Here is a 57,671-nt window from a genome sequence, read left to right as displayed (position 1 = left end):
AAACAGCATAAACCAAAAACTAACATATAGTTATAGGCCTAGTGAGCGAATTTTGTCACTGGGTTTTTTTAACTGGCGAATTGTCAAATCAAGTGCAACACTTTATTGAAGAAGACTTCATAAGGTGTCTTCCAACCTAAACATTTTTTTGGTCTGCTATTTAGTTTTTCAACCATTCGATAGATCGTTGTATCTTCCACGGTATCCATTTCTTTTGTTTTCGGTAGATATTCCCTAATCAATCCATTCGTATTTTCATTCGTTCCGCGTTGCCATGGCGCATGAGGATCAGGAAAATAAAACGGAACGCCTTCCAAAGACTGGGTGACATCGAAGTGTTTAGAAAATTCTTTTCCTCTATCTGGAGTGATGGTTTTGACAAGCTCTCTATCAACAGTATTAAATAGTTCTGTCATCTTTTCGCAAACGTAAAGAGAATTTTTCTTGAGTGCTTTCCCTGCTATAAGAAAACGAGATTTCCGGTCAGTTAGCGTCACTAAACAAGCACCTCCTGTTTTCCCAGCCACTGTATCAGCTTCCCAATGCCCAATTTCACTCCGTTTTTCAGCAGTTTCAGGACGGTCGTGAATAGAGTGAGTGATTCGGATTTTCCCACGAGTTTCTGTATGGTTCTTAGTATGACGCGTTTTTCCTCTATGACGTAAAGAACGAACTAAACCGCGATTTCCTTTAGACAATGGAGTGATGTCAAACGTTCCATTATAAATTGCCCGATAAATCGTCACAAAACTGATGTGAAAATCGGCTTGCTCATAAGCTAATCGATTAGAAATCTCTTCTGGCGACCATTGAAGATCGACAAATAACCGGCGGACGATTGACCAAATCCGTGAATCATCTAGGATTTTATGTCGTCCACAATTTTTTCTGCGTACTTTATATTTCTTATTCGCATGGGAAGGTGAGTATTCTTTTTCACTATTTCTACTCAGTTCACGAGAGATTGTCGATTGGCTTCGATGGATGTCAGAACCAATCTCTCTAAGAGAACAGCCATTTTCATGGAGCAGAAAAATCCTTTCTCGCTCGACTATGGTAAGATGGGTGTAGTGGCTCATAATTGAATTCCTCCTGATAGTGTTCTTCGACAGACCTATTCTAGTTGGAAATTCGTTATGAGTCATTTTTTATGTGTTGCACTTAAATTGTAAATTCAAGCTCATTAAATAGAATACAAGATTTCACAGATGGCAAGGCTGTCACCACAAAGTGACAGGTATCCAGCTGCACAAACTAACTTTGTCGATAATAAGTGAAAGATTTTAGAAATGTGAGAAGTCAGTTATTAAAATTTTAGTCTCATTGCTGCAGAGTTAAGCGAGTTTACTTAGTCTTTCTTGGCAGCAAAAAGAGTCCTTGTTAGAAATGATAACTAACAAGGACCACTACACATCTATTTCATTCGTTTCAAACGATATTCTTCGAAGTGGCTTGCGTCGCCTCGGGCTTGCACCGCTGCAAAAATACCCATGATCAACGCCCCGATCGTGTTGGTTAACAGGTCTCCCATAGTATCCATCAAGGCTGCTCGTCCCACCAGTAATTCTCCGCTAGAAGTAGCATAACGCTGTAGATTCATGTCCGCTACCGTATCGCAAAGAAATTCCCAGAACTCCCAAAAAACACCGCATAGTCCAGCGAAAGCAAAACCGAAAAGCAAAAACAGCCAAGGGGAAGTTTTGCTAATTGGCGCATCCTTCATGAAAAAGCCAATCAAGCCATAACCAACTGCTGTCAGAACCATCGGACTTACCGCGTGCAAAATTTTGTCCCAAAAAGAAATTCGGGAAATCATATGCAAAGAGGTTCCTAGGAAAACTGAAATAACTAAGAAGAACCAGTAGAAATAAACGATCTTTTCAGGTAGTGCTAGTTTGAAAAATTTTCGAATCAGCTCCGGTAAAAAAATCAATGCAATCCCAGCTAAACATTCCACTACGAAAACGATGCCCTGCTGAGTTGAATATTTGCTGATGATCAGTTCATAAATGTTGTAAGCTAAACAAATAAAACCGAAGACAACCAGCCCCATTTGTAATTTACGATAAGTCATCCTAATTCCTTCCTTCTAGAAGAGTTTGCTGGATTGCCTTGAGCAAGTCATCTTCTGTGGCAACGACTTGTCCATTTAGCTTCACTAAACCAACAGTGTATAAATTCAAATAATGGAACTGATTTTCTGCTGGCGTAGCTAAAGCAGCCAGTTTTTTCTGGTTGTCAGCACCCTGCTGCCGGGTATCGGAATACAAGGCGATGATTGGGACCTCCTTAGCATAAGCGACACCAATTTCAGACGCGACACCAGCATCAATGGTAATTCCATCTAAGACAGCTATCATCAAATCACTTTTCAGGACTTCTTCTGTGTCGGCTAAAGCAATCATCTTACTGTCAGCATAAGCTGATTTGTCATTAATTGCTTCATTTTCCTGCGGTAAATATACCGTGATGTCTGAAGAGAGCTCACGAATTTGTTTGACTAAGTGTTCGTTGTAGCGCAAATCACTTCGAGCAAACATGGGTCCTGCAAAATAAATATGTTTAGAAATAGTCACTAAAATACGCCTCCATGTCGGGTAATGTTTCTTCTAATAATTGAATCGTTTCTTTATCAGCCTCTAGACGTTCGATACGTGCTAAATAAGAGGCGCGACGATAATTCATTAACAAACAACTTAGGGTTTGAATCGAAAGTTTAACCTGGTGGCCAATCGGCTGGTTAGTTATCTGTATTTTGCCAGCTTCATCCCAGCTTACACTGAAAACACCGTTATTCCAGTCAGCTACCGGATCACTCACTTCAAAGTAGAAAGGCTCTACTTGTTTGTAGAAAGGATACTCCTGTAAAAATTCTTTGACATCGACAATGCGTGCCATGTAGTAAGGAGCAATTGTTTCCTTAATTTCACTATCATCCAGTAAAAAGGATAAGGGCTCATTTTTGTAAATATCGCCCTCCACCCAGTAAATCATGGAGAAGTGAGCACTAATAAAATTCCATAATCCATTACGAGCTTCCTGATTCAGATAAAACATTTCTTTAATATGAAAGACCTCATCATAAATCCAATAGAAAAGTACACCCATCGGCTGACCCTCGTGGTCGTAATAAATTGCAGCAATTCGCTCTTCTTCATTTTCAAAGCGCCAATATTCTTCCCAATTTAACTCTTTACGAATCATCGCTCCATGATTTTTCAGAGCAAAGGTATCATACACTTTATAGACATCAGGATCATCCACATCACGCCGTTCCACAATTCCTGGAACCTCTACTTGCTTAGGCAGTTGGGTATCCTTTACCTTAAAGCTTAGCTTGTCAGACATGATTTCCCAACCTTTGCGCCGATAATATGGAATATTGTAAGGGTAAAGATATGAGATCCACTGCTTGTCCTTCCGCATTTCATCTAGAGCCAACTTAATCAAGTCCTTCATTAACCCATGATTTGCATATTCTGGATACGTTCCGACTCCAGTAACACCGCCCATTGTAAAAATTTTCCCGTGAATATTTACCTCACAAGGATAAATAGCAATTTGAGAAATCAAGTTGTCATGATGAAACCAGCCGAAAACCTTTGACTGCTCCAGCACAGGCTTTTTTGCGCGAACCATTTCCCGTTTGTTTTCGTAGCCGCTGCTTTCAATATCCTCTTCTGTGACTTGAAAGACATAGCTTAGAAGCTCATCATACTGATCCAAATGCTCTTCGCCAACTCGCCGCAGTTCCATTTCATTTTTCAACTCATGGTCCATTCTTTCATCTCCAAATCTAGTTTATAGAACAAGTATATCAAAAGCACCTCGATTTTTCTCTCCCCAACGTTGAGAAATGGTAAAAAGCCTTTTTTTATCGTACAATCGTTGGTATAATAAATGGTGCTGATTAAAAGAAATGAGGAATCTTCGTGAATATAAATGAAATGAAAAAACGACAGGAAAAAATTCGAAATTTTTCGATTATTGCCCATATTGACCACGGAAAGTCGACCTTGGCTGACCGTATTTTGGAACAAACCAATACCGTTAGTTTCCGGGAGATGCAAGATCAATTGTTGGATTCGATGGATCTAGAGCGGGAACGAGGCATTACTATTAAACTAAATGCCATCGAACTACATTATGATGCAAAAGATGGCGAAACCTATACCTTCCACTTGATTGATACGCCCGGACACGTCGATTTTACATATGAAGTTTCTCGAAGTCTGGCTGCCTGTGAAGGAGCTGTCTTGGTGGTGGATGCCGCGCAAGGGATTGAAGCCCAAACTTTAGCGAATGTATATTTGGCCTTAGATAACGACCTGGAAATTTTACCTGTCATCAATAAAATCGATTTACCGGCAGCTGATCCAGAACGTGTGCGCAAGGAGATCGAAGACGTAATCGGGATTGATGCTGAGGACGCAGTGTTAGCTAGTGCCAAAACGGGTATCGGAATCGAAGAAATTTTAGAACAAATTGTGGAGATGGTTCCCGCACCAACGGGCGATCTTGAAGCACCACTGAAAGCTTTGATTTTTGATTCAGTGTATGATAGCTACCGAGGTGTGGTGCTAAATGTGCGCATTATGGACGGTGTTGTTCGGCCTGGCGATAAAATTCAATTAATGAATAATGGCAAAACCTTTGATGTAACGGAAGTGGGAGTATTCTCACCAAAAGCGATTCAACGAGATTACTTGATGGTTGGCGACGTTGGTTATATAACTGCCAGCATCAAATCTGTTCAGGACACCCAAGTCGGTGATACCGTAACTTTGGCCAACAACCCAACACCAGAAGCTTTGCCCGGTTACCGCAGAATGAATCCGATGGTTTATTGCGGCTTGTACCCAATTGACACTTCTCGCTATAACGACTTACGAGAAGCGTTGGAAAAATTACAGTTAAATGATGCAGCCTTACAATTTGAACCAGAAACCTCGCAAGCATTAGGCTTCGGCTTCCGTTGCGGATTCTTAGGTCTACTGCATATGGATGTTGTACAAGAACGTTTAGAACGTGAATTTAATTTAGAGCTGATTACTACTGCACCATCGGTTATCTATCATGTAAATTTAACTGACGGGACAAAAATTGTAGTGGACAATCCAGCCGATTTCCCAGATCCATCTAAAATTCAAACGGTGGAAGAACCTTATGTTAAAGCCAATATCATGGTTCCTAACGATTATGTAGGAGCAGTCATGGAACTTTCACAACGAAAACGTGGGGAATTTATCACCATGGATTATTTGGATGATTATCGAGTAAATGTGGTTTACTATATTCCGCTGTCAGAAATTGTGTTTGATTTCTTTGACAAGCTAAAATCCAGCACCAAAGGCTATGCCTCCTTGGATTACGAAATTGCCGATTACAGAGAGAGCAAACTAGTTAAGATGGACATCTTATTGAACGCTGAAAAAGTCGATGCTCTAAGCTTCATCGTGCATAAACAATTTGCTCAAGAACGCGGCCGCGCCATCGTAGAGAAACTAAAAACGTTAATTCCACGCCAACAATTTGAGGTACCAATTCAAGCAACAGTTGGTACTAAGATCCAAGCCCGAACGGATATCAAAGCCTTGCGCAAAAACGTATTGGCGAAATGTTACGGCGGGGACGTATCTCGTAAGCGTAAATTGCTGGAGAAACAAAAAGTTGGTAAGAAACGGATGAAACAAATTGGTTCCGTGGAAGTACCACAGGAAGCCTTCATGGCCGTTTTGAAAATGGACGAAGACGAGCCGAAGAAATAGAGTTTTACCGAATGAGAAACCTATTAAATCAGTCTTTTTAAGTTGCTAAAAAAATGACGAAATGCGTTTAAACCTATTATATGCTGTCGATTTAGCTGTCGATGGTCATGGATTTTAACAAATATGAATATTTTGTAGGAAAAGCCATTGGCGCTATGTATGATAAAAGTACCTTCTAAAAGGAGGTGCTTTTTTCGTGCTTATAGGTAATTTTAATAACGAACAAGTTTTCAAAAAAACTTAAAGAAATTCGAAAAGATAGAAAAATATCTCGGAAAATGTTGTCGGAAATGACGGGTATTACTAGAACTACAATTACTGCTTATGAGAAAGGTGATCGCCTAGTTTCTCAAAAACACCATCTGTTGATAAACAAAGTATTGAGTGAACCTAAGAGTGATAGTAAGTCAGATAAATACCAATTCGATTTGATGGTAATGCTTAAACGTTTCAAAAGGAAAATAAGTTAAAGCAATCAGAGTTAGCAAAATGCTCAATGTAGATCCTTCATTACTAGGAAAAATTGAAAAAAGGTGCAAGAAAGCTATCCAAAAATATTCTTCTTAGAATTGAGTATCTTCTTTCGGAGTCCACAGGAAGTATTACTCAGAGAATAGTAGATATAGAAGGAAAATACCCGCATAAAAACGAATGGAGAAAACCAAAATGAATAGAACACTGCGAACCGCAGCTACAAAGTTTAGTCTAATGATAATTGTAGCTGTTTTTTTATTGGTTCGATTATGACGTTGGCCGCTGCTGTGACCAATGTTCCGATTGCTAATTATTCATCAAGACAAGGTCTCGGATCGCTGATGCCGCCTTTTTTTTCTTTCACTAATTCCTATCCGTTCGAATGTACTACCTAACTTAAAGCTTTTTCGAGTCATTCTTGTCTTGAAATCCGACAAAACTCGCAAATTATTTCCTTTGTGAATCGCTAAAATAAGTCTTGTAAGTACAGAAAGGGATTATGAACATGCAAAAAAAACAATAAACCATTTAGAGAAACAGATGGAAAGGGATAGAACGATCACGGTCTGCGTAATCGTTCTAGAGATCTAGAAAACCCAGATATTTTGGTGCCGCCCGAAACGGACCACGGAACAGTAAACAACTTACGGGTCAGCTATTCGGATGCACATCAAAGATTAGAAGAAAGAGGTTGGACACGGGAGATCACCAAGTGTGAATCACCAATCTCACAAGATGTTGCAGGGGTAGATATGAGTTTAGAGCCTGCCGTATATCGAGAAATGTACTGGCACAAGGAAGCTGAGAGGTGTCCAATTTAATTTCAACGAATCGGTAAAAAAATTCTAGCGACAGATTCTGGAGAATTAATGGTTCAAACAACCTCGGGATACAGGTTCAACACACAAAAGGTATACAATGTAGCAGGAAGAATACCTAAAATCCAACAGCTATCGCTGATTAACGCGGGCGTTAGCTATGACGATCACGGCATACTCACCAATAACTATCTGCAAACCAATCAGCCGCATATCTTTGCTTGTGGAGATTGTTCGAATGCAGTCTTCCAAAATTAGCGACATTCGCCTCTTATCAAACGGAATATCTCGTTGCACACGTGCTAAACAAGAACTAGGCACCGATCAAGTATCCATTGGCAGCAATGTCGATTTTTAGTGAGCTACGTATCGCACAAGTAGGAATTACCACGAAAGAAGGCTTGGCTGCTCCAGAAGAATTTCGTGTCGAAGTGATCGACAGGAGCGGCTGTCTGGATAGTAAACGAAAAACGAAGCGACGATCGAGCAGTTGGGGCGAGTGCACTCAGTCGAGAAGCAGATGTTCTGATCAATGAGATAACCATGGTTTTACATGCGGATGGTCAAAAGCAGAGCTAAAAAACAAATCTTAGCCTATCCTTCTCTAGCGGACGAGTTGACCAGATTCTGAAAATAACCGTGTTCATGGATGAGTGGATATCAAAAGGCTGTGACAGGTTCTGTAGTAAAGTTTCGTAATAAAGCGTACTGGAATATTTCTGATGATATATTAAGCAGGAATTTTTTTAATCCTCCTTTATCTCTATGCAGACTGAAAAGCCAAAAAGAGTTTCTTCTTTTCGGCTTTTCTTATAGATTCCTCGAAGGACTTCCATGCCTTTAATCGTGGTTGAGGCTGTACGCAAACTTCGATAAAATTTATGAACTTGCTCAATTAAGTTATTGAGATCCTTCACTGTTCGATGCTCTATGTTTGTATATGAGCCAGCTTTTTGTAATTTCTTGAAGGCACTACGAATAGAAGGCGCTTAACTTTGTCAATAGATACTACAATAAAACAGCAAAAAAGAAAGAGGATACATATGAAGAAATTAATTCTCGCATTAACACTATTTTTTAGTTTTATGTTTTTTTCAAAGACAGTACATGCAGAAACTACTGTACTACCCCCTAACCCTATAACGAATATTCGGCTTGATACAAATTTGAAAAATAATGCAGAAGTTACGTTGAATAATCTGAATATGGTTAATTCAAGACTTTATACCATAGTGGACAATGATAAAAAATTATATTTTTGTCTAGATGAAAGCAAATATTATCCTACCGGGAATGATTATCAAGCAAATTTAAATGAAAAGCTACCCAGCTCTGTTTTATGGTTAATGGAAACTTTTTATCAAAACCAAGGAAAAATTGAAGATGTTGAAAATGTACCAGCTTACAAAGATGCAAATGAACTGACAAGATATGCGGCTATTCAAATTGTTATATGGAAATTTACTGGAGGTAAATTTGATGACAAGTTACTAACATCGAATCCAATAGTTAATGAATTATATACTGAAGCAAAAACAAAACCAGCTGATGACCATTCTTATCAAGAAATGATTGATAGATTGAACAATGTTGAAATAAATGCTACCGAAATAACTCCTCATGGTGAAGATGGCGATAACTATCTCTATCAACTTCAATTTGAAGATAATTTAGACGCTGAAACGGAAAAACTATTCAAAATTGATAGCGATGAGACCAATATTAATGTTCAACTATACAAAAATTCTACTATAGTGAATATTACCAATGATATTACAATTGTAGATGATTATAATGATCGCACTATTTCGATGGAAATACCCAAAAAAATTATTGATGATAATCCTTCAGAAGATGCTAGTATTTATTTAAATATAGACACTGCCCTTGTGACGAGACAACCTTATTATTTGGTATTTGGTACTACAGGGTTTGTACAACCTATTGGAGGATATCAACCTATTAAAAAAATACTGACCACGAGAGCAAGTGTTGATTTAAACACCTCCAACAAATCATTTTCAGTATTAAAACACTGGGAAGATAATAACAATCAAGATGGAAAAAGGCCTGAAACCTTAAAAGTACAATTGTATCAAAGTGATAGCCCATATGAATATACAAACACAGAGGCTGTTACGTCCGGTAATGAAGACAAATTCGGTGATATACAAGTATTAAACAAAGAGAATGGTTGGGAATACATTTGGGCAAATTTACCTGCTGAGAATGATAAAGGAGAAAAATTCTATTATACTGCTAGAGAAGATTTAGATGAAAATTCAGGCTATAATCTCACGATAAAAGATACAGATAATGGTAATGCTATTCTTCTGACCAATTCAAATGACCCTGAAAAAATTAATTTAACAGGAACAAAAAATTGGGACGATAATAATAATCAAGATGGAATTCGTCCTAATAATATATTAATAAATTTGTTAGCCGATGGAGAAGCTGTTCAAACTGTGACCACTAATGAAAATTTAGGATGGGGCTACGAGTTTAATGATTTACCTAAATATAAAGATGGAAAAGAGATCGTCTATACTGTTTCTGAGCAGGAAGTGCCTGGATATTCTACAGTTATAGATGGTAGTATGATTACCAATACTCATATACCAGAATTAACAGAAATTGGTGGTCAAAAAATTTGGGATGATGCTAATAATAAAGACGGAATTCGTCCGGAGTCTATTACGGTAAATCTTTTGGCTGATGGGACCAAAGTAGACTCAAAAATAGTGACTCAAAAAGAGAACTGGACATACCAATTTACTAATCTGCCTAAGTATAACGAGGGGCATGAAATCGTTTATACTGTTACCGAAAATAGTGTTCCTGACTATTCAACCCAAATTGATGGTACAACAATCACAAATAGCTATACACCAGGTGAAACAAGTATCACTGTGACGAAAGCTTGGAATGATAACAACAATCAAGATGGAATTCGTCCTGAGGATATTAAGGTACAACTATTTGCAAATGGAGAAAAGGTAAATTCACCTATATCCCTAAACAATTCCAACAATTGGACAACAACATGGAATAATTTGCCTGAAAAAGAAGGCGGAAAGGCTATTGAATATACAGTTAAAGAAGTAGACAAGTTGGATGGATATGATGTTAGTATCAATAATAGTAATGACGGAGATATTATCATTACTAATACTCATATACCTGAGATAACAGAAGTTAGTGGTAAAAAATTTTGGGATGATACTAATAATAAAGACGGAATTCGTCCTGAGTCTATTACGGTAAATCTTCTGGCTGATGGGAGTAAAATAGATTCGAAAGAAATCTCAGAAAAAGAGAACTGGACATACCAGTTTACCAATTTGCCTAAGTATAACGAGGGGCATGAAATCGTTTATACTGTTACCGAAAATAGTGTTCCTGACTATTCAACCAAAATTGAAGGTACAACAATCACAAATAGCTATACGCCAGGTAAAACAAGTGTTACAGTGACGAAAGCTTGGAATGATAGTAACAACCAAGATGGCTTAAGACCTAATAAGATTACTGTCCAACTTTACGCGGATGGAAAAAAATCTGGTAATCCTGTGGAGTTAAGTGAGGTTAACAATTGGTCTGCTACTTGGGACGATTTAGCTCTTAAACAAAATGGCTCTGACATTATTTATTCAATTAAAGAAGTTGGTTCAATAACCGGCTATACAACTACTGTAGATAATTCTAATAAAGGCAATATTATTATTACTAATTCTCACGACATCAAAGGAACATCTAATTCTCATAACGCCAAAGGAACACCGACAAATACTCCAGATAAAAATTTTCTAAGTAAGTTACTGCCAAAAACTGGTGAATCATATAATTATATGTTCTCTATAGTTGGCATATTAATTCTATTGATAGTTGGCGTTCTTTACTATTTCAAAAATAAAAAGAGTTAACTGTATGTTTCCCTTATCTATGTCTGAAAATAATGGACAGCTAGAATTAAGTGTACAGAAAATGATCCTTTTCTGTACACTTTTTTATATGTTTTATTTACGTATAAAAGAATTGTCTAACAAATGGAATGGTGCACATATCCAAAATTGGGCAATGGTCCTCAATCAGTCAATGATCAATGAAACCATCTCTTCTCGAATTGAAAAATATACGATTTCCCTTTCTTGATGATAGGTTTATTTATCCATACGTTCAATCCGTCCATTTCTGGCTGAGTAGGCTGCTGGAGACCTTTATTGTGTATAACAACTTTCAGCTAGACAATTTCCACAGTTTAGTTGACAAACACGCCTCATAAATTTATATTTGTATATTTTACCAACTTGATAACGGAAATCTCTTCCACATATTTTCTGCCACACAAACATACCAATAATTATCATCCCAACAAAACTCGCCCTGTTCACCAGCTTCCGTGGAAGAGGAAATCGTGCGCTTGCCAGATAATCTCATTGTATCTCCATCAACATGGAGTGGGCTAGTTGGTTTTGAACTATTGATACCAACATAATCAGTTGCTCGATTAACTGAAAGTGGCGTATCTTTGTATTCACCTTCATCTGAATAACTAATGACCCGGAAATTAGAACCGAAATCCTCATCTTCTTCTTCCGTATTATCAATACCTACTGCAAAACGACGATCCTCATTAGTTGTATAAGTTCCCGAACTAAATTTTATTGTTCGGTCGCCAGCAAGGTCTCCTTCAACGAAAATTCCATTTCCAGAAGCAATAAATTTGGAATTTGAACGTACATACATATCTTCTAGCGGTAAGCCATACGAATTGGGTTCGTTAAATTTTCAAAAGGCATTTCTAAAACTGTTTGCAGTTGACCACTTTCATCTGGAATTTCAAAAGAAGTATGATTATGCCAAACAGGTTCTTCTTCCGTACTATTATTGGCTTCACCATGACTGACTAGCCAAAAAGTGGTCCTTGGAGACAAAGGATCTTCTAAATAATCTTCCCGAAAAGCAATTGCACCTTTTGCTTGAGAATCTTTCATGTCAATCCGAATCACTTCACCAAAATGTGCTGGATCACCATCATCAACTAAGCCTTTGAGCTCTTTGATAAGATTCAAGCTGCAAACGTCCAGTACTATCAAAATTATTTTGTCCGCCTTCATCGGTCGAGTGAATAAGTAAAGTTGCTGGCTTCTCACTCAATTTTGTGATTATTTCCGAAGACAGATTTTTCTCACACGCTGTTAGCAATGCTACAGCAATGATTCCAATCGACGCAATGGGTATTGATTTCTTCATCTTTATCACTCCTTTTCTAAGTTTGATACCAATGTTCTTAAAATTAATTTTCCAGCGACATCACTATAACAAGTTTCAAATTCTATCATCTGGTTGCCCATTTGAAAATTCCAACTGTTATTAACGTGTAAATACGAATATATAATGGCAAGGAAAACTAAGGTGGGAAAGCAAACAAATACCAAAATAAACTACGATCAGCATAATAAATTGATCCTAAATAATAAACTAATACCGCATAAATCACAGCCGCAATTATCATTAGAACCTTTAACGTAAAATCAGTAAAAAACAGCAAGTAGATAGAAAGTATCAAGTTAAACATCAATAAAAATTATTCCAATACTTGAAAAGTGAGCACAATCACAAGAATTACCATAGCTTTACCATGAGCTGATCTTCAAAACTATTTTCTAAAAAAATATAACAGTCGTATTGAAATGTTTTAACTTTCGACCACTGATTTATCTAATAGGTGGTTTAATTGTTAATGGGTTAACAAAACATTTTATAAAATACAAATAAAAAACTTAAAATTCTATGTCGTTTAGAAGTATGGAGACGTTATAAAAAGACTCGCAAAATCAAAGAGGCTGTGATATAAGTCTCTAAAAAAATGCCAGTGAAATGACGGAAAACCGTTCATTTCACTGGCATTTTTGGACAAAATAAAAGAGTATAGGTGGCTGCCTATACTCCAATTCTAATCCTCGAAAGGACTAAAAACACATGACTAATTATAACATGGACCAACTTATCTTGGATATAACAACTTCTTATGTTCCTAAAAAAGACAATACCGCCTAGTTTATTCACGAGCTTGTGGAGCCCCGTCAACTCAATGAACCCTATCTTTTTGGACCACTGGAGCACGATCTTAGTTTGATGCTGAAACTACTTATATTTGCCTATATCCGAAGTGTATTCAGCAGTCGTAAAATCGAACAACTGGTGGAAGAAAGTTTACCCGCACGCTGGCTGATGCAAGAATGTGTTCCTTTTTACCAAACAATTGCCTAGTTCCGATCCTGAAACAAGAAAAATCTATGCACGAAGAAAAATCGACGTAGAACCTGTTTTTGGATGGATGAAAGTCTTTTTAGGTTTCACTGGTTACCATGTCTGAGGTATGGGAAAAGTGAAGAAGTAAACAGGACTTCTAGTTCTAACTCTTAATAAGATGAAACTGGCTGTTGCAGAACGAATAACAGGACTTCTCACATAGAAAATGGACCCATCTCTGAAAATTTTTATCGGATTTTTGAGATGTGTCCATTATTTTTTGAACCTGCTTACGTCACAGCCTCTTGTCTAATCTATTATCTCTGAAAAGTCATTAACAGCTTTTCTAATTTTTTCTTGTCCTTTGCCGACAGCTTTCCCTACCGGAATCATCAATACTGGTATTAACGAAGTGGGAATGCTAAGGTACTCCATAATTTGTTTAAAGTTGGCACCCCGCATCGGGACAGAATCATAACCATGGGCACGAACTACATGCATTAGGTTCATTGAAAAAAGTCCAACGTCTAATTTTATTCCTTCAGCGTCTTTGTCTTCGGGATGAGACGAAAAATATCTTTCAATACGTTCTTTTTGACTTTCAACTTGGGAAGGGGCTAAAAGACCTTGATCCACGCGATTTCTTAGCAGTTCTTCAGTGTTGTAAGCCTCCTTATCTCCAAAAACTAAAAATACGACTGAAGCATCTTCAACTTGCTGCTGACCATAGGTGAGCTCCTTTAAAACTTTTTGTTTTGCTTTATTTTTGACTGCATATACCTTCCATGGTTGGAAATTGTTACTTGAGGGTGCGGTAGCCGCACTTTCTATTATTGAAAGGATTTTTTCATCCTCGATTTTGAACAATGGATCAAAGTTTCTGATAGAATACCTGCCGGTCAAAAATTCTAGTTCTTCCATGAGATTCCTCTTTTCTTAAAAGTATGTTTTGATTATAATGAATGGAATTATAGAATACTAGTACGCACATTTTTGTAACTTAGGAGAATGATGATGAAAAAGAATGAAACATGGATTTGTGGACTTGGAAAAGCAATTAATTTACTGGGAGGCAAATGGCGCCTCAATATACTATGGGAGCTTTCTAAAAATGAACTCATTCGTTTCAATGAACTTAAAAGAAAACTACCAGGAATCTCCAATTTAATGCTGACACGTTCCTTAGAAGCTTTACAACAGGAAGACTTAATAACAAAGAGAAATGTTGGGACCTATCCTTTGCATGTCGAATATTCACTTACTGAAAAATCTAAATCACTGGTGTCGATCATGAAATCCTTAAACCAATGGGGAGATACTCATCTATAATGATGCTCTTCCAAATGGACTTCACTGAATACCGTAACTTAATGCTAGGATGTAAAACGTCAGCATGCGCGTAAAAAAATACTAAACTTTAACAAAAAAAAATAACACTAGCTCTAAGAGCGGAGACAGCGATTGCCGATCACACTTTTTTCCTCACCTCAAAATTATTGCCACACGCAATTATCTAACGTATCTTTAATTTTAAAAGAACATACCATTAAACAGGAGGACACCTCAGTGAAAGCAAAGTTTTTTTCTATTAAAGAAATCGCAGAGATGTATGGTATTTCTACCCATATCCTGCGACATTATGAAAATCTGGGTTTGTTAACGCCGATCAGAACCGAGAAGAACTATCGGCTGTACTCAGAAAAGGAAATTTATCTTTTGAACATCATTCGTGATTTGCGTGAGCTGGACGTGCCGTTAGAAATCATCGAAGGGTACTTGAAGGATCGAACCCTAGCAACAACCCAAGAAATTTTCCGTGAGAATCAGCGGTTGCTAAAGGAAAAGATTGCCCTGATGGAGAAAAAGCTGGCAGGAGTGACCGTCCGTAATCAAATTTTGGATCAGCTGCAGCAGCAGGAGCTGCCGATTGAAAGAATAGTAATCGAAGAGAAAGAAGCTCGCCCGTATTTTTGGAAAGCAGTTGATTATGTTAACGAAGCAGAATTCGAAACAGCGATGCGGGAATTGTACGGCGAGGTGCTGGAGCAGAGCAGCTCTTATGACTTCCATTTTGTAGCTGGGATTATTGCCGATAGTCCTGAGCTTAAGTATGAGGGGATTTTATTTCTAACAGAATCAGGTACTGAAGAGCTGGCTGCCCAGTACGATTGCTTGGAATCTGGAAAATATGCCAGCTATTTTTATCAGGGAGATTATCAGCAAGCAGACAGTCATTTGAAGAAGATGAAGGAACAGCTGAAACAACAAGGCTGCCAGGTGGAGCTTCCGTTCTATGAGTTCTATTTAATTGACTTTCATGAGACTCAGCACAGTGAAGAATTTTTAACCGAAATCCAAGTAAGACTTGTCAATTGACCTTATAACCGTTATAACCTCTATACTTTTATTATCAAGTATTTTAGGAGGACTCATAATGGAAAAAAGATATGATGTAGTTATTATCGGCGCTGGTTTTGCAGGACTGGCAGCTGGTTTATCATTAAAGAAGCAAGGCCTTGAAACGGTTATTCTGGAAGCGCGCAACCGAGTAGGTGGTCGAACGGAAACCAAATGGTTAGAAGATGGAACGCAGATCGACTTAGGCGGTCAATGGTTAGGACCAACCCAGGATCGCATGTATGAGTTGGCTGAGGAGTATGGTGTACCAACGTTCCCTTCACAATTGTTTGGTAAGGGACAGTACCATTATCTTGATGGCGTGCATGACCAAGAGCCGGCTGAAATGCTGGAGCTGTTTGAAGTAATCGATGAACTAGCTGATCAGGTGAATTTGGACCACCCACACCAAAGTCCGAATATTGATACCCAGGACCGAATGACGTTGGCTAGCTGGCTAAGCTTGCAGGCGGAAGATGAAGAAGTTGCTGGTTTCGTCGGTCGAATGCTAGCCGGTGGTTTGTTAGCTTCCGATGCGGGGGAAGTTTCTCTGTTTCAAATGCTGTATTACATTAAGGCTGGTAACGGTGTCCAAAGCTTATTAGGGGCAAAAGGCGGAGCTCAACAGGACCGGATTGTTGGCGGACCGCAGGCCATCGCTGAAAAGATGGCGCAAGACTACGGCTCGGTGCTTTACCAGCAAGTGGTTAAGGAAGTTGCGAAGACCGATGAAGGCTACCTTGTAGAAACAAGAGCAGGAGACCAGTATTCCGCTGTTCAAGTTTTAATCGCTGTACCTCCAACCGTTGTAAATTCAAAAATTACCTTTACACCAGAGCTACCGGTTTGGAAGAAAAAGACCCTGCAGAGCATTCTGCCAGGTAGCGCATCAAAATATCATGCCGTATATGATCAGCCATTTTGGCGTGAGTCAGGGTTATCCGGCCAGCGCAATATGAGTAAAGGGCTGATTATCGAGAGCTTAGATAATTCCTTAGTGGACCAAAAGAAAGGCATCCTGACCTTCTTTGTTTACGGCATTGATTCGATCCAGTTAAGTAAGCTGCCGAAAGAAGAGCGTGAAGCGCGTCTGATTGAAGAATTAGTCAAGCTTTATGGGGAACAAGCAAGAAGTCCTGAGCATTTTATTACGCAGGATTGGAACGAGGAACCTTTTACTAACGGCTGTTTCTCTGGACACTTCACACCAGGCGGCTTCATCAAATATGGGGAGTTCCTGCAATCAGAAGTTGAAGGAATTCACTTTGCCGGAACCGAAACGGCTACAATTTGGAACGGCTACTTTGAAGGGGCTGTTCGTTCTGGTGAACGGGAAGCAGAAAAGATTTTGGCGAAAAGTAAGGTTAATGTAGGAGCGTAAACGAGTTTGGTTAACTGATGAGATAAAAGTAAATAGTATTATACTGTGCTTATTTATGGAATAGTTGTATTAACTATTGCTTACGGCTGTCTCAAATATGGCAAGTAACGATTCCACTACGAAGTGCTGGAATCATTCTTGCTGTTTTATCAAACATACTATTTTTCTTTCCGATGTCTCTACTGATTGGCTTAATAATCGATGGATAGATTCTTGGAGTATAGAAGAAAACAGTACTATAACAATAAATTATTAAACTTCTGTCAAGCGGATTTTCTTATTGAAACCGCTTGACTTTTTTTGTTTCCAGTGTAAAATGAAAATCAAATGAACGTTAAACGAATTTTAAACGAAAAAGGAGTGGTGTTAAATGGAGAATTATGAAAGACTAGATGAAATTTATTCTTACATCAAAAATAAGCAACGCGCAACAACAAAAGAACTATCAGAAAACTTTAACGTAACAGAACAAACTATTCGAAATGATCTCTCATCTTTGGAAAATGAGTTAAAAGTTGTTCGAGTTCACGGTGGTGCTAAGCTTTTCAAGGCTGATACTTTTGATGAACGCTTGGAAGAAAATGTGAGTGAAAAGAAAACCTTAGGCATGTATGCTGCAACCATGGTTGAGGAGAAGGATATTATCTTTTTAGATGGCGGTACCAGCATGTTGTATTTGGTAGATTATTTACCAAAAGACATTAAATTAAAAATTATTACCGCTAGTTTACCTATTGCAGATCGGTGCAGCACTTTACCGAATGTTGAGATCTATTGTTTAGGAGGAATACTTAACAAACAAACAAAAGAAATGTATGGTCCTAGAGCGATTGAAGATGCTGCAACACTATTGGCAAATAAGGCATTTATTGGTGTCAGCGGTTTTTCTCTTGATAGCGAGTTTACCGAAAACAATGTGTATTCATTAGAAGTGAAGCGCAAGCTCCTTCCTTCTGTTCAAAGGAAAATAGTGATTGCTGATTCTAAGAAGGAAAACCGTTTAGGCATTCAAAAAGCATTCAGCTTTGAGGAAATTGATGTGTTTATTACTGGTAAGGAAGTCTCTAAAAGTTTTCTTAGTCAGACGAATGGTCTTATGGAGGTGGTGACTCAATAAAATGGACGTTTTATTGAAAGGGGGTGAAAAGATGTACAGTCAACTCGTTCACAAATCATTGGTTTTCTATGATCAAACATTTGCTGATCAAGAAGCTTTTTTTAAGAAGGCGAATACTGATTTATTAGGTACAGAATTTGTCACAGGAACATTCTATGAATCAGTTGTCAAAAGGGAGAGCAAGTATCCTACTGGCTTGGCACTTCCGACAATGTCAATAGCGATTCCTCACACTGATCCCGAGAATATAAACAAAGCATTTATCGCAGTGTACCATTTGACACAGCCAGTTGTTTTTACTCAAATGGCGACAATAGACGTTAAGGTTGAAAGTCAACTTATCCTAGTTTTAGGAATTAAGGAACCGAAAGAACAAGTCGGATTATTATCAACTATCATCGATTTGATTAGCGCTGAAGATTTCGTAGACCAATATCGTAAAATACAGGATCAAGAAGATATGTATCAGCTTTTCAAAAAAAATCTATAGAAAAAGGTGTGTAGGGAAGATGAAAAAAGTTATTGTAGCCTGCGGTAGTGGAGTAGCAACGAGTCAAACAGTCGCATCAAAAATTGGTCGATTGCTAAATGAACGTAAGGTGAATGCTTCAGTTGAAGCTGTTGATATTAAGTCGATTAAAACATTTATTAAGAACGCGGATGCTTATGTATCGATTACGCCAACTAGCGAGACCTATGGAGTTCCAAAATTTGACGGAATTAAGTTTTTAACCGGTATGGGAATGGAAGAAGAATTAGATAAATTGATTGAAGAACTGAAAAAATAAAAATTGAGGGGGAAGTTAGTTAAATGATTGAAACTCTTTCAAATATATTTCAATACATTTTAGATATGGGCGCAACGGTTTTTGTGCCTATCATTATGTTCATTATCGGAATCGTAGCAAAAATGCGCGTTAAGGATGCCTTCAGTGCAGCACTGATTTTTGGTGTAGCCTTTGCAGGTATGAATTTAGTAGTTGATTATATGTTAGGGAATATCACTCCGGCGGCCAAAGCATTTGCTACTAACACAGGGATTAATTTAACTTCAATTGATGGTGGGTGGACAACAGGAGCCTCGATAACTTGGGCATGGAAATATGCATTCTTGGCTTTTCCTGTAACAATCTTAATCAATATTTTGATGCTGGTTTTCAAATTGACCAAGACATTAAACGTAGATATGTGGAATGTTTGGGGAAAAGCATTTTGTGCGGTAATGGTAACCTATATTTCTGGAAACATCTATTTAGCTTTCTTGGTGGTAGCTATTCAAGTGGTTGTTGAATTAAAGGCTGGAGATATTTGGGGCAGAGAAATTCAAGAATTGACAGGCATTCCTGGCGTAACACTGCCTCATCATATGACATTGATTGCTTGTCTTCTATATCCCATTGATAAGCTGATGGATTACATTCCCTTGTTTCAAAAGCATGTAGATGTGCATACATTGAAAGAAAAAATTGGAATTTTTTCTGAGAATCACGTTATGGGATTCATTGTTGGGACAGCATTAGGTTTGGTTGGCGGATACGAGGTTTCAGACGCATTAGTTTTGGGAATAAATGCGGCCGCAGCATTAACCTTATTCCCTATGGTATCGAAATTGTTTATGCAGGCACTGTCACCAATCTCTGATGCAATTTCAGAGTATATGAGAACAAGATTTAAGGATCGTGAGCTTTATATTGGTCTTGATTGGCCCATTTTAGCGGGTAGTAACGAGATATGGGTTTTAGCTATTTTATTAATCCCATTTGAATTACTGTTTGCCGTAATCTTACCTGGAAATCAAGTATTGCCATTTGCAGGATTGATTAATTTATCAATTGTTGTGGCAGCTTATTTATTGGGAAGAGGCAATATTATCCGAATGTTAGGTTATGGTATTATCACAACACCAGTTTTTCTTTATATTGGCACTTACTTTGCGCCATACATTACTCAATTAGCTCAAGATACCGGTGCTGTTAACGTAGAAGAAGGGACCATGCTTGCCTGGGCGACCATTGAGAATGGCGAATTTAAATTTGCTTTTGCTAACGCGATGGCTGGACACTGGTGGGGAATTTTATTAGCAATTGCTTGGATGGGATTATTCATTATCTTTTATCGAGGTCGTAAAAAAGAGGATGAAATTCGATATGCAGAAGCTGAGTAAAAAAACTGCGACGAAATTGTTTTGGTATGCATCACTTGCGATAGCAATCTATCTATTTATTTACGGATGGAGACAACATGGTATTTTTTATACTGGTCTAGCATTAATGATTGGTATTCTATTTCGTTATTTTGGGAATGATAGTTTATTCTCAGAGCTGGATGAACGGATAGCAAAAAAACGGAAGGGAAAGATTTGAAATGATTTACACAGTTACACTGAATCCAGCCATAGACAATATTATCAAAACCAAAGAAATATTGACTCGTGGAAAAAATAATCGGATTCAAGAAAAATATTTGGATGTTGGCGGTAAAGGAACACATGTATCCGTAGGCTTAACGTTATTAGAACAGAAAAATATTTGTACCGGAATTACTGGTGAAAAAAGAAGTCAGGAACTGGTAGATTTATTGCAAAACTACGGAACAGAGAGTTCGTTTTATACTGTGACTGATCAAGCAGTGCGAAATAATTATATTTTGACGGATGATAGTGGAGAAGGCAGTTTCATGATCACTGATTTTGGTTTTCCTTTAGAAAAGGAACAGATTGATCTTTTCCTATTAGAAAAATTAAGTGAGTTAAAAGAAGAAGACACTGTTGTTATCTCAGGAAATCCCTGCATACAGACGCCACTTGAGACTTTTGCCTATTTTCTAGATCGACTTGAAGAACGCAAAGTACGATTGATTGCTGATGTGTCTGGTGAATTCTTAAACGAGGTTTTAAAAAGGGAAGTATTCTTAATTAAACCAAACCAGCACGAGTTTTCAGAAATTGTGAATGAAGATTTATCTACATTGGAAGAATGCATTGCTGCTTATAGCGAAAACAAAGAGTTATTAAGCAATGTCAAAAACATCAGTGTTTCAATGGGCGGAACTGGATCAGTCTTCCTTACAGAACAGGATTCATTCATTTTTGAACCACCATTTATTGATACGGTGAATGATACTGGAAGTGGTGACGCTTTTGTTTCGGGATTGATCTATGGATTAGTAAATGATTTGTCAGTAAAAGAGATCGGCAGATTGGCTACTGCTATAGGGGCTGCGAAGGCCGAGGAAGAGAAAAGTACAGGTTTTAGCATCCAACGAGTAAAAGAACTTAAAGAACAAGTAATATGCAGGAAGATAGGTGAGTAGAGCATTGTTATATTTAGAAGAAAGAACCAAATTATGCAAGTTCGTTAAAACAATGTATGATCGAAAATTTACGAACTCAGCTGGTGGTAATGTTTCGGTAAAGATTAATGACGAACATTTCATTATGACTCCGACACTTATGTCACAAAATCATTTATGCAATTTAACACCTGAACAGATTCTAGTCATTGACAAAAATGAAAGGATAGTAGAAGGATCAGGAAAAATTACGCGAGAAATCAATATGCATATGGCTTGCTATGAAGAAAATTTGAACATCGGTTGTGTGGTTCATGCTCACGCATTAGATTCAATGGTTTTTGCATGTATGGGGTTAGATATGCCAAATATCAGTGAAGCCACTCAAAAATTGGAAGACATTCGCTGTCTTGAGTTTGCCCCTGCGACTTCGCCCGAATTGGCTAGGGTGGTTAGAAAAGAAGTCAAACAAGACCAAACTATACCGAAAGCTTACTTGTTAAGAAAACATGGGGTTTTAGTAGTTGGCGCTACTCTTGAAAAAACCTACGATATGCTTGAGCGACTTGAATGGAATGCGTACATCGCTAAAGAATACTTAATCTTCAAACAAGTGGGCGTTTCAAATATAGATGATCTTGTTAGCTACAATTATAACATAGAAGAATAATACGCCGCTAATCTGCTTTTTTGAAAATGAACGATCTACTAGACTTGGACTTTTATCAGATATGAATAAAAGTCCAAGTCTTATTTTTATTGGAGATAATTACATAAAAAAATTTAACTTCTCTAAACACACGAATGGAGTCTTGAGATCAACTCTAACCTATTCCTTGATAGATCAAACTGCTATACTAGTTCGATATGTCGAAGAGTTCAGTGTAGCAACGATTAAGGCAGTCTTGAACTTCTAATCAGGTGAAATATCGATCATGATGGATAGAGACAATTATTGCAGATTGAATCAATGCTGTGTAACTGATTTAAAACGGAAATTAACGATTCCAAAGCTGTTTTTTATGGATGCTTCTCTAAACTCTCTACATAGAAAAGTGGATTTTTGAGGGTTCGTTAACTCACTTCCACAATAGATAAGGAAACTTATGTAATTGTTAGCGCTTATCTCTCATGTTATCTTAGACATGTAAAGAAGAGCGTTAGCTAACAGAAAGGTGATATCCATGAACGAAAGGCAAATAAAACTCGCGCGCTTGCTAATTGAACATGATGAATTTTTACCTGCTTCTTTCTATAGTAAAAAATTATCTGTCTCAACTAAAACTGTATTTCAAGATCTAGAAACACTTCGACTTTTCATTCAACCTTATTCTGTAGAGATAGAAAGATTACCTTCTTTAGGTATCCGACTATGTGGTGAACATTCTGCAAAAACAAACTTTTTAAAAGAATTAGAAAATGAGCTTTCGCAAGATCAATTATCGCCGATAAATAGAAGAGCCAAAATTATCAAAAGTGTATTTTTCGAAGAAGATAACCCAACATTGGAATCTCTTGCTGAACGATACTTAGTCAGTAAGACGTCACTTTATAACGATTTGAAAATCATGAACGAGATCATTGTATCGAACAATATTGAAATAACATCTAATAATGATGGTTTGATTAGCCAAGGTCAAGAAAATGACATTCAATCAGCAGCGAAACAGTTAGTAGCTCATTTTTCAAATCTGTGTGAGGAGAATTCTATTAATGGGAAGCTGTATCACTTCTTTTCAAAACAATTAGTGGATACCGTGTCAAAAGTTCTGCATAAGAATTTTAGAGAACTCACTGAGAATGTTTCTGATTACTATATGGAATCACTTTTGACAACTCTTTTAGTTCAATGCCGACGCCTTAAAATTGGGTTTCATGTTGAAGGTGAAGCTGATTACTTATTTAGCAGCATACGATATATGGAGACTTTTGTGGTTGCTAATGAAATGTCTGAGGAATTGTCACAAGAAACTGGGTTGATTTTTAGTGAAGCAGATAAAGAATACTTGTCACGTCAACTTTTCGCTCATCGAGTAACTACTGAGGTGAAAGCTAGTGACGAAACTTATGTCGATTTGGTTCACCGACTGATTTCGAGAATGAGTAAAATTGAAAAAGTTGATCTGACGCAGGATGAACACCTCTTCAATTCATTAATATACCATGTACCTGCTATGATTCTCCGTCTAAAACGAGGAATTCACATTGAGAATCCTTTATTGGAGAGTATTCGTGATCAGTACTCTGAGCTTTTTAGTATTGTCTGGTATGCATTAGTTATAGTGGAACAACAGTATGATGTTATTTTGAACGATGACGAGATTTCATTTATTTTAATTCACTTCCAAATTGCCTTGGATCGTCAATCCAAAGCAAATAATATTATCATTGTTTGTCAATATGGGATGTCTTCAGCACAGTTTATTTTTTCTAAAGTTCGGAAGTTCATACCAGCTCATGATAATGTAGAGATTTCTACAATGGAACGATTTAATAAAAGTGACAAAGAAAATATTGATCTGATCATCAGCTCAATAGATATTCCCCAGTCAAAGATTCCCTTTGTGAAGGTAACACCTTTAGTCAGTGACCAAGATTATATCAAGATCATGGAAGCTTATACGAAGTATCTTATCCAATGTGAACCTTTTGGGATATCGGCTTCATTAGAGCATGCTTTTGAAGCAGAAGTATTGAATAAATACATCAGCCCTCAATTAATTAGCTTGCAAAATTTTTTTCCCGATAAAGCTGATTGCTTAAATAATATGATTGATGAGCTTGAGAAGTGTAGATTAGTTTTGCCTAGTTTTCGTAAATCTATTTTTGATAGAGAAGATATTGGCAATACTAATTTAGATAGTGGCGTTGCATTACCCCATGCAGATCCAACAACTATTCTTAAGTCGCACATATATATTGTATCCCTTAAAAAAGCGATCAATTGGGGAGAACGTACAGTTAAGTTAATTATTATGGTAAATCTTAGTGAAGAAGACTTACCCGAAATTCGTGAAGTTGTCGAAGAACTCTATCAATTTATAGATGAGAAGAAAAAGGTTGATACCCTTTTGAAAATCAAAGATTCATCGCAAATGCTACAAATTTTTAGTACTGGAGGAAACTAAAATGTTTTTTGATCAAGAACTTTGTTTATTTCATATCAAACCAGAAGATCAAACGCACTTATTTGAAGATATGTATAAAAAACTTTATCTAGCGGGATGTGTCAAAGCAAGCTTTTTAGACGGCATCACGACAAGAGAAACAGAATACCCTACTGGATTGGAATTCAATGGTGTCGGCTTTGCGATTCCTCATACAGATTCCGTCTATGTTAACAAGTCACAAATCTGTTTTGCATCATTAGAAGAACCGATAATTTTTCAAGATATGACAGATAAAAACCATAACATCGAAGTCAATTTAGTGTTTATGTTGGCGATGGCGGTTCCTCATGAACAAGTAGAAACCTTACAAAACTTAATGACATTATTTACTGATGATCAGAAAGTTAATCAATTACGAGAGTTATCATCTCAAGAAGAGTTTAGTAAATTGCTAAATGATTCTGGTGTTTATTAGAACAATCAAGGAGGAAAAGTAAATGGATGTTATTATGAGTGGTATTCAATGGTTTATTGGACTAGGATCAACTGTTTTCCTACCAGTTATCATTTTTATAATCGGTTTATTCTTTGGTTTAAAACCGGGCAAAGCTTTTATTTCTGGGGTAACCGTTGGTATTGGTAATATTGGCTTAGGATTGGTTTTGGATTTGCTCGCTGGTGGTTTAGGTAGTGCGATCCAGCAAATGGGTGAGAAATTTGGAACGTCCTTGAATGTTTTAGATATTGGGGTTGGTGTCGGTGGTCCACTCGCTTTTTCAACCTCTTTAGGAATTTTAATGATTCCTATCTCATTGATTTTGAACTTTATTTTAGTGATACTTGGCCTGACCAAAACATTGAATGTTGATATTTGGAATTTTTGGTTCCCGATTTTCTTAGGTATGCTCGTTCAAACGGTAACGGGTAACTTCTGGTTTGGACTTATCGGAGCAATTGTTGCCGTTCTTTTACAATGGTTCTTAGCGGATGCTGCTCAAGAAGAAGTGAGTGAATTCTTTGGATATCCAGGTATTGCAATTACTCATATGATGGCATTATCAGGAGTGTTATTCGCAAAGCCGATGAATTGGGTGTTTGATCGAATTCCAGGGTTTAACAAGATTGATGCAGATGCCGAAAGCCTGACCAGAAAATTTGGGATTTTTGGTGACACGGTTGTCATTGGCTTGATCATTGGAGGCGTCGTTGGTTTCTTAGCAGGCTATGATGCTGCAGGTGTGGGGCTGTTGGCGATGCAAACCGCTGCAGTTATGAAGGTTATGCCAAAAATGGTAGCGATGTTTATGGAAGGTTTGTTGCCAATTGCTGAAGCGGCTAAAGAATTTACTGACAAGAAACTAAACGGGCGTGTTGTAAATATTGGGATGGATGCGGCGTTGACAGTTGGTCATCCGACAGTCATGTCTACTGCATTACTGTTAGTACCTATATCGTTACTACTTGCAGTAATCCTACCAGGAAATCAAGTGTTGCCTTTTGGCGATTTGGCTTTCTTCACCTTTGCGATCTGTTTAATGGTCCCATTCTTTAAAGGCAATATTGTTCGATCGCTTGTGGGTTGTTCACTTTACCTAGTTATGACTTTCTATTTATCTACCTGGCTGGCTCCTATCGTGACGGATCTTTTTCAAATGGCAAACTTTGATGTGGGTACATCTGGTCTAGTAACGATGCTGCTAAGTGGACTTTGGCCAGCAGGATTGTTTGTACTGCTCGCTCAAAAACTAGGAGTCTTTGGCATCGTGATTTTAGGTGTTTTAATCGTAGCAGGAATGCTTTACCTCAACAAAATCAAAGCAAACAAAGTAAAAAAAATACAAGAAGCTTAATAAAGAAAGTAGGAAAACATCATGAAAAAATTGTTAGTAATCTGTGGTGCTGGCCACGCAACCTCAACTATTGCAGTATCAAAAATCAACAAGTGGTTAGAAGCTGAAAACTATACAGATCAGGTTAAAATCTATCAATCTAAGATTGCGGATGAATTAAACAAAATGGATGAATACGATGCCGTTGTCAGCACGACGATTGTTCCAGATTCAATCAAAGATAAGGTAATCAATGGATTAGGCCTGTTAACCGGAATTGGATCAGATAAAATATTTGAAGATGTAGCACGACGATTGGAACTGAAATAGATGATCAAACATGACACAATCAAATTGCATACAATAGAAGGGCGTGCTTCCTATCATGATTTACGCGATGATTTGGTTCGTATGGCATTAGAATCAGGGGTGATAGATGGTGTGATGACCATTACCACTCCCCATACAACATGTTCATTCTTCTATGAAGAAACGATGCATGACGTGAATTATTTTGGAGACGATTTTCTACACGTAGACATTAATGAAGCGATGGAAAAAGTAGCCCCAATTATGACGACTGAGGGACAATATCATAGCCCAGGACCAGAACATATCGCTTTTGGGACTTCGTTGAGTGATCCCAATTATCCTGCTGAGAAGTGGGTAATGTTGAATACCGATGCTCATTTAAAAGCATCGATCTACGGTACCAACTCGCAGTCACTAATCTTAAAAAATGGAGAACTGCAAATCGGTTCTTTAGGACGCGTATATTTTGTTGATTGGGACCGCTTGCGTGAACGCGAACGATTAATCAATGTGGTAATTATGGGGGAATAGCTTTGATGAAAGAGTATATTTTAGCACCTTCACTGTTTAGCTCGCGAATCAGTCGTATAGAAGCAACCTTAAACGTATTAAAAATGACCGAAACAAAATGGCTGCATGTAGATGTGATGGATGGATGTTTTGTGCCAGACATGGCTTCAGGACCCAGTATTGTCAAAGAATTAAAGGAAATTGATGATACATTATTGGATGTCCATTTGATGGTGGAAAGACCTGAGAAAATTGTTCCGGCTTTTCTGGATGCGGGTGCGGATTCTATTACTTATCATGCTGAAGCAACAAATAATGGTATGCACATCATTCAAATGATCAAGGAGCGAAAAAAGAAAGCCGGCGTGGCGATTAATCCCGCCACTCCGGTGTCATTGTTAGAACCGATTCTTTCTGAAGTTGATCTAGTATTAGTCATGACGATCAATCCTGGCAGACCTAACAAAGATTTTATCGACTCAACTGTTAATAAGATTGTAGAACTGAATCGGCTAAGAAAAATACATGACTACCACTTTTTAATTGAAGTAGACGGCAAAATCGATAATCAAACGATTAAGCCTTGTGCCAAAGCAGGCACCGATATGTTCGTTTCCGGTGGCTATATTTTTAGTGAAGAAAACAAAGAAGCCGAAATGATTACAAATTTAAAAACAGCTCTAGCAGAAGTTTAGGAGGAGAAAAGTGGAAAATTATACCTTATCTATCCTCAAGGAGCTTACTCAAAACGCAAGAAAGATCAATACCGAACAAATTTCACTGGTTCTTGATAAAATAAAAAAGGCCAAACACATTTTTCTTTCTGGTGCTGGACGATCGGGTATTGCGATTCAAGCATTTGCCAATCGACTGTTACATTTAGGGTTTGAGGTAAGTATAGTTGGTGAAATCAGCTCACCACACTCGTGTCCAGGTGATCTTTTGATCATCTGTTCTGGTTCGGGAGAAACGACTAGCTTGAGATATTTAGCTGAAAGAGCTGCTGCTAACGGAGTTGACATTGTTCTCGTAACCATGAAGGCCGACTCAACTATTGGTAAGCTAGCTTCTTCGATTTTAATGTTACCTGGTGTAACTAAAGATGAAAACAACCGTTCTATGGAAGGCTTCAGCCAACCCATGGGAACAGCTTTTGAGCAGTTAGTTTTCTTGACATTTGATAGCTTGGTCCTGAATTTAATGGATGAGAGTGGAGAAACTTCAGAAACGATGTTTAAACGGCATGCTGATTTTGAGTAAATAAACCTTTAATATAAATTGTGTTTATCAGAGTTTTTAAAGTAAAAATAGTTGGTTAAATAGCGACTAATACCAAACAATAAAAGATCGAGAATATCTTTTGTTGTTTGGTATTTTTCAGATACAGCTTTTGTTTGGTTTGAATCCTTAAAAGTATTGAGTAAGATTGTCGAAATAATTATCATTTGTCTAGGATATTAATTGACCACTTATAAATCAAGAACTATTAAGAAATAGTTCAAATGAACTTTTAAAGAATTAGGTGTTGAAGTCATTAATGTAAGATCAGGGGAATAACCACACAAAAACAGTCAAGTCGAAAATAGTAAATTAGTTGCTTTGACTGCATTGAAATACTTGATTTTTTGAACTGATTAGTAGACTTGCAACTGGAAGTGAATCTGTAAATATTTTGTAGCCTGATTTATTCGACAAAAGAACTGCCAATTCTGATTCATTCTAGCTCCAAAAGACCTTTGGAAATCGAATAATCCCACAAACCCATACCCTCCATTCTAGCTTTAGAAAAGTGCATTCTTCAATGAGAGCCAAAGGATATAAGTCACGACCTCACCAAATCGCCATCGATAGCTTCAAACATAAACTTAAAAGATTAACGAAAAGAAACTGGAGTGTGTCGATGAAGGCCCGCGTAGAAAAGATCAATCAATTAATTCGAGGCTGGGTAAACTATTTTCGTGTTGGGAAAATGAAAATAAAGCTTCGTAACATTGACGCACACGTAAGATTTCGACTGAAAATGTGCTTCTGGAAACAATGGAAGACTGCGAAGAATCGTAAGAGAAACCTTCAAAAGTTGGGGATACATCCAACAGAAGCTTATAAAAATAGCCATACAAGCAAATCGCTCGTATAGCTACTTCATGGGGGCTCACAACAACTATTACCAATAAACGTTTTGAGCAGTTTGGATTATTAGGAGCTAGTCAACAATATCAAAAAGTACATGTGATGTAAAATTGAACCGCCGTATAAGGATCCGTACGTACGGTGGTGTGAGAGGTCGGCTAATTAGTTAATGGTTAGCCTCCTACTCGATCTTTCAAAATAAGAATTTTTCTAAATTTAGAAGAAATAAAGTTTTTCTAGTTGTAAAAATATCCAATCAATTAACTTCTACATCTTGGTTGACAAATCCTAAATTCTCTTTTCATTCCCCGTCAAATATTGTTTTCTATGAAAACTACTCACCCTCGTCAATTCTTTTTTTCAATTTTTCTAAACCATCACTACCTTCTAGGTAGTAATTAAGGATATCTATCACCGTATCAATACGATTTTCACTATCAAACTGAGTCCAAACTTTTTGATTGAATTCAGATTCCTTTTCTTGCAGTAAAGGAATTAATTCTCTACCAGATTTTGTCAAGTGGAGAACTGATTTTCTGCTATCTTCTTTAGCAATACTCTTAAACACTAACCCTTTGTCAACTAGTTTTTGTACCAATCTACTTGGAAAATTTTTTTCACATATAATTAAATTTCCAATTTCTTTCAAAGAAAGAGGTTCTTTTTCTGCTAGAATTTGAAGAACTTCGCTTTGACTTGGAGTTAAGTCTAAAGGTTTTAGTTGATTAGTTAATTCAGAAATTCCTTCTCTTTCTGCAATCTTTATAAGAAATCGAAGCTGTTGAACTTTATCCATTACTAAGTCTCCTAATTAATTATTTTATATTGAACAACATTATACTAGATAAAGCGTTTCGCGTCTATATAGATGACTAATCATGTAAAATGCATATTTATTATCATTTTACATTGACACTGACTATAAAATCCCTTATCATTAAAAACAACTTGACGCGACAAGTAAAATTGAAAAATGGGAGTTTTGAATGATGATTGGTGTAGGTGTTAGAGATAAAATGGTTTTAACAAAAGATTTTTCCGAGCAATATTTAATTTGTAAAAATAAGCATGACGAGACAAGTAAAAATGGTTCTCGTATTATTGTGAATAACAGAAATGAGATTCAGTTATTTTTAAGTATTCTTAAAGATAATGTCAAAGTGTACGAACCCGATTTTATTGAAGACAAAGAGATTATTGACTGGCTGTTCGATAAAACAATTGAGGATATTCTAGAAGATTTTAGAATGACTAGAAAAACAATCTTGGAGGTAAAGGATATTCTTCCAAGGATAGGAATTCCAAATCAAATTTGTGAGGAACTTTCTTTATCAAAATATGATTCAAGAGTAAAAAAAGAGTTAGTTCATAAAGTTAATGAACAAAATGTCATGCTTAGTGATTTTTATAGATTGCCGAATACAGATATGTTGTTCTCAAAAGTAATAATAGATACGGAAGAAATAAATCTTGATCATGTTTCTGATGACCATGTTCAATCAATGGTATTGGCAGAAGTTTGTAGACAGTCAACGGTCTTGGCTGCCTCTATTGTACAAGATCCAAAATTGCGTTTTATCGTTACTCAAGACATAAAGAACTACAAAAACTTTGTTGTGAATAATCAACCTAGTTATATTCAGATGTTATGTATGACACCAAAAAAGAAAGGGGCAGGTTTTAGCATGTTCAATATTGTACAAGACGGTAAATCTTGTGTACATGGTTATTTAGTTGGATATAGTTATCTAAGATAGGAGTACAAGTATGAAAAAAATTCTAGAAGTGAAAGAAGTTGAAAAACATTTTAGTCAAGCATCTGTATTAAAAGGAATTTCGGTAGATATTTATCAAGAAGATTTTACGGTTATAATGGGCTCTTCTGGTTCAGGAAAGTCAACTTTCTTATATTGCATTAGTGGAATGGATTCACCTACAAAAGGATGCGTTCATTTGCTTGGTGAAGATATTGTAATGAAAAAGGAAAAAGAACTTGCAGAATTAAGACGAAGAAACATGGGATTTGTCTTTCAACAAATGAATCTATTGCCAAGCTTAACTCTATTAGAAAACATTGTCACACCAGGATATTTGATAGGAAGGAAAAAAGAAGAAGTAAAAGAGGCGGCAATGAATCTACTAGAAAGATTTGAAATTGCTGATTTATCTGATCGTCTTCCTAATCAGATATCTGGAGGACAACTGCAAAGAGCCTCTATTGCTAGAGCATTGATAAATGAACCTGAACTCGTTTTTGCAGATGAACCTACAGGAGCACTTAATTCATCATCAGGTCAAGCAGTGCTAGATATTCTCACAGAGTTCAATACAAAAGAAAAGCAAAGTATTTTGATGGTGACACATGATATTAAAGCCGCAATTAGAGCAAATAGAATAATTTATTTGAATGATGGCCAAATCAAAGGTGAATTAAAACTGGAAGGTTATGTTGATTCGAGAGGAATAAATGATCGGGAAAAACACGTTCTTGATTGGTTAAGTGAAATGGGATGGTGAATTTATGAAAGCAGTTCTCTTAGTAATAAAAGGAAATTTAACTCACAGAAAGCTATATTCTCTCATAATATTCGCTTTTTCGTTTTTCACCTCACTTTTGTTGATTACTTCTGTTGGGATTATCCAAAAACTGCATTCTCAATATCCTGAAAGTTACAGCAAAGCTTCTGAAAGTGATATAGTCTATCTTTTTGATAAAAATAACTTTAACGTTGATGCAGAAAAAAATTTGCTAGCCCAAAAAAATGTAGAAGAAACTCATGTTTTAAATGGTTTCGTTGGAGAACTAAACATTTCAGAAGATAAAACTCAACTGATTCTAACAGAAGCACCTTCTTATAAAAATTATTCTACTAAAAAGGTCCATAATGGCAGTGTAACTTTAGTAAAGAATGAAATCCTTTTACCCTTTTCATATTCAGATACTTATAAATTTAAATCTGGCGAAGAAATAAAAATATTTGGAGATACATATGAAATAAAAGGATTTTTTGAAGATCCGATTTTTGGGTCCCCTTTTTATGAAATGAAGCGTGCTCTAATTTCAGATGAAGCATTATTAAAGCTAAAGAGAAAAGATTCTCCAACTGAGTATAAAAAATTAGTGTTTCTGGAAGCCAACTTAAAACCTTCGAGTGTAAATGATGGAAAACGTTTTGAACATGTGAATGAAAAATTTGAGTACTCTCAGTTTGCACTGAACTATTTCAATAAGAACGATTTAGCAAGATTTCGTACAACAGCACCAACAATAATTTTGGGAATAGTAGTGTTATTCTCACTTTTTCTCCTGATAATCATGATTTTTGTCATTCGTTATATTCTCACCTCTATTATAGAACAAGAACAAAAAAATATGGGGATTCTGAAAGCAATAGGATTTAATGGGACTCAACTACTTTCAATAAATGTTATCCATTACTTATCACTTTCTCTTTTAGGAATATTTTCAGGGACTATCGGTTCTTACTTAATCTCTCCGATTATAGGTAGTTATATGCTAAATGTTAGTGGCATTCTATGGATAGGAAATATTTCATGGGCTATTCCGATTATTATAAATTTCTTGTTGTTACTTTTTATCTTTTTTATAATGTTAACTTCTATCTGGAAAGTTTTTAGCATTCGTCCAGTGGATGCAATCATTGAGAAAAATATGTCAAATTCTCGTTTGAATTTTAAACCTTCTTTTTTCAAGTTTCCTCTTACTATGTTTGGAATAGGAGAAAAAATTAGTTTTAATCAACTGTTGTTCTCATTGGGACAACATCTCTCATTACTTATTTTGCTCGCTTTATTTTCATTCTCAATAATGAATCTTGTTGGTATATCTAAATCTTTTACTACTGTTGAGAATGTCTCCCATATGCTTGGGTATGATGTTAATGATATCAGGTTAGATGTTATTAATAGTGAAAACGATGATACAGAAACAATTCTAGCAAAAATAAATAATGATTATGAGCTAACTTATAGAAGCAGTTTTGACAATTCCCATAGAGTGCAATTAGAAAAAGACGAAAAAGAAATCCAATTGCTAGTTTATAGTAATTTTCCTGAAAGTAATGTTACAAAGGGACGAGTTCCTAAAAAAGATAATGAAGTGATTATTTCTGGAGGTATTGAAGATGATTACAGCAAAACTATTGGTGATAAACTAAAAGTCAAAACGAAAGATGGATTATCTAAACAATACAATATAGTAGGGATTTATAATCAGGTATATGATATGGGGAAAAATATTGGTTTGACTGAAGATGGTGCAAGATCACTTTTAAGTACTTTTTCACCATCCCAATACCTTTTAAAAGTTGAAAGTTCGGAAAACATTGACTCAGTTATTGATCATATAGAAAACACACACAAAGCTCTGTTAGATGGTATTAACCTTTCGAACGAAAGAAAATTTGTTCTGACTAGAATTCAAACCATACAAAATGTCTTATATGTTATCTCTATATTAGTGATTGTAATTTCTTTAGTTCTAATCACTTTAATTACCTATTTGTTGTCTTTAGTTTTAATTAATCGTGAATTTTTTAATTTTGGAGTGATGAAATCTATTGGATTTACTTCTTTTCAGTTAAGAGTTCAATTTGTTTTGCGATTTTTTATTCTAGGAGTAATGGGTGTATTTTTCGGAATGATATTTTATTGGATATCAGATAATGCTTTGATAAACACTATTTTTAGTATGATACACATTGCACAAATCCCCTCGGATAAGTCGTTAAGTTTAATAGTATTCAACATTCTATATATTTTAGTTTTAGTTGTTGGTAATACATGGATTGTTTCTAGGAAAATTAGAAAAGTTAATGTAAGTGTTCTAATTTCACAAGGATAAATATTAGGAGTGATCTAGATGAAAGCTTTCATCAATGAAAAGGTGCTGCATAAGGGTAAAAATTCATTCGTAATCCTTCAATTTCAGTTGGAAAAAATTAATATAGATAATTACGAGAGTGTAGATGAAATGCTAAAGAAAATTAAGAGTTTAACATTAGACTGTAAATATTTATCTTTCAAAGAAAGCATTATCCTAGATTGCAGAAATATACAAAATCAGTTGATGCTATGCAATTTTGATTTTTCATTTTCATACTTAGAGAACTTAGAAGAATTATATATAGCATTGATATATGATCAAATTTTTAATGGATACAGAAATTTTTATATCAAAAAGGAAGAGATCTCATCAAAGTTTAATGATATCATCCTAGATTCAGGTATGAACTTTAATTTTATAAATGAGTCAATTTTTTTGAAAATCAATAGAATGGAGAAGAATTATGCTCATAAGTGAAAATGTTTCATCGATAGAAAATATTAGGGACCTTAATCAGATAGATTACTCACAGTATCAGATTAAAAAAAAATTACTAGTTCGTTCTGCTAGTTTGGCAAACATGAGCTTAGAAGATAGTAAATATCTAAATAATTGTAATATAAGTACTGTAGTAGATTTTCGAGACTACTCTGAGCAGAAAGCGAAAGCAGATAAAGATATTCCAGGAGCAGAGAATGTCTTTCTACCAGTATTAGAGGATATGCAAATGTCTGTCTTAAACGAAAATATTTTATCAAAGTCATTTCCAAAGACATCTTCTCTTGTAGAAGTAGTAATGAGTCAATCAGAAAGAATGAAAACATTCTATAAGCAATTCGTAACTGAAAAGACCGCTATTGAGGCTTATAAAGATTTTTTTTCACTTTTATTAAGAAATGGTGAAAGAGGCAAAGGCACATTGTATCATTGCACTGCAGGTAAAGATAGAACTGGGTATGCTACTGCGTTGATCTTATCTGCCTTGGGTTTTGAAAGAAGTGTAATTTTCCGAGATTATTTGGAAAGTAATAAATACATGCTTCATAGAATAGAGAAGGGTGCGGAAAAGTTTGCCAAATTAGGTATTGATAAAAAGACAATTAAAATTGCCAAAAGAAAATTTTTTGCAAATGAAGAGTATCTTGCCTCAGCATTTGAATTGATTGATGAAGATTTTGGTGGAATCAATACTTATTTAAACAAAGTTCTTGGTATCAATGATGAAATGAGAAAAGCATTGCAATACTATTACTTAAAGTAAATTGTTAGCTCAAGTGATGAGGGCCGAATATTTAATAACGAAAATCGTTCAATTTTCTATAGTTGTAATAGCCGTGCGTAGTAAAAATGAATAGTGGATAACAAGAGGCTGTGACATGAGTCTTAAAAAAAATGCCGGTGAAATGACGATTATCGTTCATTTCACTGGCATTTTGGATAAAATAAAAGAGTATAGGTGGCTGCCTATACTCAAACTTTAATCCTCGAAAGGACCAAAACACATAACTAATTATAACATGGCTCAGCTTACTTTGAATATATCTACTTCCTATGTTCCCAAAAGAGAGAATACTGCCTGGTTTATTCATGAATTAGTTGAGGCTCTTCAGTTCAAGGAACCTTATCTTTTTGATAGACCTCGGGAGTACGATCTTAGTTTAATGCTAAAACTCGTTTTATTTGCTTATACTCGCAGCGTATTTACTAGTCGTAAAATTGAACAACTTGCGGAAGAAAGTTTGCCAGTACGCTGGTTGACGCAGGAACGTGTGCCTTCGTCTCACTCTTTGTGGAACTCGCAACAGTTATTCAAAGACGGATGTAGATGCTACTTTCATGCGGGTTAAAGAAGATCCCATGCATAATGGAATGGCCAGTTGAAGCCGGCCTATAATCTACAGCTTGCCACTTGTGATCAATATATAGTAGGTTATGATGTTTATCAAAATCCGACAGACACAAAAACGTTACTTCCATTTTTAGACAAAATGGATTTGGTTGAAGAAACCGTGATTGTTGCTGATGCAGGATATGGGTCAGAAAAAAATTATCGACAATTGGAGGATCAGTACGCACAACATACTGTGTTAATTCCTTATGCATCAATGCTCAAAGAACAAAGTAAGAAATGGAAAACGGATGAGCGAAAAGTCATGAATTGGACTTATCATGAAGAAGACAATTACTATGTAGATCTAAAGGGTGTACGCTTCAATTTTCATGCCTACCGTCAACGAACGGATAAGGAAGGGTTCGTAAAAGATTTTAAAGAATATCAAGCAGAGAAATATGATCAGAATAAACAAGTTATTCTAGCCGCATTAACACAAAAAGGATACACCAGAAAAATGAGTGTCAACCCTTCCTGGGAATATTTTAAGGCGAAACAAGTCACACTGCTTTCAACTCCTGAAATAGGAAAAATCTATGCACGAAGAAAAATCGACGTAGAACCTGTTTTTGGTCGGATGAAAGCTTGTTTAGGTTTCACTCGTTACCATGTTCGAGGTATGGAAAAAGTGAAGAGAGAAACCGGCCTCCTCGTGTTGGTCCTCAATATGATGAAGTTGGCAGTTGTAGGACGAACTTCAGGACTTCTTACATAGAAAAAATGACCCCCTCACTGAAAATCATTGATAGATTTTCGGGAGGTGGTCATTTTTTTTATTCGTTTAGAGACTACTTATGTCACAGCCTCTTTTAAATTAAAAACCAAAAAGGGCTTACATTTTCGTTATTTACCGTATTTGCCTCTTAAATTGTGGCATGATCATCCTATTTATAATTGCTTAGTTAGATTTTATCATTCAGCAGAATATGTACTATTATATTTTTAATGCCTGTTGCAGTAAGCAATAATTGCTGCTACAACAGGCATAAGAACAGTGACGAGTTAAAATTATAGTAATAAAGAAGGGTGCCCTCCGAATAATCAATGAATAAAATACGTCGCTCGAAGAAATTAGTCTCTAGATATCATAATCATTTCTTCAGTGATTTTTTCCACAATGTTTATAATTGTTTTTGGAGAGCGAAGTTTTCTAGGGATATCGATTGGATAAACTTTCGCTATACGTCCTGGATTCGAGTCCATTAAAATTACTCGATCAGAGAGCTGAACAGCCTGCTGAATATCATGAGTAATCATTACAATTGATTTTGTAGCAATTTGATTTTTTAACCAAATTTCTAATAAATCATTGGATAGCTGGCTAGCAGTGACGATATCTAGTGCGGAAAAAGGTTCGTCTAACAATAGTAAGCTAGGTTCAGTCGCTAGTGCTCGGGCAAATCCAACTCGCTGCTTCATTCCACCAGACAACTCGCGCGGATAGGCTTTCTCAAAGCCATTTAAACCAATCATTTCGATCAAGTTTTTCACTCTTCTTTTTACTTGTTCTCGTGAGAGCCCACTGCGATTTTCTAGACCAAAACTGATATTTTTTTCGACGGTCAGCCAAGGAAAAAGAGCGAAATGTTGGAATACCATACTTATATTTGAGTCAGGTTCTGATATTTTTTTGTTTTCAAAAATGATTTCACCGGTAGTTGGTTGTACGAGTCCTGCAATACTTCTTAGTAAAGTTGATTTACCAGTTCCCGATTGCCCAATAACGCTCAGAAATTCATTGGTTTTAACGGTTAGATTTACGTTATCTAGGACTTTCAAATTCTCCTTATGTCCTTCAATTTCAAATTCTTTATAGACAGATTTCACATTTAACAATTCTGTATTTTCCATAATAGTTTTGCATATTTAAGTATTCAAACCTAAATATACTTCTCCTTTCAGCTTAAGACCAGATCTCATTTGTCAAAATTACTTCTTTTTTAGTCAACATATTTAGTATGAACAGCTTTTACTAGTATTAATAGTGGAACCGATCTTTAGCGATTCGATAAAGAGGTTGCCAAATAAATGCAATACATAGTCCCACAATAAAACACATGGCCAAAGTCCCTAATGCAGACTTGTCTTTTATGCCATCGTTGATCGAAATATAGTGACCTAATCCTGTGACATCAATTTGCTTTTTTCCCCATTGAATGCTTTCAGCAGCGATGTCTGCATTCCATGCTGCACCTGCAGCATTGATAATCGCTGTAATGATGTAAGGTAAAATAGACGGGATGAGATACTTAACCCACCATTGCCATTTAGAAAGCTTAAATATCTTTGTTACATCACGAATCTCATCAGGAATTGCTAAATAACCAGCAATAACATTGAAAAAAAAGTACCATTGGCAACCTACCATGATGAGCGGCAAAGTCCACCATTCTAGCTTGTTAAAACCAATACTTATGAAAATAACGATGAACGGCGTATAGATATTTGAAGGGATCGAACCTATTACTTGTCCAATTGGTTGAACAACATTCAATCGGCGATTATCGCTGGCAACCCAAACCGCTAATGGTATGAAAATCAATCCAGCAACAATCATCGCTAACGTTACTCGTAAAGTGGTATCCAGCATCAATTGTGGAATTAAACTAAAATCCTGATGTGGCAAGAAATAATAAAGTTTGATTGACCAATTTATAATTAAAATAGCTAAGAGAACATACCAAAGAGTTTTGAAAAAATTTCGAAGCTTCGCTACTTTTTTATACAGACAATCCAGCTTAAGGAAATACCAGATATTAGGCAGTTTATAAATCCAGAAAAAACTAAAATTAGCAAATACTCTTGAAAAATATTTAGTTATAGAAGCATGCTGAATCAACTGATAAACCAATGATTTTGGTGGAATTGAACTTTCGATATCCGCTTCATACTTGAAATAGTAGGTAGCCCTGACTAAAGGTTGAAAAACTAAGAAGTTAAGGATTACAACATTAAGCAGTAATGCCAAGATAGCCCATAAGCATGCTTTAAAATCTGCGCGGTCTAATGCTACCTGAATATAGGAACCAATCCCAGGTAGAAAGAGTGTCTTCTCTTTTGACAATACAACAGAAGCTTGCTCACTGGCTACTAAGGCAAACCAGGCAGCAGTTTGCGAAATGATCACATTCCATAGCAATCCTGGAATCGAATAAACAAACTCAAGTCGCCAAAATTTTTGCCAAGGATTATACTTGAATTGATCGGTCACATTGAGCAAATCAGAAGGAACGACTTCCATTATTTGATAAAGTGTCAGCATAATGTTCCAAGCTTGCCCTGTAAAAATTGCAAAAATTGCGACACATTCTAACCCCATCACATTTCCTGGAAATAGGCCAAGTAAGCCAGTTGTTGTAAAGGTTAAAAAACCTAATAGCGGAACAGATTCTAAAAAGTTGACTAATGGTAAAATAATCTGTCTAGCCGTTTTATTTTTTGCTGCCAAAATGCCAAAAATAAAAGAAAAGAGGAAAGACCAGGCCATCCCGACAATCATTCGAAACATCGTGCGAATGGAAAAATAGAAGAGATTGCTTATCGCCAGAAAGTCATTTTGAGGTCTGGCTACTGATAAAAAATCCTCTGATGGCAAACTATTAAGAGGTCGATTCATTTTTATACTCGAGAAAACCATAATAAATAGAAACAAGGTGAGAATGACTATTATAGTAGTGTTTCCAAGAGCTTTCATGAGAGTAGATTTTTTGGTGATTGGTGCTTTTAAAACGTTCAAAATAAAAACCTCCTAAATAATCATATTAGGAGGTTACTCAAAAAAGAAAAGATGATAAGTAATCACGTAATTGAGCTTTGGCTTTCTGAGACGTAAGAAAATAAATTCTAGTTATCTTAGGAAAGCCTTAATTCGACAATCCCTGCTTTACTCGTTACTGTCTCTCGACATTTCCGAGCGATAACCTGTGTTCTTCAGAGTAACCTCACCTAATATGATTCTATTTTGTTGTGCAAATTTATAATACTCGCGAAATAGAATAAAACAACTAAAAATTTGTTGTTGGTACTTTTTAGCAGTACCTATTGTTATTAGATAAGGGTCTTTGATACTTTTCGCTTTTTGTGTAAAAACTTTCAAAAATAATGGAATAGAATGTTTCTCCAAGTGGAGAGGAAATAATTTGTCATTTTTCAAACGGAAGGAAATGTTTTCGAGAAATCAACGATAATCTATCTGAAAACTTATTCCAAAAGTTAACACCAATTAAAGAACGTAAGTTATAAAAAAAGTTTCCTTGTTTATAATACAAATTGGGTGCAAAATTAGGTTGACCTAAAGTAAAGACGCTGGGATGTGGTGAAAATGTCAATTGAAAAATTAGAATATTTCTACGTTATTGCCAAGTACAACAGTCTTTCTAAGGCTTCTCAAGAATTGTATGTCAGCATATCATCTTTGAGCTCTGCTTTAAAAAGTCTTGAAAATGAACTTGGATATGATTTATTTGTTCGGCAAGGGAAAAGGTTGATGTTAAGTGAGAGTGGGGAAAAAATTCTACCTGCGGTTGAAAAAATATTAGAAGAAGTTAAAAAAATTCAATTCCCTTTATATCAAAGAATTGACCAGCCTATATTTAGAGTAGGGGTGAGTGAGTCGGTCCTAATATTTGAAGCGAATGAATGTACAGTAAAAAGAGAAAGGTATCCTATAAACTATATTAATGCCGCGCCATTGGATCTGTTAAATAGATTAAAGGGAAGAGAATTAGACTTCGTAATTACAAATAGCCTAGTTGAAGATTCTCAATTAGAAAGAGCTTTATTGATCCATTCAAAGATTTTGATTGTTGCACATGAATCGTTAGTAAAAAGTGATTTAAGTGAAATTACGTCTAAGGATTTAGAAAAAAGGCCCTTTATAATTTTGACGGATCAATTAGGACACAGACAATTAACTCAAAAAATAGCTGTTTTTTTCAACATTATTCCTCAGTTTCTTTATTGCCATGATAGTTTGGGAGTTCAAAAGTGGATAAATGAAAATAGAGGATTTTTAGTAATTCATGCAGCCGAAAAAGAGTTGCTATCAAGCGATACTATTAAATTCTTTTCTTTACCCAACGAAATGGAAATAGACTATTATCTATATAAAAATAGAAACAATGATCAGTTATTTAATCTTGGAGACGTTGAAGAATATTTAAAAGAAGTATTTGCTGAAATCGAAGGACAAGACAACAGGAATTGAAAATAAGCATAGGTTATCAGTGAATTTAAGTTAGGAAGGACAAAAACACAGTTTTCTTTATTGATTTTTTTCTGTTTGCGGTATCTATTTATCACATGATAGTGCAGACGTAACCTGAATTATAGCAAAAAAATTTCAACATACGAAAGGCAATGCTATAAGAGATTGGAAGTTGATCGATGTGGCCAAGCTTGTCAGACTATGAAAGAAGAACTTGTGAACAAAACAGAAAATCTGAAGGTGAAATACTGATGTTGGTATCAAGTATTTCACCTTCAGATTTTCTATTTTGTAGAGAACTTTTAGATCGTACTCTTTTTCTAAAAGAATATAGTTTACCGATCAAGGAACAAAACCATTTTTTGTTTCAACAATAGGCAATTCGCCAGTTTCAGTATTACCGGGTGTTCCTATATAAGTATTTCCATAGAGCGAGGTTGATTCTTGATCTTCAGAATCTGGATCTTGTACAGAGTAATCACTTTGATAAAGATATTGACCATTCGTGTGGAAGACGAAATCTTTCTTGTCACGGGCATCTTTTTTATCAATGCCCAGACTCACTCTTAACTCATGGCTTACGTATTGGATGCTATCCGGATAAAGTTCAACCATGCTGCGGTTTTGATTGCTAAAGGTTCGCCAATCAAAAGTTAGTTGTTGCTTTTGATAGTTCTCATAGGTCAAACCGTTTTTTAATAATGCTAGAAGCTGATCGGTTGTAATATCTGTTTGGATGTTATTATCAAAGGAGTCGATAATTTTTGTTAGATTTTTGATAGTTGATTTTGATTTTAGTTTTTCTCCAACGGCTTGAATAATTTCTTGTTGGCGAAACCCTCTCATGATGTCGTTATCGCTATGACGTTCTCGAGCATAAGAAAGAGCTTTTGTGCCATCCACATGTTGTGTTCCCTCATCAAAATGAATTGCCCCTGGTCCGTCTTTAGTCACACCATCAAATGCCTGCTTTACATTAATAGTTATTCCTCCAATTGCATCAATAAAGTTAATGAAAGATAAGAAATTAAATACACAATAATGATCTATTGGAATGTTAAATAGTTTCTCTACTGTATTAACAGATGCAGCGGGACCGTTAAAGGTGTAGGCAGCTTCAATCCGTTGATTTCCATGATAGTTTTTAGCAATTATTGGAACAAAACTATCCCTAGGCAAGCTGCAAAAGGTGATTTTTTTATCCTTTTTATTTAACGTAATGATCATCATAGCATCAGTTCTTGTCGTACCCAATTTTCTTTCATTAGTGTTGTCTAAGCCCATAATTAGAAATGACTCGCTGTCATTTTCACTTGAGGACTTAAAGTTATTTTTTATTGGATGATAACCGTCAGCCATCGTTTTTTCTAAATGGTGGTCAGTTAATAAGAAATAAGCTGAGACGGCAATAGTACACATCAAAATTACTGTGATGAGTAATAGGATTTTCTTTTGTGTTGTTTTCATTGGAATACTTCCTTTCTTTTTGACCATAAATTGTAGCCGTGAGATTAACAAATCATTAGCACTTTTGTATAAAAAGCGGGTTTAATTTAAGGACCGTTCAGATAATGTGAGGAAACAGTCTTATCATATTCGGAATAAATGCTAATTGAGACTTGTATATTACGAATGGCTATCTTCTGGTGTATTCACACAACGGGTATTAAATGACCTGTATAGAAAAGAAAATATCAGCAGATATCTGAGTATATAATAACGATAATCGGTAAACGTTGGTAGATGATATTTTAATCTTAATAATATATTTAAAAAGAGAAAAAATAGGATAAATATTGCTTAATAAGCGAAAAAGCTTTACGGGGAAACCAAAAAGCAGATAAGTTATCATTAGGTAATATTGATTTAAAATAACGATTATCCGATATGGTCGCTCGATCAATCATATCTTTCGGTATGTTTTGGATAATATACTTTGCTATTTGGTGACATTATCAGGTTGTTTAGAATTTGAGAGTACGCATAAAGTATGCTAATTGAGTGATCTTTCTGAAAAGACTCAAATTTTTATAAAGAGATTATGTTGGGGTGAGTGAGAGTTTTTTCGGAATATATACGAGGGTGTTTCATAATAATGGGAACTGTATCAGTGAAAATTTGTTTTTTCAAATTCTCAAGAAAAAGGCCGGGAAAAAACTCATGACCTCGTTACAAAGTTTAAAAAAACGATCAAGAATTTTAGAAAAGTTGGCTCTTTTCTAAAGGTAGACATGAGGCAAAATCTACGGGGATTTTTTTAGTGTTATTCGAACGGTAGTAGAAACTGGCTTAGATCTTCGAAAATATCTGATTCATTTATTTGAAAAAAGCACCTAACTTACCTAATCAATCTCCCACTGTATTAGCAGTCTACTTGTCATGAACTGCAGATATTCAGGATAAATGCGCACTGTCTCTCACGCTTACATCCAACCTTTTAGAGAAGTGCTATTGATTAAAAAACACGAAAAGTATGCTGGATAGTATCCTAAACAAAAATAAAACTCATTATTCCGACCGGTATAAAAATAATGTCTATAACAAGAGCTTACGGGTCTATCACTAGAGCATTTCATGTTTCTGGAGGCGTTTGTTCACTATGAAACTTTGAGGAGGATATTGTCCTATGCAAAATATTAATAAGCTGCCTTCATGAATTTAGAAACATTCTATGCTTAACGACATCAAGGTAAGACAAGTAAAGACTTCAATAGAAAAAAACTTTATTCATAATCTTTAAAAAATCTCCTAAAGTTATTTATCCAGACGAAAATCCGTTCGACAAGCTACGCACTGGTAAGATGACCCGCGAAGTAGCTCCTTGAGTAACTGCATGATCATATTATTCAAAATATCAATAATTTGGGTGATGGTTGTTCCTCGATAGCCTGATTCAGCATAAATCCTAAGTAAACTGGTGTTTTTAGGTAACACATTTATCAGATGCAAAACTTCCAATAGTGGTGTCATACCAATTTGCAGGATATATCTTAATATAAAGGAGATTCATGAAAGAAACTGTTATAAAATACCCTTTTCTGACAGTTTCATTTGATAAGTAGAGATTTCTACTAAAATGGATGTCAGAACATGAAATGGATTTGCCTGTATGATGCAATTCCTTTAGGTGATATAGGATTACCTGAGGTTTTCTCTTCTAAAAGAAGGTGATGCACAGATGCTGATTTTTCAATATAATACTTATTTGCTTTCTTGTAACACAATTGAAATAATTTAAAAAAATACTAAACTTACTCAAAATGATTGAGAGTAACCCGCAATCAATTCTATACTTCTGGGGTTAGATAAAATAACCTTGTTAGGTGAGGCTCCTATCCAAACATAGGCTATTGCGCAGAAATGTCGAAAGACACCAATGTGTAAAACAGGAATGGTCGAATTAAGGCTCTTCTAAAAATAGCTAAGAGAAATCTTTACGTTGGATAGTGCTAAAGCTCAGACGATGAGAACCGATTGGTTTGCTGCGTTTTTTTAGAAAGCAGCAAGCACTTATTTACGATCGATGCTGGCTTAGTCTACTCTTTCAAGGGAAAAGAAAGGGATTCTCATGCAAACATCGAATAAAAAATTTCCGCTTTATGGCATAACAACCATTTGTTTTGCCTTCCTCACACTGTTAGTGGCTGCCAGTCCAAATTGGTTTCAACAAATAGACGAAGCAATTTATCACATCAAATGGCAATTAAATGCCCCGATGTTAACGGCTGTCAGTCTGTTGGCAAAAACAGCGACAATTGGCCCTATGTTCCTGATCTTCTTATTATTTATGATTTATCTTCTGCATAAAAAAGAAAAAATCCTTGCCTTTTGGTCAGTTAGTAACCTGTTAGCTGTCGGTTTCTTAGGGAGCGTTTTTAAACATGTTGTCGGCCGAGCTCGACCAACTCTGGGCGCTTTAGCCGATCGTAGTTCCGCGAGTTTTCCTAGTGGGCATTCGCTGTTAGCGATGTGTCTTGTCTGTACAATTTTTATCACTTTAAACTATCTCAATGTTAGAAAAACTAAAGGCATCAAACTTTTTTTAATTGTCTATCTCGTACTGATTGTATTAGGACGGCTCATCTTACGTGTGCACTATCCTAGTGACATAATTGCTGGTATGCTCCTAAGCTATAGCTGGGTAAATTTTTCGTTCAGTATTGTACAACGTTATTTGCAAGCACCTGTAGAAGAAGCCTCAGCCCAACGAAGTCGGCGACATTCTCGTAAAAGAAAAAGTTTATTCCTAGTGTTCAGTTTGACCCTTTTATTTTTAGGAACTCTTTCTGTCTCGGCTTATGGTATCAGCATGTATCATAATTTGAAAAAAACGGCGAATACAATGTATAAACCACGAAAATCGTCAACTAAAAGTCCAGATTTAGCTAAAGGAGAACCCGTTAGTTTCTTAATTATGGGAATTGCAAATGATTCAAAAAGAAAAACGGATTACCGCTCCAATGCTTTAATGGTGGTTACTGTTAACAATCAATTAAAAAAAACAACCATTACCAGCATTCCACGAGACTATTATGTGGAAATGGCGGGCACTAATGGTGAATGGAATAAAATCAATGCGGCCCACGTTTTCGGTGGTGCCGATATGCAAATCAAAACGGTAGAAAACGTCTTACACATTCCTATCAGCCATTACTTTTCTGTGGATATGGATGCCATGAAGGACCTTGGCGATGCTGTCGGTGGTGTCACCGTGAATAACGCCTTTGAATTTGACGCTGAAGGTATTCATTATCCGAAAGGCAAGCAACATTTAGGCGGATGGGAAGCTTTGCAATACGCACGTATGCGTTACGAAGACCCCGAAGGCGACTATGGTCGTCAACGCCGCCAACGAGAAGTTTTAGTTGAGATAACAAATAAGTTACTTTCTTTTAACAGCTTATTAAAGTATCAAGAAATTCTAGATGTTATTGGAGAACACGGCGAAACCGACTTATCCTTTGACCAAATGATGGCCATGTTAAAACAATATACGCCTGCACTAAAAAATATCGAAACCGATCAATTGAAAGGTTATGATTTTACAGGTGATGGTGTGACAGGTATTGAAGGAATCTCTTATCAGCTTGTAGAAGAAAGCGAACGACAACGCGTCGAAAATGCCATTAAAGAACAAATGGGTATTAATACAAAAGAGGATGAACAAAATCAATAATTATATCCCGTATAAGAGGTTGTAACAAAGCGTTCAACTCTAAGAATTAAAAAAATATCCGAAAATAGTTTTTTCTATTTTCTGGATAGTTCGACTTAGGTCCAAAGAAATTGCTTTAGGAACACCATTTATTCGCAAAAAAAGCACGGAGCATAATCATTATGATTAATGTTTCGTGCTTTTTTTGTACATTGAAAAAAATAGGGTTCTTATTTAACGACGTTTAACCTTATCAACTTGATTTTTCGTCAGTAAACGAGAAATTTACAACTGTTGAGCAGGCTTGATAAGCCTTTCTGCAGGACTACATTGAAGTGATAGTGATAAAAAGAACTTTAAATTAGTTACGATTGATCTAGCTTCGGATTCTATTTTATTATATGTTTAGAAAACTTCAGGAATTATCTTGAAACTAGATGTGATATCCAAATACAGGAATAAATGTTAAATTACAGATACAGGGAAGCGCTTCCCTGAAAGGAGTGGAAATCATGCTTGAAATAAGCAAGCGTCAGCATACACTATTGAGATTGCTATTGGAGCAAAAAGATTTTTTACCGGTAAATCATTACTCCAAGATTTTATCTATCTCCGATCGTACGTTGTATAAAGACATCGATAATTTGAATAAAGTATTAAGGAAAAGGGAAATTGAAATTATAAAACGGCAAGGAAAAGGAATTTGTATAAGTAAGTCGAATTTGTCAAATGATGAAATAATAAAAAGCTTCGGTGAGACTTCGATTCAAATAGACTTCAATCAGTTTCCACTCGAACGACAAATAAAAATAGCTGACTACTTATTATTAAGGAACGAAAAAGTATCCTACCAGCTTTTGTCTGAAAAATTTTTAGTCAGTAGAACCTCTATATCAAATGATTTAGATCAAATACAGACAATTATTGAAGGAAGCTCAGCATCAATTCGTTCTGATAATAATGGAACAAAAGTAGTTGGAAAGGAATCTGAAATACAAAAGGCAATCAAACAATATGCTTACTTTATCATTGATAAATCAGACTTAACTAGTAGTTTTAAAGTCCAATTTCCTGCCTTATTATTTAGGTTTTTATCTAAAGACATTATCGAAAAAGTTTCTATGCTCCTGCACACAAATGATTACTTTGATATCGATAAATTACCAGATAACTATTTTCAATCATTGGTACTGTCAATTGGTATACTCATTTCTCGATTGCAAGAAGGGGTTCATATTGAACATCAAGATAATTTCTTGTTTGAAAATGTGGAGTCGCTTAAAACATTCTTTTTAACCAATGAATTAGTAGAGCATCTTGAATTAAATAATAGTATCAAGTTTGATTCAAACGATTTTGAATACCTAAATCGGCAATTAGTTGCACACGGATTTGAACCGCAATTAAAAGATACAACGACTCAGAAGCAATACGATGCCGTGGTAAAAAAAATGATCAAGGAAATGAGTGATTCAATTCAGGTTGACTTAACTAGTGATGACAAATTATATATGAATATCCTTTATCACTTAGTGTCCATGATCTATCGATCCAAATTAAATGTTCCAGTTAGTAATCCGCTTTTGGAGGAAATAAAACGAGAATACTCTGTTTTATACAGTACAACATGGCTAATATTGGCTGGAATTGAGAAAGAATTAGGCATTCGATTAACCGATGATGAAGTTGCGTTTATGATGATACATTTTCAGGGCGCAATTGATCGTATTTCAGAGAATCGAAAGATATTAATTGTTTGTCCCACAGGAATCGGAACGTCAGAGCTGATTGCTAATCGCTTAAAAAGAGTGTTTTCTCCGCAAGATATTGTGGAGGTAACCTCGCTGCGAAAACTTTATAAAAGAGACTTGAGCAAGGTCGATTTAGTGATCTCCTCAGTACAACTAGAAAAAATTGAAGTTCCCGTAACGTATGTTTCTCCTTTAATGAGCAAACAAGATTTAAAAAAGGTTTCTGCAACTTATTTGGATTTATTCTACGATGAAGAAGAATCGAATGATCACTCTTTTGAACATTTAGGCAAAATAATCGATCCGACTATGATTTTTCTAAATGAAACAATAGCTACTAAAGAAAAATGCATAAAAAAAATCACCCAAAAACTCTTGCAAGATAATTTAGTTACAGATTCTTTTGAGCAAGCTATTTGGGATAGAGAGAAGTTAGGCGTGACAGATCTTCCAACCGGAGTAGCGATTCCACATCCGTCACCGTCAACAGTTAAGGAAAGTAAGTTAGTAATTATGACATTGATAAAACCAATACGTTGGAATCTTCGAATGGTTAATACCGTTTTAATGATCTGCGTAGCAGAAAAGGACTTAAAGGATATAAAAGGTATACTGTCAGAAATTTATCGGATCGTTGAGTCAAAAAAAAATGTCGATCGCTTTATCTTTGGTAAAACAAAAGAAGAAATAATGAAAGTATTAGGAGGAGATAAAATTGATTGATGAAGGATTAATCGTGTTGGATTCAGTGTTAACAAATAAGGCGTCCATCATTTATCACTTATCAGAAAAGGCAAAAGAGCTAGGTTATTTAAATAATAGCGCTCGTTACATTGATGCTGTGAACGAAAGAGAAGAAGAGTTTTCTACAGCAATTGGCTATGACGTAAGCATTCCCCATGGGAAATCGAAAGAAGTGATCAATCCTTTTATCTGTTTTCTTAGAACGAAACAACCAATTCAATGGGACAATGCTGGTAAACCCGTTGAGCTAGTATTTATGTTAGGAATACCAGAGGAGAACAAAACAACCTTTCATTTGAAAGTACTTGCTGAAATTAGCAAAAAACTTTTAGATGACGGTTTTAGAAATGATTTGTTAACCGGCAACAAAGAGTTGATTTTAGATTCATTATATCAAGTAGAAAAAAAAATAGGAGGAAACTAACATGAAAATCGTTGGAGTATCGGCATGTCCTACTGGAGTAGCCCACACATACATGGCACAAGAAGCATTGGAAAAAGAAGGAAAGAGAAGAGGATACGATATTAAGATCGAGACTCAGGGTAGCATTGGTATTGAAAATGAGGTTACTGAAGAAGAAGTAGAGGAAGCAGATGTAGTCATTTTGGCTGTATCCGTTTTTATAGAAAATGAAGAACGTTTTGAAGATAAGTTGACTATTCATGCTGATGTTAACGACGCGATCTCATATCCTGCGAAAGTGTTGGATGAAGTTGAAAAATTGGTGAACGGTTAGGAAGCAGAGGAGGAAAAAATGACTATTAAGACGATTTTAAAGGAAGTTCAAAAAGCATTTCTGAGTGGAGTCTCCTTTATGATGCCGGCAGTAGTCGCTGGAGGTATTATGTTGGCTATATCCCTAGCTACTGGGGAAAAAAGCGATACAGGAGTGGTTGTTACCAACGAATTAATGCAAAATATTAATTTATTAGGTAAAGCAGCTTTTGCTATGATGATTCCAATTTTAGGAGGCTATATCGCTTATTCGATTGCGGGTAAGCCCGGGTTAGCACCTGGCATGATTCTTGGTTTCCTTGCAAATAATGCTGTGACTGTAAACGGGGTAGAAGTGAAGTCAGGATTTCTAGGTGCGATGCTTTTAGGGGTTGCAGCGGGATATTTAGTAAAGTGGATGAAGAAATGGAAGGTCAGTAAAACAATTAAAACTATTTTACCGATCCTGATTATACCGACTATTTCGGTTTTCGTTCTTGGTCTGATTTATATCTATGTTATTGCTACACCATTAGCCTTTCTGATGAACGGATTAACTAGCATCATGAGTAGTTTAAACGGGAGCAGTGCGATTTTGCTGGCAGTATTTATTGGGTTATTTGGAGAGGTTGACATGGGAGGACCTATCACCAAATCTGTTTCGATGTTTACCCTAGCACTTATGAATGAAGGTATTTATGAACCAAATGGGATGTTTAGAATTGCTGTAGCGATTCCACCAATTGGTATCTTCTTAGCAACATTATTCTTTAGAAAGAAATTTACTGAAGGTGATCGGGATGCAGCAGTTGCGGCTGGCATTATGGGGTGTATTGGAATTACTGAAGGAGCTATCCCCTTCGTCGTCAGTGACATGAAAAGAATATTACCCTCAACAATGATTGGAACCGCAGTTGGATGTGTAATTGGAGCGATTGGAAATGTGAAGTGTTATGTTCCTCATGGTGGATTTGTTGTATTGCCTGTGGTTGATAATAAGCTATGGTTTATTGCCGCAATTGTTGTCGGCTCTTTGGTGACAGCAACGATACTCGGTTGTCTAAAGCCAGTTTTAGAAGAGACACCCGCAAAAAAGAAAGATAAGGCACAGGTAGCGGATTTGACAAAGGAGAAGGCTTAATGAAATCAGAAGTAAATGATTTTATCGAAGAAAATAAGGTTATTGCAATTTGTCGTGGGATTTATGGAGAGAAATTGATCAATCTAGTAACAGCTTTGAACAATGGGGGAGTGAAATTGGTTGAAGTAACTTTTGATCAGGGGGATCCAGAATGTTTGATTAAGACTTCGAATGCCATTGCTTCGTTAGTTAAGGAATTTGGAGATGAAGTAAAAATTGGAGCTGGCACTGTTTTAACCAAGGAGCAAGTTGAGTCAGCTCATCAATCAGGAGCAGAATACATTATCTCACCTAATACGAACCCAACTGTTATCAAACGAACAAAAGAATTAGATATGATCTCAATGCCTGGAGCACTTTCACCAAGTGAGATAATTATGGCGAATGAAGCTGGGGCTGATTTTGTCAAGGTGTTTCCTGTTAGAGCATTAGGAACAGGCTACATCAAGGACATTCTTGGACCAATCAATCATATTAAGCTGATTGCTACTGCAGGTGTGACACGAGAGAACTTGCAAGACTATCTTGATTTAGGATTCTGCGGTGCTGGGATTAGCGGATATTTGACGGATAAACGTTTGGTAGATTCAGGTGATTTTGCGACGATAGAAAATCATGCTCAAGAAATGATGAGTATTGTCAGAGACAACAAAGTCTTAAGTTAATACCATTGTTGAAACGAATGGTGTCATCTGAGTAAAATTTGGATGATCTAGGAGAATAGCAAAAAGAAGATATGATGAAATTTTTCCTAAATATAGTCAGTGTAGAAGAAGTCAAACGAATTAACGAGTTAGGATTTATTGATGAAGTGACAACGAATCCTACGATTATTGCTGAAGAAGGGAGAGACTTTCAAGAAGTAATTAAAGAAATTTATTCGATTGTCGAAGGAACTGTGAGTGCAGAAGTCACTGAAGCATAAATCGAAGAGATGATCTTGAAAGCCGAGGTTTTAACAAAATGTACAAGTAATATTGTTGTCAAGAATCCCAATGACAGAGCAAGGATTGAGAGCAGTTTAAAGAAGAATGGAGAACAAGTAATTTTTAATTTCTGTAAGCTAAATAGTCATTCTTACAGAAGTAATATATAAACAGCTAAGGAGATGATTGCGATGGAAAATCAAAAGAAACCAATCGTTATCATGAATTGGTCTATGAGACAAAATCATATCAAAGAAGCAAAAGAGTTTGCAAAGCAGATTAGCGCCCAAAAAAATACTGACATTGATGTTGTGATTTTACCTTCCATGGGAACGATATATCCAGTGCATGAAGTTCTAAAAAACACTTCAGTTCAGCTAGGTGCACAAAATATTGCGCCTGTTGAGAATGGTGAGTTGACTGGAGAGTTTTCGATTGAATCTCTAATTGATATGAAAGGAACCTTTATCGAATTAGGGCATTGGGAGCGCAGGTGTCTCTTCAATGAAACTGACAATATCATCAATAAAAAAATTAAATTGGCTCTAAAAAACGGAGTGAATGTAATTCTATGTATTGGTGAACAGAATAAAAAAGATGCCGATAATGTAATTGATGATTTGAAGGATCCAAATTATGAGGTTGAACTAGAACATGAGTTGTTTTTATGCATTTACAATGGATTATACTGCGTTAAAGAAAAAGATTTAGATAAGATTGTTATCGCCTATACTCCAGCTTGGGCAGTTGGAAAGAGCAAAGCTGCTGGAGCACCTCATATTAAGATGGCGACATCAATCATTCGAAAAGCGATCGCAAAAATATTTGGTGAAGCAGCAAATGAAAAAGTTCGCATTGTTTATGGCGGATCAGTCAGTCCTGAGAATAGTATAACAATGATAAAATTAGCAAAATTAGATGGTGTTTTATTAGGTAGGTTTGGTAGCGATTCAAATCGATTGCAACAAATTGTCGAAGTAACCAAGAATTTGAGGGGAAAATAGTCTAAAAAAATTGGATATAGTTAGCTGTAAAATGAGGATAGATCAAGTATGTACTCATTAGTGTACTAGAATATACGCAAAGCTAGGTTTGTCAACTAAACTTTGGAAATTATCTAGTTGGGGGTCTTTTTACCTAATAAAGATATTCAGCTATTTAGAAATAATTTAATCAAAAGCATGAATAAATAAACCTAACCTCAAGAAAGGTAAGTAGCATACTTTTCAATTTGAGAAGAGAACGTTCCGTTGGTCATAAGTTGATCAAGCATCATTATCCAATTTTCTATATGACCGCCATTTCATTTATTGTATAGTTCTTTTGTTAGTAAATATAGCAGCTTAAGGAGCGCATTCTTATTAAAGAATGCCTCTTTTTTTGTGATCTTCTGGAAACTAGGCTGGGCACTTTCAACAGCATTTGTTGTGTACACTTCGGATTCGTTCTCTTCGTAGTTTTTTCATAGAGTGACATACATACACTCGACAAATAAGAAAGCATAGCATTTAGCTAAAGTGCGAGACTACCACTCCTCCAGTTCAGGAAGCACAGCATCTGTAATATCAAAGGTTAACTCGTGAGAGACATTAAATCCGTAGATGTCTTCAATCGTTGTGGCATTATCTCGTTGGCTCATTCCACGAGCGTGAATTGAAAGGACTTTCCTTCGATTTCAGAGACATCACGTTTTCTTTTAGCGATTCATTTAGGATCAAAAGAAGTATCCCGATCTCTAGGAACATCAATATTTACTTCACCAAAGCTTGTTTTGAGCGTTTCATTTCCATAACCATTTCGGTGATTTGCGTGCTCCGTAGGTTCTTTGGGATGAGCTTCAATATCCTAGATGATTATTCAATTCTTCCTTCGTAGCATTTTCTCAAACAACGGACCAAATACGTCTTTCAAAGCCTCTTGTATATCTTCCACAGGTCCAGGTTGGTAATCGTTTAGGATAGATTCAGCTAACTTCACGGATTCGGGATTTCTTTTTAGCCATTGTGTAATCACCTTTTCATCTTATTTCAGAAAAAGAAAAACCGTGAATCAACCCTATACCTAGGATAATGGTTACTTACACGGTTTAGATTACACTCTCTGATACTCAGTCAATTCTTTTTATCAAGGTATTTCCAATAGTTATATTTTATCCGTTGAGCTAGATGCTGAGTCTCATTCTGATAAAATAACTTTGCTACATTCTACGATACAGGTAAAGGTAGTCATGAGGAACAACCGATTTATTCATATTCCAAGTCTGAATTAGCTGAGTTATTAGTTGTGCTGTAGAAACATATCATAACCTATACAAATGATACTGGAACAGCTATCTAATCATTTTGGAAATAGTTTTAATATCAACAGAATTTCAATTTGGAATATATAAAACATAGTAAATAGTCAAATAGTTCACCTGTTGAGACAATTGAACATCGATCACATGAAAGCATGTTGGTCCAAAATTAAGTGTTATGAAAATACCGTAGTCATTTCACCATATTTCACCCGTTATTGTTACTAACACGAAACAAACAGTAGAATAAAAAAATCGGATAGACAGCTCTTGTGTTTAGCTAATTTTTTGATTGTGCATATTTATCCTTTTACACCTTGTATCTAAACTAGTCTGTTATTGTAATATTTCAGTCAATCTTTTTTTCCTGATGAAATGAAAAGGAAAAAAGATAAGTATTATTGAAATAATTGTTTATTGCAAAATGAATACTGCCAAAGAGAAAGGAGAAATTCAAATAATATCGAATTATTCGACACTATTTTGAGAAATTGTGAATTGACAATGGGCTAAACTAGAAGTAATCAATTTACGAAAAGAGGAAGAACATGCGAAAATATTGGTACATAGTAATAATAATTGTAGGCTTGGGAGGGATTTTCCAAATAGCTAACGCAGAAACGAGTGTTTTGCCTCCAGCATCAATAAAAAATGTTCGTACAGATATTAACTTGGTGAACAACAATGAAGTTAAGTTAAACAATTTAAATTTGCTATGGCATGGACTAAGTACGATTGTAGATAATGATAAAAATTTATATTTCTGTTTAGATGAAGGTAAGTATTATCCTTCTGGGAATGAATACCAGGTAGACCTGAACCAAAAAATACCAGGTTCAGTTTTATGGTTGATGGAAACTTTCTACCAAAATCAAGATAAAAATCAAGAAATACCTAATGTTCCAAATTATCGTGACGCCAACGAGTTGACTCGATATTCAGCTATTCAACTTGCTATATGGAAACTTTCTGGAGGGACTTTCGATGATAAGATAGTTAACTCAAATCCTTTGATAAGTGATCTTTGTAAAGAAGCAGCAAAACAACCTTCTGAGGACTTATCTTATCAATATTTAATTAACAAGATTAATAATGTTAAGATTAACGCAAAAGGGTTTAACCCTGATGGTGAAGATGGAGATTATTATATTTATAAATTGGAATTTGAGGATAATCTGGATCAGGAAACCGAAAAATTATTTCAAATTAGAAATGAAGATACAAGCATGGATATTGAATTATCCAAAAATGGGAAAAAAGAAAATATCACAGACAATGTGACTATTGAGAAAGATTTAAACAATCGGGTAATTTTCATTGGTGTGCCTAAAAATCTGATTGATGAGGAAAACTCAAATAATACTACAATTTATTGCAGTATAGCTTCCAAACTAGTTACCAGACAGCCTTATTATTTAGTTTGTGTTACTGGTGGGTTTTATCAGTCACTGGGGGCATATCAAACAATTGAAAGAGATTTAACGACCGAAATAAGTGTTGATCTTGATAGTTCGGAAACAACCTTTTCAGTTTTAAAGCATTGGGACGATTTGAATAATCAGGATGGAGTTCGACCTGTGGAATTACCCGTACAACTCTATCAAAGCAATAAACCTTACCAATATACTGAAAATGAGAGTGTAACAGATGGGAATGAAATATCTTTTGGAGACAAACAACTATTAAGTGAAAAGAATGGTTGGGAATATAAATGGAAGAACTTACCAGTGAATGATTCTCAGGGGAACCGACTTTATTATACTGCCCGAGAAGAGCTTGATTCTGAATATACCTTGTCGATCCAAAGCACCAACGACGGAACAGTATTATCGATGACCAATAAGTATATTCCAGAACCGACTGAATTGTGTGGATCTAAGATATGGGACGATCAAAACAATCAAGATGGACTGCGTCCAGATTCGATAGAAGTTCAACTACTAGCCAATGGAGAAACCGTTCAAACGAAGACTGTTACTGAACAAGATGACTGGGCTTACCAATTTTTAGATTTACCTAAAAATAAGGATGGCAAACCAATTAACTATACCATTTTAGAAACACCAGTTTCTGAATACACTGTGTCTATTGATGGTAACAACCTTATTAACAAACATATTCCTGAGGAAACAGAGATTAAAGGAGCAAAGCAATGGGAGGATAACAATAACCAAGATGGCAAACGCCCAGAATCCATTACTGTAAACTTATTGGCTGATGGAGAGGTGATCTCTTCAAAAGAAGTTTCTTCGAAAGATGAATGGAATTACCAATTTACCAATTTACCAAAATATAAAGACGGTAGTGAGATACACTATAGTGTAACCGAAAATACTGTTCCAAATTACGTGACAAGTATTGATGGATTTAATCTAAAGAATAGTTATACTCCGGAAGAAACAGAGATCAAGGGAACGAAGCAATGGGAGGATAACAATAATCAAGATGGCAAACGCCCAGAATCCATTACCGTAAACTTATTGGCTGATGGAGAGGTAGTCTCTTCAAAAGAAGTTTCTTCGAAAGATGAATGGACCTACCAGTTTACTAATTTACCAAAATATAAAGACGGTAGTGAAATATACTATAGTGTAACCGAAAATACTGTTCCAAATTACGTGACAAGTATTGATAGATTTAATCTAAAAAACAGTTATACTCCAGAAGAAACAGAGATCAAGGGAATGAAGCAATGGGACGACAACAATAATCAAGATGGCAAACGTCCGGAGTCTATTACTGTAAACTTATTAGCGAATGGACAAGTGGTTTCTACGAAAGAGATTTCTTCAAAAGATGGGTGGGCTTACCAATTTACTAATTTACCAAAATATAAAAATGGGAATGAAATATGCTATACCGTAACGGAAAATTCCGTCGCTAATTACACAACTAGTATAGAAGGGTTTGATCTAAAGAATAGCTATACTCCAGGCAAGACCAGTGTGACGACAACTAAAGCATGGGTGGATGGAGATGATCAAGAAGCATTACGTCCGCAAAACATTAAGGTCCAATTGTATGCCAATGGAAAAGCGTATGGGAAAGCAGTTGAATTAAGTGAGGATAATAAATGGACCACAACTTGGATGAACTTAGACGAAAAAGATGCTGGTAAAATGATTACTTACACCGTCAAGGAATTAAACGTACCAGATGAATATGAAGTGACATACGATGATGCAGAAAAGGGAAATATTATCATTACAAACACCCATGATCCTAAAAATAATTCTGTAGTGGGAGATAATAATTCTTCGGATCAGCCCACGAATGGAATAAAAACGCAGCAAAACTATCCATCAACAGGTGGAGCAAAACAACCATTTCTTTATATAGCAGGCTGCCTAGTTGTCCTAGGTACAATCTATCTGTGGCACAAAAAATATTAATTTAAATTAGGTAAGTGATTACAGATTGCTTTGATTTTTTCAAAGACAGGATTTGTTGTCCTACTCTAAAATGACAGTTCACTGACGATATACTTAAAGTAGAGAATAAAAGAGGGAGTATCCGACAACGAAAAGATTTTAAAACATTTTTTGTTTTTGTAAAGCATTTTCCATCTTATGATAGTTTAAAAAATTGCTGCAGTTTTCTTTGAA

General features: G+C 35.9%; 51 protein-coding genes, 6 pseudogenes and 2 riboswitches (1 of these 59 only partly in view). Of the genes and pseudogenes, 42 read left to right on the top strand and 15 right to left on the bottom strand.

Annotated features, from left to right (window positions below):
• Window positions 1–30 carry the end of a pyridoxamine 5'-phosphate oxidase family protein gene (locus tag IGI46_RS14680; protein ID WP_429963805.1) on the top strand. It extends 462 nt beyond the left edge of the window, so the window shows 30 of its 492 coding nt (coding positions 463–492); its start codon lies off the left edge, out of view; its stop codon occupies window positions 28–30.
• Window positions 31–83: 53 nt separating this feature from the next.
• On the opposite strand, the gene IGI46_RS14675 is transcribed toward IGI46_RS14680, so the two are convergent.
• The 4 genes from IGI46_RS14675 to IGI46_RS14660 all read right to left on the bottom strand — a co-directional run bounded on the left by IGI46_RS14675 (window position 84) and on the right by IGI46_RS14660 (window position 3,780).
• On the bottom strand, window positions 84–1,079 hold the full coding sequence (locus IGI46_RS14675) for an IS30 family transposase (RefSeq protein WP_429962504.1): 996 nt from the start codon (window positions 1,077–1,079) through the stop codon (window positions 84–86).
• Between the two features lie 335 nt (window positions 1,080–1,414).
• Complete coding sequence (locus IGI46_RS14670; protein WP_429963804.1) at window positions 1,415–2,074, bottom strand: hypothetical protein; 660 nt, start codon at window positions 2,072–2,074, stop codon at window positions 1,415–1,417.
• A 1-nt stretch (window position 2,075) separates the two neighbouring features.
• Window positions 2,076–2,576 (bottom strand): nucleoside 2-deoxyribosyltransferase, encoded by a 501-nt coding sequence (locus IGI46_RS14665; RefSeq protein ID WP_429963803.1) that lies wholly within the window; start codon window positions 2,574–2,576, stop codon window positions 2,076–2,078.
• Entirely contained in the window at window positions 2,563–3,780 is a 1,218-nt protein-coding gene (locus IGI46_RS14660; RefSeq protein WP_429963802.1) for a GNAT family N-acetyltransferase, read from the bottom strand. The genes IGI46_RS14665 and IGI46_RS14660 overlap by 14 nt, the downstream gene beginning before the upstream one ends.
• Before the next feature lie 152 nt (window positions 3,781–3,932).
• Between IGI46_RS14660 and lepA the strand changes: the two genes are divergently transcribed.
• The 4 genes and pseudogenes from lepA to IGI46_RS14640 all read left to right on the top strand — a co-directional run bounded on the left by lepA (window position 3,933) and on the right by IGI46_RS14640 (window position 7,318).
• Entirely contained in the window at window positions 3,933–5,768 is a 1,836-nt protein-coding gene (gene lepA, locus IGI46_RS14655) for a translation elongation factor 4 (RefSeq protein WP_429973736.1), read from the top strand.
• A gap of 209 nt (window positions 5,769–5,977) precedes the next feature.
• Window positions 5,978–6,238 (top strand): helix-turn-helix domain-containing protein, encoded by a 261-nt coding sequence (locus tag IGI46_RS14650; protein WP_429964976.1) that lies wholly within the window; start codon window positions 5,978–5,980, stop codon window positions 6,236–6,238.
• A 534-nt stretch (window positions 6,239–6,772) separates the two neighbouring features.
• Window positions 6,773–7,048, top strand: a pseudogene (locus IGI46_RS14645) (oxalate decarboxylase); the annotation flags it as partial.
• A gap of 63 nt (window positions 7,049–7,111) precedes the next feature.
• The gene (locus IGI46_RS14640) at window positions 7,112–7,318 is read left to right on the top strand and encodes an FAD-dependent oxidoreductase (RefSeq protein ID WP_429973735.1); all 207 of its coding nucleotides are present in this window, start codon (window positions 7,112–7,114) and stop codon (window positions 7,316–7,318) included.
• A 488-nt stretch (window positions 7,319–7,806) separates the two neighbouring features.
• Here IGI46_RS14640 and IGI46_RS14635 read toward each other — a convergent pair.
• Window positions 7,807–8,049, bottom strand: a pseudogene (locus IGI46_RS14635) (IS6 family transposase); the annotation flags it as partial.
• Window positions 8,050–8,103: 54 nt separating this feature from the next.
• Between IGI46_RS14635 and IGI46_RS14630 the strand changes: the two are divergent.
• Together IGI46_RS14630 and IGI46_RS14625 are read left to right on the top strand one after the other, a co-directional pair.
• The gene (locus IGI46_RS14630) at window positions 8,104–10,986 is read left to right on the top strand and encodes a Cna B-type domain-containing protein (protein ID WP_429973734.1); all 2,883 of its coding nucleotides are present in this window, start codon (window positions 8,104–8,106) and stop codon (window positions 10,984–10,986) included.
• Window positions 10,987–11,065: 79 nt separating this feature from the next.
• A pseudogene (locus IGI46_RS14625) lies at window positions 11,066–11,215 on the top strand (IS256 family transposase); the annotation flags it as partial.
• A gap of 147 nt (window positions 11,216–11,362) precedes the next feature.
• Here IGI46_RS14625 and IGI46_RS14620 read toward each other — a convergent pair.
• From IGI46_RS14620 to IGI46_RS14605, 4 genes are all read right to left on the bottom strand, one after another.
• Window positions 11,363–11,809: a hypothetical protein gene (locus tag IGI46_RS14620; RefSeq protein ID WP_429973733.1), complete on the bottom strand. Its 447-nt coding sequence runs from the start codon at window positions 11,807–11,809 to the stop codon at window positions 11,363–11,365.
• Between the two features lie 5 nt (window positions 11,810–11,814).
• The gene (locus IGI46_RS14615; protein WP_429973732.1) at window positions 11,815–12,135 is read right to left on the bottom strand and encodes a hypothetical protein; all 321 of its coding nucleotides are present in this window, start codon (window positions 12,133–12,135) and stop codon (window positions 11,815–11,817) included.
• Entirely contained in the window at window positions 12,101–12,316 is a 216-nt protein-coding gene (locus IGI46_RS14610) for a hypothetical protein (RefSeq protein WP_429973731.1), read from the bottom strand. Before IGI46_RS14610 ends, IGI46_RS14615 begins: the two co-directional genes overlap by 35 nt.
• Before the next feature lie 157 nt (window positions 12,317–12,473).
• Window positions 12,474–12,641: a hypothetical protein gene (locus IGI46_RS14605; protein ID WP_429973730.1), complete on the bottom strand. Its 168-nt coding sequence runs from the start codon at window positions 12,639–12,641 to the stop codon at window positions 12,474–12,476.
• A 497-nt stretch (window positions 12,642–13,138) separates the two neighbouring features.
• On the opposite strand from IGI46_RS14605, the gene IGI46_RS14600 reads away from it, so the two are divergent.
• Entirely contained in the window at window positions 13,139–13,336 is a 198-nt protein-coding gene (locus IGI46_RS14600) for a transposase (protein WP_429973729.1), read from the top strand.
• Between the two features lie 291 nt (window positions 13,337–13,627).
• Here the strand turns inward: IGI46_RS14600 and IGI46_RS14595 are convergent, their stop codons facing one another.
• Window positions 13,628–14,239, bottom strand: a complete 612-nt coding sequence (locus IGI46_RS14595; RefSeq protein ID WP_429963795.1) for a nitroreductase family protein — start codon at window positions 14,237–14,239, stop codon at window positions 13,628–13,630.
• Window positions 14,240–14,332: 93 nt separating this feature from the next.
• On the opposite strand from IGI46_RS14595, the gene IGI46_RS14590 reads away from it, so the two are divergent.
• The 18 genes from IGI46_RS14590 (at window position 14,333) to IGI46_RS14505 (ending at window position 29,402) form a co-directional block, all read left to right on the top strand.
• A complete protein-coding gene (locus IGI46_RS14590) occupies window positions 14,333–14,647 on the top strand; it encodes a winged helix-turn-helix transcriptional regulator (RefSeq protein WP_429973728.1) in 315 nt (104 codons plus the stop codon).
• Between the two features lie 237 nt (window positions 14,648–14,884).
• Window positions 14,885–15,694 carry a MerR family transcriptional regulator gene (locus IGI46_RS14585; RefSeq protein ID WP_429973727.1) on the top strand — a complete coding sequence of 270 codons (810 nt, stop codon included), beginning with the start codon at window positions 14,885–14,887 and terminating at the stop codon, window positions 15,692–15,694.
• A gap of 58 nt (window positions 15,695–15,752) precedes the next feature.
• Entirely contained in the window at window positions 15,753–17,096 is a 1,344-nt protein-coding gene (locus IGI46_RS14580; RefSeq protein WP_429973726.1) for a flavin monoamine oxidase family protein, read from the top strand.
• 370 nt (window positions 17,097–17,466) lie between these two features.
• Window positions 17,467–18,213 carry a DeoR/GlpR family DNA-binding transcription regulator gene (locus IGI46_RS14575; protein WP_429963791.1) on the top strand — a complete coding sequence of 249 codons (747 nt, stop codon included), beginning with the start codon at window positions 17,467–17,469 and terminating at the stop codon, window positions 18,211–18,213.
• 31 nt (window positions 18,214–18,244) lie between these two features.
• Window positions 18,245–18,703, top strand: coding sequence for a PTS sugar transporter subunit IIA (locus IGI46_RS14570; protein ID WP_429963790.1), 459 nt, complete (start codon window positions 18,245–18,247; stop codon window positions 18,701–18,703).
• 19 nt (window positions 18,704–18,722) lie between these two features.
• Window positions 18,723–19,001 (top strand): PTS sugar transporter subunit IIB, encoded by a 279-nt coding sequence (locus IGI46_RS14565; RefSeq protein WP_429963789.1) that lies wholly within the window; start codon window positions 18,723–18,725, stop codon window positions 18,999–19,001.
• A gap of 23 nt (window positions 19,002–19,024) precedes the next feature.
• Window positions 19,025–20,377 carry a PTS galactitol transporter subunit IIC gene (locus IGI46_RS14560; protein WP_429963788.1) on the top strand — a complete coding sequence of 451 codons (1,353 nt, stop codon included), beginning with the start codon at window positions 19,025–19,027 and terminating at the stop codon, window positions 20,375–20,377.
• A complete protein-coding gene (locus IGI46_RS14555) occupies window positions 20,361–20,576 on the top strand; it encodes a hypothetical protein (RefSeq protein WP_429963787.1) in 216 nt (71 codons plus the stop codon). Before IGI46_RS14560 ends, IGI46_RS14555 begins: the two co-directional genes overlap by 17 nt.
• A gap of 1 nt (window position 20,577) precedes the next feature.
• Complete coding sequence (locus IGI46_RS14550) at window positions 20,578–21,525, top strand: 1-phosphofructokinase family hexose kinase (protein WP_429963786.1); 948 nt, start codon at window positions 20,578–20,580, stop codon at window positions 21,523–21,525.
• Between the two features lie 4 nt (window positions 21,526–21,529).
• Window positions 21,530–22,174 carry a class II aldolase/adducin family protein gene (locus IGI46_RS14545; protein WP_429964974.1) on the top strand — a complete coding sequence of 215 codons (645 nt, stop codon included), beginning with the start codon at window positions 21,530–21,532 and terminating at the stop codon, window positions 22,172–22,174.
• 514 nt (window positions 22,175–22,688) lie between these two features.
• The gene (locus IGI46_RS14540; RefSeq protein ID WP_429973725.1) at window positions 22,689–24,632 is read left to right on the top strand and encodes a BglG family transcription antiterminator; all 1,944 of its coding nucleotides are present in this window, start codon (window positions 22,689–22,691) and stop codon (window positions 24,630–24,632) included.
• A 1-nt stretch (window position 24,633) separates the two neighbouring features.
• Window positions 24,634–25,089 carry a PTS sugar transporter subunit IIA gene (locus IGI46_RS14535; RefSeq protein WP_429973724.1) on the top strand — a complete coding sequence of 152 codons (456 nt, stop codon included), beginning with the start codon at window positions 24,634–24,636 and terminating at the stop codon, window positions 25,087–25,089.
• Window positions 25,090–25,111: 22 nt separating this feature from the next.
• A complete protein-coding gene (locus IGI46_RS14530; RefSeq protein WP_429973723.1) occupies window positions 25,112–26,464 on the top strand; it encodes a PTS galactitol transporter subunit IIC in 1,353 nt (450 codons plus the stop codon).
• 21 nt (window positions 26,465–26,485) lie between these two features.
• Window positions 26,486–26,773, top strand: coding sequence for a PTS sugar transporter subunit IIB (locus IGI46_RS14525; protein ID WP_429973722.1), 288 nt, complete (start codon window positions 26,486–26,488; stop codon window positions 26,771–26,773).
• Window positions 26,774–27,286, top strand: a complete 513-nt coding sequence (locus tag IGI46_RS14520) for a YjbQ family protein (protein ID WP_429973721.1) — start codon at window positions 26,774–26,776, stop codon at window positions 27,284–27,286. It abuts the gene before it with no gap.
• Window positions 27,287–27,291: 5 nt separating this feature from the next.
• Window positions 27,292–27,960: a ribulose-phosphate 3-epimerase gene (locus IGI46_RS14515; RefSeq protein WP_429973719.1), complete on the top strand. Its 669-nt coding sequence runs from the start codon at window positions 27,292–27,294 to the stop codon at window positions 27,958–27,960.
• A 10-nt stretch (window positions 27,961–27,970) separates the two neighbouring features.
• Window positions 27,971–28,525, top strand: a complete 555-nt coding sequence (gene hxlB / locus IGI46_RS14510) for a 6-phospho-3-hexuloisomerase (RefSeq protein WP_429973718.1) — start codon at window positions 27,971–27,973, stop codon at window positions 28,523–28,525.
• Window positions 28,526–29,066: 541 nt separating this feature from the next.
• Window positions 29,067–29,402, top strand: a complete 336-nt coding sequence (locus IGI46_RS14505; protein ID WP_429973717.1) for a group II intron maturase-specific domain-containing protein — start codon at window positions 29,067–29,069, stop codon at window positions 29,400–29,402.
• A gap of 327 nt (window positions 29,403–29,729) precedes the next feature.
• On the opposite strand, the gene IGI46_RS14500 is transcribed toward IGI46_RS14505, so the two are convergent.
• The gene (locus IGI46_RS14500) at window positions 29,730–30,191 is read right to left on the bottom strand and encodes a MarR family winged helix-turn-helix transcriptional regulator (protein ID WP_429973716.1); all 462 of its coding nucleotides are present in this window, start codon (window positions 30,189–30,191) and stop codon (window positions 29,730–29,732) included.
• 190 nt (window positions 30,192–30,381) lie between these two features.
• Between IGI46_RS14500 and IGI46_RS14495 the strand changes: the two genes are divergently transcribed.
• The 6 genes and pseudogenes from IGI46_RS14495 to IGI46_RS14470 all read left to right on the top strand — a co-directional run.
• On the top strand, window positions 30,382–31,152 hold the full coding sequence (locus tag IGI46_RS14495) for an AfsA-related hotdog domain-containing protein (protein WP_429973715.1): 771 nt from the start codon (window positions 30,382–30,384) through the stop codon (window positions 31,150–31,152).
• A gap of 10 nt (window positions 31,153–31,162) precedes the next feature.
• On the top strand, window positions 31,163–31,912 hold the full coding sequence (locus tag IGI46_RS14490) for an ABC transporter ATP-binding protein (protein ID WP_429973714.1): 750 nt from the start codon (window positions 31,163–31,165) through the stop codon (window positions 31,910–31,912).
• The gene (locus IGI46_RS14485; protein WP_429973713.1) at window positions 31,896–34,259 is read left to right on the top strand and encodes an FtsX-like permease family protein; all 2,364 of its coding nucleotides are present in this window, start codon (window positions 31,896–31,898) and stop codon (window positions 34,257–34,259) included. Before IGI46_RS14490 ends, IGI46_RS14485 begins: the two co-directional genes overlap by 17 nt.
• Before the next feature lie 18 nt (window positions 34,260–34,277).
• Complete coding sequence (locus IGI46_RS14480) at window positions 34,278–34,718, top strand: hypothetical protein (protein ID WP_429973712.1); 441 nt, start codon at window positions 34,278–34,280, stop codon at window positions 34,716–34,718.
• The gene (locus tag IGI46_RS14475; RefSeq protein ID WP_429973711.1) at window positions 34,705–35,502 is read left to right on the top strand and encodes a tyrosine-protein phosphatase; all 798 of its coding nucleotides are present in this window, start codon (window positions 34,705–34,707) and stop codon (window positions 35,500–35,502) included. The genes IGI46_RS14480 and IGI46_RS14475 overlap by 14 nt, the downstream gene beginning before the upstream one ends.
• A gap of 256 nt (window positions 35,503–35,758) precedes the next feature.
• A pseudogene (locus IGI46_RS14470) lies at window positions 35,759–36,811 on the top strand (transposase); the annotation flags it as partial.
• Between the two features lie 392 nt (window positions 36,812–37,203).
• Here IGI46_RS14470 and IGI46_RS14465 read toward each other — a convergent pair.
• Window positions 37,204–37,983 (bottom strand): ABC transporter ATP-binding protein, encoded by a 780-nt coding sequence (locus IGI46_RS14465; RefSeq protein ID WP_429973710.1) that lies wholly within the window; start codon window positions 37,981–37,983, stop codon window positions 37,204–37,206.
• 127 nt (window positions 37,984–38,110) lie between these two features.
• Window positions 38,111–39,826: an ABC transporter permease subunit gene (locus IGI46_RS14460; protein WP_429973975.1), complete on the bottom strand. Its 1,716-nt coding sequence runs from the start codon at window positions 39,824–39,826 to the stop codon at window positions 38,111–38,113.
• Window positions 39,827–39,924: 98 nt separating this feature from the next.
• Window positions 39,925–40,092, bottom strand: a riboswitch (M-box (ykoK) riboswitch).
• Between the two features lie 361 nt (window positions 40,093–40,453).
• Between IGI46_RS14460 and IGI46_RS14455 the strand changes: the two genes are divergently transcribed.
• Window positions 40,454–41,338 carry a LysR family transcriptional regulator gene (locus IGI46_RS14455; RefSeq protein WP_429973709.1) on the top strand — a complete coding sequence of 295 codons (885 nt, stop codon included), beginning with the start codon at window positions 40,454–40,456 and terminating at the stop codon, window positions 41,336–41,338.
• A gap of 342 nt (window positions 41,339–41,680) precedes the next feature.
• Here IGI46_RS14455 and IGI46_RS14450 read toward each other — a convergent pair whose 3' ends face one another.
• Window positions 41,681–42,805 (bottom strand): LCP family protein, encoded by a 1,125-nt coding sequence (locus IGI46_RS14450; RefSeq protein ID WP_429973708.1) that lies wholly within the window; start codon window positions 42,803–42,805, stop codon window positions 41,681–41,683.
• 1,841 nt (window positions 42,806–44,646) lie between these two features.
• Window positions 44,647–44,813, top strand: a riboswitch (M-box (ykoK) riboswitch).
• A gap of 93 nt (window positions 44,814–44,906) precedes the next feature.
• On the opposite strand from IGI46_RS14450, the gene IGI46_RS14445 reads away from it, so the two are divergent.
• The 8 genes and pseudogenes from IGI46_RS14445 (at window position 44,907) to IGI46_RS14410 (ending at window position 52,774) form a co-directional block, all read left to right on the top strand.
• A complete protein-coding gene (locus tag IGI46_RS14445; protein WP_429973707.1) occupies window positions 44,907–46,514 on the top strand; it encodes a phosphatase PAP2/LCP family protein in 1,608 nt (535 codons plus the stop codon).
• A gap of 491 nt (window positions 46,515–47,005) precedes the next feature.
• Window positions 47,006–48,967, top strand: a complete 1,962-nt coding sequence (locus IGI46_RS14440; RefSeq protein ID WP_429964972.1) for a BglG family transcription antiterminator — start codon at window positions 47,006–47,008, stop codon at window positions 48,965–48,967.
• Window positions 48,960–49,412 carry a PTS sugar transporter subunit IIA gene (locus IGI46_RS14435; RefSeq protein ID WP_429963774.1) on the top strand — a complete coding sequence of 151 codons (453 nt, stop codon included), beginning with the start codon at window positions 48,960–48,962 and terminating at the stop codon, window positions 49,410–49,412. The genes IGI46_RS14440 and IGI46_RS14435 overlap by 8 nt, the downstream gene beginning before the upstream one ends.
• Before the next feature lies 1 nt (window position 49,413).
• Window positions 49,414–49,725, top strand: coding sequence for a PTS fructose transporter subunit IIB (locus IGI46_RS14430; protein WP_429963773.1), 312 nt, complete (start codon window positions 49,414–49,416; stop codon window positions 49,723–49,725).
• A gap of 18 nt (window positions 49,726–49,743) precedes the next feature.
• Window positions 49,744–50,844 carry a PTS fructose transporter subunit IIC gene (locus IGI46_RS14425; RefSeq protein ID WP_207705214.1) on the top strand — a complete coding sequence of 367 codons (1,101 nt, stop codon included), beginning with the start codon at window positions 49,744–49,746 and terminating at the stop codon, window positions 50,842–50,844.
• Window positions 50,844–51,509: a bifunctional 4-hydroxy-2-oxoglutarate aldolase/2-dehydro-3-deoxy-phosphogluconate aldolase gene (locus tag IGI46_RS14420; RefSeq protein WP_429963772.1), complete on the top strand. Its 666-nt coding sequence runs from the start codon at window positions 50,844–50,846 to the stop codon at window positions 51,507–51,509. The genes IGI46_RS14425 and IGI46_RS14420 overlap by 1 nt, the downstream gene beginning before the upstream one ends.
• A gap of 74 nt (window positions 51,510–51,583) precedes the next feature.
• A pseudogene (locus IGI46_RS14415) lies at window positions 51,584–51,866 on the top strand (transaldolase family protein); the annotation flags it as partial.
• A gap of 95 nt (window positions 51,867–51,961) precedes the next feature.
• Window positions 51,962–52,774 carry a triose-phosphate isomerase family protein gene (locus tag IGI46_RS14410; RefSeq protein ID WP_429963771.1) on the top strand — a complete coding sequence of 271 codons (813 nt, stop codon included), beginning with the start codon at window positions 51,962–51,964 and terminating at the stop codon, window positions 52,772–52,774.
• A 197-nt stretch (window positions 52,775–52,971) separates the two neighbouring features.
• On the opposite strand, the pseudogene IGI46_RS14405 reads toward IGI46_RS14410, so the two are convergent.
• Window positions 52,972–53,783 (bottom strand): annotated as a pseudogene (locus IGI46_RS14405) (transposase).
• 831 nt (window positions 53,784–54,614) lie between these two features.
• On the opposite strand from IGI46_RS14405, the gene IGI46_RS14400 reads away from it, so the two are divergent.
• Complete coding sequence (locus IGI46_RS14400) at window positions 54,615–57,458, top strand: Cna B-type domain-containing protein (protein WP_429973706.1); 2,844 nt, start codon at window positions 54,615–54,617, stop codon at window positions 57,456–57,458.
• Window positions 57,459–57,671 lie beyond the last annotated feature (213 nt).

The sequence above is a fragment of the Enterococcus sp. AZ163 genome, from assembly GCF_050498925.1.
In the GTDB taxonomy this organism is placed as follows: Bacteria; Bacillota; Bacilli; order Lactobacillales; family Enterococcaceae; genus Enterococcus_A; species Enterococcus_A ferrettii.
Note: the sequence above shows the minus strand (reverse complement) of the source record. Positions and strands in the feature narration are given on the sequence as shown.

What these genes read in the sequence shown, in the direction of transcription:
- IGI46_RS14525 (WP_429973722.1), top strand. Translation starts at nt 26,486, where the DNA reads ATGAAAAAATTGTTAGTAATCTGTGGTGCTGGCCACGCAACCTCAACT.
- IGI46_RS14520 (WP_429973721.1), top strand. Translation starts at nt 26,774, where the DNA reads ATGATCAAACATGACACAATCAAATTGCATACAATAGAAGGGCGTGCT.
- IGI46_RS14620 (WP_429973733.1), bottom strand. Translation starts at nt 11,809, where the DNA reads ATGTATGTACGTTCAAATTCCAAATTTATTGCTTCTGGAAATGGAATT.
- IGI46_RS14535 (WP_429973724.1), top strand. Translation starts at nt 24,634, where the DNA reads ATGTTTTTTGATCAAGAACTTTGTTTATTTCATATCAAACCAGAAGAT.
- IGI46_RS14475 (WP_429973711.1), top strand. Translation starts at nt 34,705, where the DNA reads ATGCTCATAAGTGAAAATGTTTCATCGATAGAAAATATTAGGGACCTT.
- IGI46_RS14495 (WP_429973715.1), top strand. Translation starts at nt 30,382, where the DNA reads ATGATGATTGGTGTAGGTGTTAGAGATAAAATGGTTTTAACAAAAGAT.
- IGI46_RS14675 (WP_429962504.1), bottom strand. Translation starts at nt 1,079, where the DNA reads ATGAGCCACTACACCCATCTTACCATAGTCGAGCGAGAAAGGATTTTT.
- IGI46_RS14515 (WP_429973719.1), top strand. Translation starts at nt 27,292, where the DNA reads ATGAAAGAGTATATTTTAGCACCTTCACTGTTTAGCTCGCGAATCAGT.
- IGI46_RS14460 (WP_429973975.1), bottom strand. Translation starts at nt 39,826, where the DNA reads ATGAAAGCTCTTGGAAACACTACTATAATAGTCATTCTCACCTTGTTT.
- IGI46_RS14420 (WP_429963772.1), top strand. Translation starts at nt 50,844, where the DNA reads ATGAAATCAGAAGTAAATGATTTTATCGAAGAAAATAAGGTTATTGCA.
- IGI46_RS14480 (WP_429973712.1), top strand. Translation starts at nt 34,278, where the DNA reads ATGAAAGCTTTCATCAATGAAAAGGTGCTGCATAAGGGTAAAAATTCA.
- IGI46_RS14560 (WP_429963788.1), top strand. Translation starts at nt 19,025, where the DNA reads ATGATTGAAACTCTTTCAAATATATTTCAATACATTTTAGATATGGGC.
- IGI46_RS14500 (WP_429973716.1), bottom strand. Translation starts at nt 30,191, where the DNA reads ATGGATAAAGTTCAACAGCTTCGATTTCTTATAAAGATTGCAGAAAGA.
- IGI46_RS14505 (WP_429973717.1), top strand. Translation starts at nt 29,067, where the DNA reads ATGAGAGCCAAAGGATATAAGTCACGACCTCACCAAATCGCCATCGAT.
- IGI46_RS14550 (WP_429963786.1), top strand. Translation starts at nt 20,578, where the DNA reads ATGATTTACACAGTTACACTGAATCCAGCCATAGACAATATTATCAAA.
- IGI46_RS14570 (WP_429963790.1), top strand. Translation starts at nt 18,245, where the DNA reads ATGTACAGTCAACTCGTTCACAAATCATTGGTTTTCTATGATCAAACA.
- IGI46_RS14660 (WP_429963802.1), bottom strand. Translation starts at nt 3,780, where the DNA reads ATGGACCATGAGTTGAAAAATGAAATGGAACTGCGGCGAGTTGGCGAA.
- IGI46_RS14425 (WP_207705214.1), top strand. Translation starts at nt 49,744, where the DNA reads ATGACTATTAAGACGATTTTAAAGGAAGTTCAAAAAGCATTTCTGAGT.
- IGI46_RS14440 (WP_429964972.1), top strand. Translation starts at nt 47,006, where the DNA reads ATGCTTGAAATAAGCAAGCGTCAGCATACACTATTGAGATTGCTATTG.
- IGI46_RS14640 (WP_429973735.1), top strand. Translation starts at nt 7,112, where the DNA reads ATGGTTCAAACAACCTCGGGATACAGGTTCAACACACAAAAGGTATAC.
- IGI46_RS14605 (WP_429973730.1), bottom strand. Translation starts at nt 12,641, where the DNA reads ATGTTTAACTTGATACTTTCTATCTACTTGCTGTTTTTTACTGATTTT.
- IGI46_RS14530 (WP_429973723.1), top strand. Translation starts at nt 25,112, where the DNA reads ATGGATGTTATTATGAGTGGTATTCAATGGTTTATTGGACTAGGATCA.
- IGI46_RS14575 (WP_429963791.1), top strand. Translation starts at nt 17,467, where the DNA reads ATGGAGAATTATGAAAGACTAGATGAAATTTATTCTTACATCAAAAAT.
- IGI46_RS14590 (WP_429973728.1), top strand. Translation starts at nt 14,333, where the DNA reads ATGAAAAAGAATGAAACATGGATTTGTGGACTTGGAAAAGCAATTAAT.
- IGI46_RS14670 (WP_429963804.1), bottom strand. Translation starts at nt 2,074, where the DNA reads ATGACTTATCGTAAATTACAAATGGGGCTGGTTGTCTTCGGTTTTATT.
- IGI46_RS14565 (WP_429963789.1), top strand. Translation starts at nt 18,723, where the DNA reads ATGAAAAAAGTTATTGTAGCCTGCGGTAGTGGAGTAGCAACGAGTCAA.
- IGI46_RS14450 (WP_429973708.1), bottom strand. Translation starts at nt 42,805, where the DNA reads ATGAAAACAACACAAAAGAAAATCCTATTACTCATCACAGTAATTTTG.
- IGI46_RS14455 (WP_429973709.1), top strand. Translation starts at nt 40,454, where the DNA reads ATGTCAATTGAAAAATTAGAATATTTCTACGTTATTGCCAAGTACAAC.
- IGI46_RS14595 (WP_429963795.1), bottom strand. Translation starts at nt 14,239, where the DNA reads ATGGAAGAACTAGAATTTTTGACCGGCAGGTATTCTATCAGAAACTTT.
- IGI46_RS14630 (WP_429973734.1), top strand. Translation starts at nt 8,104, where the DNA reads ATGAAGAAATTAATTCTCGCATTAACACTATTTTTTAGTTTTATGTTT.
- IGI46_RS14555 (WP_429963787.1), top strand. Translation starts at nt 20,361, where the DNA reads ATGCAGAAGCTGAGTAAAAAAACTGCGACGAAATTGTTTTGGTATGCA.
- IGI46_RS14430 (WP_429963773.1), top strand. Translation starts at nt 49,414, where the DNA reads ATGAAAATCGTTGGAGTATCGGCATGTCCTACTGGAGTAGCCCACACA.
- IGI46_RS14490 (WP_429973714.1), top strand. Translation starts at nt 31,163, where the DNA reads ATGAAAAAAATTCTAGAAGTGAAAGAAGTTGAAAAACATTTTAGTCAA.
- IGI46_RS14400 (WP_429973706.1), top strand. Translation starts at nt 54,615, where the DNA reads ATGCGAAAATATTGGTACATAGTAATAATAATTGTAGGCTTGGGAGGG.
- IGI46_RS14465 (WP_429973710.1), bottom strand. Translation starts at nt 37,983, where the DNA reads ATGGAAAATACAGAATTGTTAAATGTGAAATCTGTCTATAAAGAATTT.
- IGI46_RS14445 (WP_429973707.1), top strand. Translation starts at nt 44,907, where the DNA reads ATGCAAACATCGAATAAAAAATTTCCGCTTTATGGCATAACAACCATT.
- IGI46_RS14410 (WP_429963771.1), top strand. Translation starts at nt 51,962, where the DNA reads ATGGAAAATCAAAAGAAACCAATCGTTATCATGAATTGGTCTATGAGA.
- IGI46_RS14580 (WP_429973726.1), top strand. Translation starts at nt 15,753, where the DNA reads ATGGAAAAAAGATATGATGTAGTTATTATCGGCGCTGGTTTTGCAGGA.
- IGI46_RS14540 (WP_429973725.1), top strand. Translation starts at nt 22,689, where the DNA reads ATGAACGAAAGGCAAATAAAACTCGCGCGCTTGCTAATTGAACATGAT.
- IGI46_RS14610 (WP_429973731.1), bottom strand. Translation starts at nt 12,316, where the DNA reads ATGAAGAAATCAATACCCATTGCGTCGATTGGAATCATTGCTGTAGCA.